This window comes from Cumulibacter soli (assembly GCF_004382795.1).
Lineage (GTDB): Bacteria > Actinomycetota > Actinomycetes > Mycobacteriales > Antricoccaceae > Cumulibacter > Cumulibacter soli.
Window position 1 is genome coordinate 338,696 of sequence record NZ_SMSG01000006.1, and the last position, 50,458, is coordinate 389,153.

Below are 50,458 nucleotides of genomic sequence, written 5' to 3' on the forward strand. Positions count from 1 at the left end.
GGCCGCGATGTACGTGTCGCTGTCTGACGTGACAGTGCGAGCCGATGACATGGACCGCGACTCGGAGAAGCGGCTGCGGACGTGGGCCGGCGGGTGTGAGGTTGTGCGGCCACCCGCGGCCAGTATCGCGGTGCCGGTGTTCACCTACGGGTCGGTGAACGCCGACTACGCCGGCATGACCTACGGCGACGTGATGGCGCTGCGACCGGGCGCCACGTACCTGGATTGGGTGCGTGACCCCCGGCCGTGATCGATATTGATGACGTCCTCGCCGAATCCGTTGGGGGCTCGGTTACGCATGCCGTACAGGCGACTGCTTGGCGTGACGGCGATCTGACTTTCCCGCTGCCGGAGCACATCGAGAGCCGTCTCGAGGTCGTGTCGTGGCGGACATCGGAGGACGCTACCGAGTCCGCTCGCACCTGCGAAGTGACGGTAGCCAGCCAGGATGAGCGTTTGTTGCCACGCAGTTTGGACGCGATCCTCGGCCCCTACGGGGCGGAGATCAACCTATCGTCGGGCGTCGACCTCGGCCCCGAGTTGGGCGAGCGGCTGCAGTCCGAGGGCTGGTTCCGCATCGACACCGCGTCCGGTAAGCGGTACGACGAGTACTACCGGGACACCGACCAGTGGGTGAACCTGGGCGTGACGGTCCGCTGCACCGGCATCGACCGGATGAGCGTTCTAGAGGCCGCCCGATTCGAGCAGACCATCACCACCGTCCAGGGAACCGTCCACTCGGCTATCGCGGCGCTATGCGATGAGCTCGTGCCGGTCGGCGTGCACCAGGTGGCGGACGCGAGTATCCCGAAGATCGTCCTGGACTCTGACGATCGGGTCGAGGCGATCGATACGCTCGCGAAGCGGATCGAAGCCAGAGCGGTGTTCGACCGCGAGGGCCAACTGATCCTAAAACCCCGCTCTGCAGGAACGGGAACGTGGGACCTGCCGGACTGGTCACTGCTCGCGCTCGATGAAGAACTCACGGCGGACGAGTTCTACAACGCCGTGATCGTGATCGGGAGAGATCCCAGCACGCAGGAGGAAGTGCGCGGCGCGTACTACGAGCCCCACGGACCCACGGCGTACCGCAGCGGACTGAAGAAGCCCTACTTTCACTCATCCCCACTGATGACGACCGTCGCTCAATGCAATGCAGCAGCGCGGACAACATTCGAGACGGTCGTGCGCCGTCGCCAGTCCGTGGCCCGCATCGAGGTGCCACCGCATCAGGGTGTCGAGTCGCTCGATGACGTGCTGATCCGCGTCGGCGGCGACGTCCTCGTCGGGTCGGTGAAGCGGGTTGAGCGATCCGGTGGCTCGGGTGATTCGACGATGAAGCTCGACGTGTGGCTTCCTCTCGAGGATTCCCGGAGGCTGCAATGAGTATCGGCAAGGATATTGCGGGCATTCGGCCTGGCGCTCGGATGTGGTCCGGTGTCGTCACATCTCTGGTGCCGTTCGAGGTTGACGGGCAGCCTGTAGCGCCACCGGCGTACGCCGCACTGGTGGGCGACCGAGTGCAGGTCATGTCGATGGATGGCTGGTCAGTGTGCCAGCGGTGGCTACCCGAGCACGCGCTGCCGGTACAGGTTACTGTGACCGCAACGTCCGTATCCGGGAAGCCTGGATATCTTGCGGCATCAGGGAATGGGCGGACGTGGCAACTGCCGTACACGGGCAGTGTGGCCGTGGGCGACAAACTGTCGCCCGACTGGAACTCGTCATTGGGGCGAGTGGACGCACCACCGTCCCCACCGCCGGAGCCACCACCTCCGCCCACCCCGCCCGCGCCGGAGCCCACGCCGATCACTTACTACCGGCGAAAGTTCCGCGCGGTACAGGCGGGCTCGTGGCACTACGGCACATGGGACCGGTCTCGCGTGCGACAGCACCGCTGGTCGAGCGAGGACATCAACTATGGCGCGTGGTGCTACGGCGGTGAGATCAGGCAAGCCGTCAAGGGCGGCACGATCATCGGCGCCAAGATATTCCTGCCCCGCGTGCAGGGCGGCGTGTTCGCTGCGCAGACCGCGCACCTGTATTCGCACGGGTCCGATCGCCTACCTGGCGGGGATGTGTCCCGCGTCGGCCCCGTCCGCGACGTGACGGTGTCAATGGGCGGCGCGTGGTACCCGATCGCAACGGCTCTAGCAACCGCAGCGATGGGCGGCGGTATCGCGATCGCCGGTGCGCCCTATGTCGTTTTCGCTGGCCTACAGAGCGACCCCCGCAGCGGGCAGCTAGATATCCAATGGAGAACCGGAGGCTAACGGTGGCTATTGATTACAGCACCAATTTCAATCTTCCAGCGCCCGACATCAACGAAGCGTTCAATCCCAGCCTGCACATGACAGGCCTTCGGGATGCGACAGAGACCGCGCTCACGGGCCTGCCGCAGTTCCGCTACGGCGGCGCGGATACGACGCTGACGACGGGCGGTACGGGCGTGCGGACGATCGAGTTCGACACGCCGTTCCCGGCGGTCTGCGATGGCGTGCAGATCCAGAACCGCTACGCGGACGGAAACACGGTTTTCAGCGTGACGGCGATTACGGCGTCCGGTTTCACGGTCCGCTCGTACACGGCGGGCACGAGTTCGGCGCGCTTCAGCGTGCCGTTCATGTACACGGCGATGGGGCGCTGACATGGATACCCGGCAGGGTTGGGATGTGGAGCGTGACGGCCGCATGGCCGACTACGCCGATACGCCGATCGGCGCCGCGATTGAGCCCTACGACCCCGACAAGGACCCGGTAGCGAAGGGCCTCACCGATCCAGACGGGCGGGTGTCCTGATGCCGTATCAGTTAGGTCTACCCAACGCCTTGATGCGGTTCGGGCTCACGGTCGAGGTCGTGGACGGGTGGGGCACGCGCGGCTGGTCAGGGCTGAATCCTCGCGGGAGTGTGTCGCACTGGACTGCGAGCCCCGGCGGGCCGCGTCCGTCGCTCGGCATCTGCATCTACGGCAGACCCGACCTCGACGGGCCGCTCTGCAATGTGTTCCTGGACCGCGCCGGGGTCGCGATTGTGGTCGCTGCGGGCATGGCGAATCACGCCGGGCCGGGCGGATACAACGGCATGTCGGGGAACGACTCGGTGTTCGGTACCGAGTGCGAGGGCACGATCGGCAACCGCGACGGTACCGATTTCACGGACGCGCAGCGCGCCGCGTACCCGAAGGTCGTCGCCGCGTACCACTACCTGACCAAGACGAGTCCGCTCACGCACGCGTGCGGGCACAGCGAGTGGACCAATCAAAAGATCGACGTCGGCACGTATGCGCCGACGCTACGCAGACAGGCCGCCGCGATCCTCGCTGGCGGAGCAATCCAGGAGGACGACATGACACCAGGGCAGGCTAAGCAACTCGCCGACATCCACGAACGGCTCGCGAAACTCGACAAACTCGCGTTCAACGTGAACGGCGGCTCGGGCGCCGAGGGTCTGCGCGAGGTCATCGGCAAGATGCGCACCTCGACGCTGAGCATCAGCAAGGGCGTGGCGACCCTCGTCGGGCGCGATCCGCATGTCATCGACGCGAAGGCCATCGCTGAATCCATCCCTGACGACATCGCGGCGCAGGTCGCGGACGAACTCGCGAAACGGCTCAAGTCATGACCGTCCCGCTCGCGGTCCTCGCTGGGGTCTGCGTCCTGTCCGCGTCCGCGCTGCTCCTGATTATCGGGGCGGCATTAGAGGCCATGGAGGCCAACGAATGAGCACTCTCACCAACGTGATTCCCGCCAGCCAACGCAAGGTCGTCTACGCGGTCTTCGCCGTGATCGGCGTCCTGCTGGGCGCGGTCCAGGTCGCTTACGGCGCCGCCGACACTGACCAGCCGACGTGGCTGATCGTCACGTGGGCTGTGTATGGCTTCCTGAGTGGCGCGGTAGGCGCGACAGCGGGCAGTAACACCCCGGCCGACTCTGCGGAGTAGCCCTCCTGGCCCCCATAGGAGGGATACCCGTGTGGAAGGAATCGTCGTCGCCGTCATCGGTGGGCTCGTCGCGCTCACTGTCGGGTACTGGCAATTCGTCTACAAACCGAAGCGGCGAGCGGACGAGAAAACCGCGGGTGAGCGCGCGCTCGATGAGATCTTCGCGGAGACGCAGCGGCTACGGGAATTGCTCGAAGCCGAGCGGACCGCGCACCGCATCACGACGCAGCAGTACCTCGAGGCGTCGACTCGGCTCGCGTCTGTCGAGGCGCAGTTGGTCGCTGCTCGGCAGGACGTGCGAGAGAAGGACGAGATCATCGAGTCGCTGCGCTCCGAGAACCGAGATTTACGCATCATGCTGGGGGCCACATGAGCAATGAGGAAATTGTCGTCGCGGAGCTGCGGGCGGGCGAGGATGAGCACCGCAAGCGGTTGTCTGAGCGGTTCGCCTGGGTCGCGCTGATCGTGGCCATACTGGCGATCGGCTCGGCAGTGGTCGTGTTGTACGTGAGCGACTCAGCGCAGGACGACGCAGCCGAGAAGCAAGCCGCAGCGATCAGCGAAGCATTTGACGACCGTGACGCAGCATCGGCCGAGCGCGGCAAGCAACTAGAGGCGATCCTCGAACAGCAAGCCGCTTACGGTAAAAGCGTGACGGCGTCTGATCTCGCTGCCGCGATTGATGCGGTGGAGACGACCGACCCGGCGCTGCAATCCACGCTGAGCCTGCTGGCGGAGCAGGTCGCCGCGCTCGAAGCTGAGTCGCCGAAGACCGGCCCGAAGGGCGAGAAGGGAGATCCGGGGGAACCTGGAGATCCAGGCGAGCCGTACGCCGGCCCACCACCGGATGACGGGATCGACGGTGACGATGGGAGTCCTGGCCAAAGCGGATCTGACGGCGCAGATGGGCACTCACCGTCTGTGACGGCTGCCCTGGTGGACGGCAATCTCGTCATCACGATCGACGGCGTGCCCTACGACCTGGGCTCGGTTGTCGGCCCACCAGGACCTACCGGCGCGAGCGGGCCGACTGGCCCCACCGGCCCGGCTGGACCTACCGGTGAGACCGGCGCGAAGGGCGACCCCGGCATCACACCAGGCACATACTCGTGCGGCGACGGCCAGTACATGCAGGGCCTGACCGTCGCGGCCGACGGGAGCGCCACCGCACTATGCGCGGACCTACCCGCACCGCCCACTGAGCCAGAGATACCTACCGACCCCGGCGAGGGGCAGACGGGAGCCGAGTGATCACTATCGATGCAGGCGTAGACCAATCAATTCTGCACCCGATCGGGCCGCTACAGGATCCGCAAGTGCTCGTGACGAGCGACCTAGCAACCATCGACATTCCGTGCCGATCCGTGGCCGGCGGCGCCATCGTCGAGTTCCCGGCGACCCTCACTGAGGCGTGGCCGGAAACAACCGGTACCGCTGTTATGACCGCGATTCGCGACGGTGAGCGCGTCGAGGTCGGCTCCGAGGAAGTAACCGTCGTGCGGACGTCCGCGGATCGTGCGGCGCAGCGGCAAGCCGTGATCGATGCCGCCGAGGCCTGCGAGCAGTTCGCGGCATCAACCCCGACCCCGGAGCAGGCGATAGCAGCGTTGCCCGTGATCGCCGGATACGTCGGGTGGATAGCCCGCTACATGCTGGACCGCGACCTGATCTAGCCCCACCCACGCGCCAATCGGCCCCGCATCCTCACATCGAGGGTGCGGGGCCGATTTTGCGTTTCACCGAGGCCGGTACGCCGCCTCTTTCCGCTGGTCCGTATGCGGCGGCCGAGTCCACAGCGTTCCGCACCGCTCGCAGAGGTACGTCCGATGCCCCTCACCGCCCGCGCACGAGCACGGCAGCCACCCCACTAAAAGCCGAGTAGGGCTGGGCCCAGTCATTGCCGCAGTGGCACGTCGGCGGGGGCTGCTCGGTCACCATCATGAGGACAGAATGACACCGAGGGGCGACAGGAATAGTGGGCTACAAGCGCCCTACGGCGATGTTTAGCAGGATGAGTGCTGCGCCCGAATGCCAGGAGGACCAGCACGATCATCGTGATGATCCACGCCTGGAGCCAGGGGTCCCCGTCGCGGCCGGCCCGCTGGGCCTGGTAGCAACCGAAGATCGCCAAGATTAGACCCGGCAGCGCGAGGAATAGGGTCGCTATCACTACCAGCGCGACAGGTATCGGCGTGGGCGCTTCCGAGCGCGCGCGTCTGAGTGGCGGCCATTAGAACGCGTACTCCCAGCCGTGTTGGAGACCGAGCGGTTCGAAGACGAGATACCCCGACGCGGCCTTGGTGTCGAGTACGAATTTGACGTTCGCCGTCAGGCTCGGACCCACGCCGCTCGTCGGGAACGACTCGGAGTCTGACAGGCAGGAGTACGCCGCGAGGGTGTCGATGTTGTTCTCCACGACGCCGTCTGTCCCGATGATCTGGAAGTCGCTCCCACTGAAGTCCAGTGAGTCGCCAAAGGAGATGTCCTGCAGGTCTGGGCCGGTCACGAGCGTCATGCTGACCGCGAGGAACTGGCCGTTCTCGCTCGGCTCTGACCATTCGCCCGTGCATTGGTAGTTCGGCTCGATCGCCGTCACGGTGAAGGTGAGCGGGTACGGAGGTTCAGTGGGTGCGTCGGTCGCGAACACGATCCCCTCGTCGCCGACGTTCGTCTCAATGTGTCCGCGGGCGTTGTATTCCGGTTCGGCGGGAGCAGCGGGTTCTGTCTCGCCGACGTCGTCGCTGGGCGTGGTCGCCCATTCTGACGGCCAGTCTCCCTTGTCATCTCCGACGTTGTCATCTCCGACGTTGTCGGCCTCATCCGAGTAGGTCGCTTCGGGCAGCGCCCTATCGGACTCGCTGCTGCAGCCCGCGAGTACGAGGCCAGCGAGAAGCAGTGTTGCGATTCTCTTCATGGAGTTTTCCTTCTGAGGTATGGCCTGACGCGCAACCTATATGTTCGAGATAAACCTTGAACAGTGAAGTTCTGCGAGACCCGCACAATTACGGGTCTCGCTGAGCGCGGCCTCACCGGCCACGCAATGAGCGTGCGATGGAAACGCCGCGCACCCCAGCCACTTCTCGGCGTGAACCATCGACTGTTGACCACGTCAACATCGAGCGCATCAAGTGCCCCGCCGAGGACCGCGCGAGTTGGCCCCAAACCGCGCTACGTAAGGCCCAAACCGCGCCAGAGCGACGTCTAGAGCGGGTTCGAGTCCCGTTACTCACCCCAATAGCACGAGACACGGATTTCAACTGGCTGATCGGTTGCAATCCGTGTCTCGTTTCTGTTCACGACCCGCGAAACCTGCGAAGTACTGGTCCGTATAGCGGAGCATCCGCTCACGCTGATCACAGGCTTGGATGTGATGGTGGCGTGCTCGCCTTATCCCCGGTGTCCGGCGGCTTTCGCCTCCAGCAGCGATCGTTCCCGCTCGTTACTCGCCAGGGACGCTGCGACCGCGAACTCCCGCCGCGCTTCGTCGCGTCGTCCGAGACGTAACAGCAACTCGCCCCGTGTCGCGGGAAGCAGGTGGTAGCCGGCCAACGCCCCCGACGCCGCGAGCAGATCGATCTTGTGCAGAGCGGCCGCAGGACCACTCGCCATCGCGAGCGCAGCGGCGTAGTTCAGTTCAACGACGGGTGACGGCGCTACGCTGCCGAGAGCTTCGTACAGCAGCACGATCCGGTGCCAATCCGTGTCGTCCACGGACGCCGCGACAGCGTGACATTCGGCGATCGCGGCCTGCAGACCGTACGGACTCCGTCCTGCACGCAACGCATCCGCGCGGGCCAGCGCTCTGCGGCCTGCGGTGATGCGCCCACGATCCCATCGCCGACGGTCCTGATCGGCGAGCAGTACCGGATCGCCGTTGGCATCGACTCGCGCTGGAAACCGCGCCGCCGTGAGTTCCATCAGCGCGAGAAGGCTCAGAGCATCGCGTTCGGACGGCATCAGCGCCGCAAGGACGCGGGCTAACCGGATCGCCTCCAAGCTAAGCTCCGGACGCATCCAATCCGGGCCAGTGCTAGCGGCGTGGCCCTCGTTGAAGATCAGGTAAAGCACACCGAGCACGGCACCCAGCCGTTGCGGCTGCTCTTCGCGCGGCGGAGGCTCGAACGGGACTTTCGCCGCCGCCAGCGTTCTCTTCGCACGGACGATCCGTTGCTGCACTGTGGCGACGGGAACCATGAAAGCGCGCGCGATCTGCTCGGTGGACAGTCCAGCGATCACCCGCAACGTCAGCGCCACCTGCGCCTCCCGGGCGAGCACCGGATGACAGGCGATGAAGATCAATCGCAAAACGTCATCGTCGATGTCATCGGGATCCCAGGGGTCCCCGTCATCGACCTGCTGGTCGAGGTCGTCGGCGATCGCCGCCATCCGGACGCCGAGTCGCTCTTGACGTCGCCAGCCGTCGATGGCCCGGCGCTTGGCGACAGAAGTCAACCAGGCGGCCGGATTGCGTGGCACGCCGACCTTCGGCCAGCTGCGCAGCGCTGCCACGAGCGCCTCTTGCGCGAGATCCTCGGCGGTCGGGAAGTCACCGAGCATGCGCGTGAGCGTGGCGACGATCCTGGCCGACTCCATCCGCCACACAGCAGCGAGGGTGCGCTCGACCTGATCTGCCGAGCGCTCCCCCGCATTCGCTGATGAATCCGCCATCTCACTGCTGAGCGCGCTGCTCCTGCTCCTTGCGCCAGCCCTTCTCCTTCTCCACCCATTCATTGGCGGCCGGGAAATCCTCGTCCCCATGTACGCGACGAACCTCGAGTTTCGAACCCGGACCGAGCGGGCACCGCTTGGCCCATTCGATCGCTTCTTCCCGAGATGCCGTCTCGATGATCCAGAAGCCGTTGAACAGTTCTTTCGTCTCGCCGTACGGCCCATCAGTGACGAGCGGCGGCTCCGCCGAAAAGTCCACGACGACGCCCTCGGTCGGCTCGGACAATCCCTCGCCGCCGAGCATCACTCCGGCCTTCATCAGTGATTCGTTGTACTTTCCCATCGCTTCGAGGATCTCCTCGAACGGCTGCTCTTTCGAAGCGGCGATGGCCTCGTCAGTATCACGCATGATCAACATGTATTTCATGGTTCCGTCTCCCTGTTCCCGGGTCGTGTATCGACCCTCTCACCGAATACGTCGAACAAGAAGTCTCCGGATCGACACGCACACTGAGAATTTTCCGGCAGCGCAAGTGGGACGGTTCGATAAGTCGACGTAGTCGAAGTCCCGCCGGTCAGGGCCGTAATGGGGTGAGGTGTTCATGTGAGGTCGCCGCGCTGGCCAGATGTGGCAGCGAGTTCGCGCACACTGCCCCCGACGAAAGCTCCGATCATTGATCTACCCTGCGCCATGTCTTGCCTCCACGGTTCCTATCTCGGTATCGATACACCGCTGGCCCCAGATGTCACAAACATCATCACCGCCTGGACATCGCCGTCCACGGCCGAATATTCAGTGTGATCAGGTATTCAGCGTGATCAGGCGCTTGGTGGCGCGCGTCTGAGCGACGTAGAGATCCCGCAGGCCAGCCTCATTCGCACTCTGAATCCCGGCCGGGTCGATGATGATTGCTGTGTCGAACTCAAGGCCCCGAGCTTCGGAGGCCGCAACCAGGACCGCACTCGGCTCACGCACGGCATCAGCCAGTTCGGGTGCAGCGTCGTCCGCCGCGATGACGCCGATCAGCTCATCGGGGTATTGCCCCATCAACTCGCCGATCAGATCGCGAATCGCCGCGGTTGGCGTCGTCGTCGTGACTGCACGCGGAGGTTCACCGTGGCGAAGTGAGCGCGAGACCTGTTGCTCAGGGGCGATCTGAGCGAGCAGTGGACGGGTTGATTCCAGAATCTCCGCCGTGGTGCGGTAATTGATCGTGAGCGTGTGGTGCTCGAATCGCTCAGCCACAAAGGGGCCCAGCGCATCGAACCAGCTGCCGATGGTCGTCGCGGGTCCCGCTTGCGCGAGATCGCCCACCACCGTCATTGACCGCGATGGGCATCGGCGCATCAGCGCGCGCCATTGCATCTGTGTGAGTTGCTGCGCCTCATCGACAACGACGTGGCCGTACGTCGCCGTCGGCGGCCCATCGATCAATGCGCGAGCTTCGTCGATCAGTGCCAGATCCGCATCGCTCCATCCGCCGCCCGCACTGTCGTCAGGCTGCGTCGGTGCGGCTGGTGAACTCTCCGGGGGTACGTCGGCCAGGAACTCACGAACGACGTCCTCGGCGGACAAACGTGGCCAGACGCGTTCGATGGCGCGATCAATTCCTCGGTCCTCGAGCAGATCCTCTCGTACCTGGTCCCAGTCAATGTCCACGCCAGTTGCCGTACCGTCCGTGGGGCCGATTCGATCGATGTCCTTGGCAACCGCGCGATCGAGATCGATTCCGAGCATTGCCTCGATCTCTTCGTCGTACTCAGCGAGTTCGTTCTCGGTACGACGTTCGAGCTCGTTCACGAGTTCACTGACGACATACTCGGCGAATAGCTCTCGGGCGCGGTTATGCCCGACGCTTCCCTGTTTCGCCGTCTGCCTGGCCGCGTCGACGACGTTCGCATCGAGCGTGACCGTGTCCTGAGTGGTTCGCAGGGTCAACGGCACGCCGTGCGGCTGACGTGACTGCACCCAGTTCGCCAGATCGTCCGCGCGCTCAAGCTGCCCCTTCCAGCGCGCGATGGCCGGCGATTCAGTCTGCGTCACCCGCACGCCGGCGAGTCCGGACATCGTGGTCATCTGCACGTCGTTCTCACCAAGAGATGGCAGGACATCCGAGATATAGGTGAGGAATCGCTCATTGGGTCCAAAGACCAGGACCCCTCGTTGGGCTGTTGCCTCGAATGCGTACAGCACGTATGCGGCGCGGTGCAGCGCCACGATGGTCTTACCGGTTCCCGGGCCGCCATCGACCACCATCACGCCGCGATGCGCTGAGCGGATGATCTCGTCCTGCTCAGCCTGCAGAGTCGCGGCGGCCTGGCGCATCCGGCCAGTCCGCGCGCCACTCAGCACGGCTACCAGCGGACCGTCGCCCACGATGTCGTCGGCTCCAGGCTCGCTCCCATCCAGGATCTCGTCGCTGACATCGGTGACGACACGCCCGTCGGTGCGAAGGTGGCGTCGGCGACGTACGCCGACCGGCGTGGCCAACGTGGCCGCGTAGAACGGTCGCGCTGCCTCGGCGCGCCAATCAACCAGCAGGATTTCGCCCTCCTCGGTACGTATACCGATTCGGCCGATATGCAATCGCTGGTTGTCCTTGATGCCATCTATACGTCCAAAGCACAACGAACTCTCGGCTGCCCGGAGCTGGCTGATGGCGTGCCCGAGCCGGGAGACGTCGAGATCGCGCATGTGAAGTTCTTCAGCACCCGTCACGCGCCTGGTCAAAGCCTGCTGCCTGGCGATGGACTTTTGATCCAGGTCCGCGTCTAACCGCAGATACATTTCGTCGACCGCATGCTGTTCCTGCGCGATCTGCTTGGCCTTGCCTGACTGATGACCCGCTGTACCCACACGATCCGCCTTCCGTCAGGCACCCACTATCCGGATCCCATACCTAGATAGCAAATTTGACAATTCGTTCAGCAGCTGTCTCCTCCGACAGACATCGCTCAACCGCAGATGCGTACCTAACGTACTGGTGGTCCCGAAACAGTCCTGCCCATGATGGCGTTCACGCAGTCCTACTTCACGGTGAGGTCGATACGGCGAACAACTGGTCTAGGTGATGATCGATGGCGGCGAAGACAGCGCGCGGCTGCACGACATTGAGTTCGATCAGCGAGGCAAAGCCGCTGAGCCCCATGATGAGGTCTGTCTCGACGACCGGATCTCGAGTCGAATCGATATATCCGTGACTCATTGCCTCGCGGATCACGCGCTCGACCATCGAGCGACCCTCCCGCAAGCCGGCTCCGACCTGTTCTCGCAATTGCGGGTCATGCAGCGCTTCGAGGACATAAGCCGCGTTCATCCGACTGGTAACCCGCGAGTCGGGTTGCAGTGGCAGCAGTTCGATTACGGCGATCCGCAGCACCTCTCGGGGGTGCGGCGGCTGATCGAGCGAGGCTAGAGATTGCGACACGCGCCGAGACGTCTGGTCCGCGGCATACTCCATCGCAAACGTCAGCATTTGCGCCCGCGAGGAAAAGTAATGCTGCAACTGCCCCAGCGAGACCCCGGATTCCCGCGCCACTTCGCGCATGGTCACCTTGGACGCACCCCGCGCCTCCACGACCCGCCACAGCGCGTGCGCGATCGCCTCGCGTCGCTCGCGATGGTCAACCTGCTTCGGCATACCCAACTCCCCTTTTCCAATACACGTGACATAATACAGACGACTTGATTCTCTGATCGGATGGAGTTGCAATGAACGGCCGCGAGCCCCCGTCCGTCTTCTACAACTCTTGCGCATTCGAATTCGACAGCGAATTTCTGATCTCGGTGATGGCCGATATGCAGATCCGCCGGGGAATCGAGCGCGGAGAGTTTGACAATCTTCCCGGCAGCGGCGAGCCGCTAAACCTGCCCGAGCAGCACGATCCCGACTGGTGGTTCAAGAGCCTGCTGAAGCGTGAAGGGCTCGCCCTGATGCCGCTGTCGATCCTGGTACGGAAGGAAGACGCGAAACTCGACGATGTACTGGACAAACTCTCCAGCAAGACCGACGTACGCCGTGAGATCGAGGCGTTCAATGATTTGGTGATCCGCGCGCGGTACTACCCGGCAGAGGGGCCACCGATGATCACACAACCACGCGACGTGGAGGAAACGGTCTCATCCTGGGCGGGCCGCAGGGCGGCACGACTGGCGGAGAATCGCCGGAAAGCCACCGAAGCGCTAGCGCAAGCCGCTGCGGAGCGCCGTCCCAGCGGCAGACGCCTGTTCCGCAGGCGGCGCCGCGTTGTATAGCCGCCTCGCGTAGGAACGATGTCGCGGTCGACGGGAGAGCCGGCGTATGACAGCAGTGAGTCGCCAGCACGCTGATGTCACTGCGGCGCGCTAGGCTGGGCGAGCATCGACGCACCGGCCCGATCGCTATGGAGGACGCCATGCCGACCAACGCCCGCGGGGCCGCACGACGCCGCCCAACGGGATCGGTCGCATCCAGCACTACAACCGGGCTGGTCGCCGCATGATCGAATTCCGGGCAGTGAGCAAGCAATTCGGTAACGGCGCACCCGCCGTCTCGGACTTCGATCTCACCCTTCCGGCGCACAAAACCACCGTATTCGTCGGGTCCTCGGGCTGCGGGAAGACCACACTGCTGCGGATGGTCAACCGCATGGTCGATCCGACGTCCGGCTCCGTACTTATCGACTCGGAGGATGTCGCGCAGCAGCCGGCGGTCGCATTACGTCGCCGGATCGGCTACGTCATGCAGAACACCGGCCTGATGCCGCACTTCTGCGTTGCCGACAACATCTCGACTGTCTTGCGCCTCATAGGAGAGACCCGCCGCGCTGCTCGCACCCGCGCGCTGGAACTCATGGATCGCGTCGGACTCGACCCGAGCCTCGCCGACCGCTACCCCAGCCAACTATCTGGTGGCCAGCAACAGCGCGTCGGCGTGGCTCGCGGCCTCGCTGCCGACCCCAACATCCTGCTGATGGATGAGCCGTTCGGCGCCGTGGACCCGATCGTCCGAGGCGAACTGCAGCAGGAACTCATCCGGATTCAGCAGGATCTGGGGAAGACCATTTTGTTCGTCACCCACGACATCGACGAGGCGTTCCTGCTTGGTGACCAGGTCGCGATTCTCGACGTTGGTGGCCGTAAACGCCAGGTCGGCTCGCCAAGCGAGATCATCGAGAATCCCGCCGACGACTTCGTCGCAGCATTCATCGGAACCGATCGCGGTAAGCGCGCGCTGCGCGTCAAGCACACACCCCGCGGCCCGGTCCTCGTCGACCCGGAAGGACGCACCCAGGGCGTCCTTGTCGAGGGCGAGGACTGATCATGGATTGGACGCTGGACAATCTCGACCTGATCGGCTCGCTGACGATCGATCACCTCCGGCAAAGCATCATCGCCATTCTGGCGGGTCTATTGCTATCGCTTCCGTTGGGCTGGGCGGCGTGGCGCTACCGGCGGCTACGCACGATACTGCTCACCGCGACCGGCCTGCTGTACACGATCCCGTCGCTGGCGCTGTTGTTGATCCTGCCAATCGTCGCCGGATTCCCCGCCACGAGCGAGGTCAACTTAATTATCGCGCTCACTTTGTACGCGCTCGCGATTATGGTTCGAGCTGTTGCCGACGGCTTGGATTCGGTGAAGTCATCGACCCGACAGTCCGCTGTCGCCTTGGGTTACAGCGAATCACGACGATTCTGGGCCGTCGACCTTCCACTTGCCGGTCCGGTCATTCTCGCGGGCCTACGAGTCACTGCGGTGAGCACCATCTCATTAGCCACAGTCGGCATCCTCGTCGGCGTGACCAACCTCGGTTACCTGTTCACGAACGGCTTACAGCGTCGGATCATCCCTGAGGTACTGACTGGGATCGTCGCGGTGGCGGTGATCGCGCTGCTCATCGACCTACTGCTTATCCTCGCGGGACGCCTGGTGATGCCGTGGACGCGGCAACCGCGCAATTCGCCCAAGCCGGTGACCGCATGAGTCTGATATCCGACGCCTTCGGTTGGATCTTCGCCGGTGAACAATGGCGCGGGGACGACGCACTGCACCTGTTGCTGCTGGAACACCTCTACCTCACGGCTCTGGCCGTCCTGATCGCCGCGGTGATTGCGATCCCCGCCGGGTGGGCCATCGGGCACACCGGGCGTGGGCGCGAGTTCGCCGTGTTGTTGTCCGGCGCGGCCCGCGCACTGCCGTCGTTCGGTTTGCTCATTCTGCTCGTGTTGGTCTTCGGCGTACTGCACAAGCCTGAAGCCGCGATCGTCACGTTCGTCATCCTGGCGATTCCGTCGCTGCTCGCCGGCGCCTACACCGGCATCGAATCGATCGACCGCTCCATCATCGACGCCGCTCGCGCCGTGGGTATGTCGCCACGACAAGTTCTGTGGCGCGTGGAAGTACGGCTCGGGCTGCCGTTATTGATCGGCGGAGTACGCTCAGCTGTCCTGCAGGTCGTCGCGACCGTCACTATCGCCGCATACGTCAACCTCGGCGGTCTCGGCTTACCCATCATCACGGGGCTTTCGCTGCGCCGATACGACATGGTGCTGGGCGGTTCGCTGCTCGTCGCAGCGCTCGCGCTCATCCTCGACTTGCTGTTCGGCGTGGCACAACGCGCCGCCGTTCCCCGTGGCATGCGGGAACTGACACACACTGACCGTCGCCGCACCGCGGCCTCCACCTGATATCCGCAATCGAGAGGACCTCATGTTCATCGCACGCACTCGCCGCCTGGGCGTCACCCTGGGCGCAGTCACACTTCTCGCCCTCGCTGCCTGCTCCTCCAGCGATCCGCTCGACGATTCGGACTCCGGCGACACCAACTCCGGCGACGCTATCGTGATCGGCTCGCAGGCGTACTACTCGAACGAGATCATCGCGGAGATCTACGCGCAGGCGCTGGAGAATGACGGGCAGGACGTCGAACGCCAGTTCAACATCGGACAGCGTGACGCTTACATGCCTGACGTGGAAAGCGGCGCGATCACGCTGTTTCCGGAGTACACCGGGAACTTGCTGCAATTCTTTGACGAAGGCACGACCGCGCGATCGACCGACGACGTGTACGCGGCGCTGCAGGACGCGCTGCCCGACGGACTCACCCTGCTCGATCAAGCCTCCGCGACCGACCAGGACTCGTACACCGTTACGCAAGAGTTCGCGGACGAGTATGACCTGTCCTCGATCGCCGACCTCGCGGACGTCTCCGAGCCACTCACGCTCGGCGGACCGCCAGAACTCGCTGAGCGACCATATGGACCTAACGGTCTGAGCGACACGTATGGAATCGACGTGTCGTTCTCGGGAACCGGCGACACCACGGTCGAGGATTTGCTGGCAGGAACCGTGAACGTGGCGAACGTATATACCTCGGACCCCCGCATCCAAACCGACAACCTCGTCGTCCTCGAGGACCCTGAGTCGCTGTTCCTGGCCTCGCATGTCGTTCCGGTAGTCGATGCCGACGTGGCCGACGACATCGCCGACACGATCAACGCGGTCAGCGCGAAACTCACGCCCGAGGGGCTCGTCGACATCAACGTGCAGAGCACGCAGGACGAGAAATCGCCTGAAGACATCGCCTCGGACTGGTTGGAGGAGAACGGGCTGAGCTGACACACAACCCGTTATCCAGCGCCATCACGGCACTAGTGAGCGCACCTCATCGACTTTGCGCCGATCTCGACGTCGCGTGCCGGTAGCGCCCCGACACCGTCAAGATGTCCGCGTCGCGTACGCGGCGCCCCGAAAGGACCGGTCTTGTCTGATCCACTGGTTTATCTCGATTACAACGCCACCACGCCGGTCGCCCGCGAGGTCGCCGATGCCATGTGGCCCTATCTCACCGAGTGGTTCGGTAATCCCTCCTCCGCCACGCCTCAGGGCGTACGCGCCAGGCGGGGCGTGGATATCGCTCGCCAACAAGTCGCTGCGCTCATCGGTGCTGACCCCGACGAGATCATCTTCACCTCCGGCGGCACTGAATCAAACAACCTCGCGATCCGCGGTACAGCGGCACTAACGGCGACGAAGTCCATACTCACCTCGGCAATCGAGCATCCGGCCACGCAAGCACCCGTCGCCCACCTCCGCGCCGAGCACGGGTGGGCGGCACACGCAGTACCTGTGGACGGCGACGCGCGGATCAGTGCGGACGATCTCCCGTCGCGACCGCTCGGCCTCGGCACAGTGATCCTCGCCCACAACGAAGTGGGCACCATCCAGCCGATTGCCGAACTGGCTGCCGCGGTCCATACCGCCGGCGGCGTCATGCACACCGATGCGGCGCAGGCGGTGGGCAAGGTCCCGGTGGACGTCGGCACGCTCGGGGTCGATCTGCTCAGCATCGCCGGCCATAAGCTCTATGCACCGAAGGGCGTCGGAGCGCTGTACATACGACGGGGCACCGCACTCGCTCCGGTGCTGCGCGGCGCCGGGCAGGAGAACGGTATCCGTCCGGGCACCGAGAACGTCGCCAGCATTGTCGGGCTCGGTGCGGCCGCCGAACTCGCCGCCGACATGCTCGGTTCCGAGCTCACTCGGCAATCCGAGTTGCGCGAGCGACTATGGACTCAACTCGCAAACCAGATCGCGAGCCTCGTGCGCGTCAGCCCGCGCGATGATTCATTGCCCAACACGCTCATGGTTGCGGTACCGAATCGGATCGGCGCCGAGATCCTTGAAGCGGTGCAGGACGTCGCGGCGTCCACCGGCAGCGCGTGTCACGCCGGCGTACACACGCCGTCCGAGGCACTCATCGCGATGGGCCTGAGCGCGGACGTGGCGCTGGGTGCACTGCGGCTATCTCTCGGTCGAGCGACGACGGACGCCGACATTATGACTGCTGCTGCAGCGATCGCGGCGGCCGCGCACTGATCACGGACCGCGGCGGCGCGCGCACCGCGTGGCTGCCGCGGCCGGATCAGCTGAGCGAGCCGCCCATGTCGACCAAATGCGCCTCTACCCGCGCCAGGTCGGTTTCGCTGGGTACATCGTTGAGCACCTTGCTCATCAATACCCGCGCGTCGGTGCTGGACACTTCGCCGCCCTCGCCGGCTTCAGCCAATAGCGCGTGTGCCACCTCAGCTACTTCATCGTCGGTAATGCGTCGTCGTAACAACGCCAACACCGGTACATAGTCGGTAGTCGGGACCCCCTGTGGATACCCGACGCGCAACCAGGCCAGGATGCGTTCCACGATGTGGGGCTGATCCTCGATCACCTGGTCGGTCTGCGCCGCCCCGTCGGCGCCGGCATACTCCTCTGCCCCCGAGTCAAGCGCAGCATCCTCAGTAACCACGCTGTCGACCGCCACCGAGCCGTCGCGGGTAGCGTCTTCAGTAACCGCACTGTCGACCGCCGCAGAGCCGTCGTGGGCAGCGTCTTCAGTAACCCCCTCGTTGATCGCAGTTCCCTGTGCAGCCTCAGCGGCTAACCGCCGCACGCCCCCATCCAGCGGCCACCCGGAGGCGGCAAGCCGCGCGGCAACCTGACGCACGTCCTCCTCAGCCGGCGGTTCGGACGTCACCTGCTCGATCACGTGCCGAATGTCCTCGAGAACGATCGGCGGCGGCTCCGATGCCAACTGCTCAGTGATCGTGACGTAGTCCTCCTCGGACAAGGTGCGTCGCAGCAGAGCGAGTAGCGCGAAACGGTCCTTCTGTGGGACCCCCTCGGGGTACCCGGCCCGCAGCCACCGTAGGACGGATCCAATAATGCCCTCAGCCATGTCAGCCTCCGAACAGCGAGATGCCGAAGTAGTGCCCGAGCGTATGGCGCGTCACGAACAGCACGCCTACCACGACCGCGGCGACAACCAGCACATACAGCAGGTAGGCGACCGCAGTAGCGGTGGGGTTCGGCCTCGGTGTCGCAGGCGCACCGTCATCCGTCTGGGTGTCACCCCGCCCTATCGCATGCATCCGCATCCCGAGCGCGAAGAGCATCGGGAGGCCGGCACCGAAGATAAGGCCGATCCCCAACACGCGAAGCGCCGACATACCCATTTCGGCGACGTTGATGTCCATCGTGATTCCCCCTGAGTATTACTTCGACGCTACGCGGACCCCGCGAGCCTGGTCTGTTGTCGCATCGGCGGCTTGAGGGACGACCTTGCCGTCCCATGCGGCGTTGACGTTGGACGAGTCCACCTTCTGGCGACGGCTTCGTAGGTACATGTAGACCGATGCGCTGACCAGGATGACGAAAACGACGACTGCCCCTGGTAGCCCACCGATGATGTCCTCGAGGAAGAAGCACAGCGCGCCGACGATACCGGCGGCGGGCATCGTGACCAGCCATGCCGAGGCCATCCGTCCAGCCACACCCCAACGCACCTTTGCCCCAGGTTTGCCGACCCCGGAGCCGAGAATGGACCCGGTTGCGACGTGGGTGGTCGACAGCGCCATTCCCATCGTCGAGGAGGTCAAGATGATCGCTGCGGACGACGCTTCGGCCGCCATCCCTTGTGGCGAGTCGATCTCGACGAGGCCCTTGCCGAGGGTGCGGATAATCCGCCACCCGCCGAGGTAGGTTCCCAGGGCGATCGCGACACCGCAGACGAAGATGATCCACACCGGCAGACCATCCTGTTCGATACTGGCGGTGGTGAGCGAACCGTGCGCGATCATCGCGAGTGCGATGACGCCCATCGTCTTCTGCGCATCGCCCGTGCCGTGCGCAAGGGACACCAACGACGCGGTGCCTATCTGTCCCCAGCGAAATCCCGCTTCCCGACGCTCCTGCGCAACCCGCCTGGTGAGCGCATAGACGAAGTAGGTGCCGACCGCCGCAATCACACAGGCGATAACCGGCGACAGAAATGCGGGCACGACGACCTTCGCGAGGATCCCGCCCCAGTTGACGCCGACCGCGCCAATACCGGCCAGCCCCGCACCGATCAAGCCACCGAACAGCGCATGGGAGGAACTGCTCGGCAGTCCTAGCAGCCACGTCACCAGATTCCACAGGATGCCACCGACGAGGCCCGCGAAAATGATCATCATCGCGGCTTGCGCATCCAAACCAGTGACCAGGTCCCCGGTATCCGTTTGGATGTTCAGCACGTCCCTGGTGATCGTCGCGGCGACCTCCACAGACAGGAACGCACCGACCAGATTGAGAATTGCGGAGATCGTGACAGCGACCTTGGGCGCTAGCGCTCCGGTCGCGATCGAGGTCGCCATCGCGTTTCCAGTGTCGTGGAAACCATTCGTGAAATCGAAACCTATTGCGGTGACGATCACCAGAATAAGTATCAGCAACTCGCCTGACATACCTTGATAGAACACCCCACGGCCCGCTATGAGAACCGGTTCGAGGGTGATTTAGGTCCGCTCTACACATGCTCAGTTTCTCGAGTTTGGCTTGACAGCTCTGCGTACCTAATACACGGCGGCGTCAGCGCGCGGGTCCGGCGTCACCAGTGCCGTTCTGCAGGCGCTCGGCGATAGCGACGCCATCGAGCATGTTCTGTAGCACCCGCAAGGTGGTTGCTAGGTCCGCGTCACTCAGATCACCGGGCACTTGTCCAAGCAGGCCACGCTCGTGTTCGACGACCTCGCCGATAGCACGTCGGCCCTCGCTAGTGATCCGCACCAGCGATGAGCGCCGATGACGAGGGTTCTCCACTAGTTCGACAAACCCCAACGCGCGCGCATCGTGCACCATGCGTTGCACGAATTGCCGGCTGATCTCCTGCGTGGCAGCAATCGTCGGCACGCTGACTTCGCCGTCACGCATCAGGTGCTCCAGCACTGCCCGCACTCCCATCGACATACCCATGATTGGCTGTGCGTTAGTCACCAGCCGCGACACTCTGCGGTACAGCGGCCCCAACACGCGGTAGACCTCCGCGAGACGGACAGCAAGAGTATCGGGATCCAATGGCTCGTTCATTCCAGAATTATGGCACCTTGGTTGCCATTAGGCCCAGAAGTATGACACCTTAGTTGTCATGTTGAGTCATCGCGACGTATCCCTGACCGACCATTCAGCCCATCTCGTCGACGTCGATGGCGGCCCACGGACGCCGCTGCTCCTTCTACACGGAGGCGCGGTCGATCACCGAATGTGGCAACCACAGCTAAGCGCGTTCTCGGACCGACGCGTGATCGCGCCCGATGCCCGCGGTCACGGTTCGACCGCGGACGCATCGGGTCCATATCGACTCGTCGACGATGTGGCACGTCTGCTCGACGCTCTCGAAATCGCCCAGGTGGTCATCGCCGGTGTCTCTATGGGCGGCGGCACCGCCGTCGATGTGGCACTCGAGTACCCCGAACGCTGCACTGGACTCATCGTCACCGGAACCGGAACCAGCGAGCCCGATTTCGTCGATCCATGGGCGCTAGACGCCTTCGAAACATGGAATCTGGCCGCCACCGAAGGCAATGCGCAACTATGGATCGATACGTTCATGCGGTTCACGTACGGGCCACATCGCACCCGCGCCGACCTAGACCGAGATGTAGTCGCGCACATCGAAATGATGGCGCAGCAGACGATTAGCGAACACGTAACACTGGACGACAACGGAGTTCCAACACCACCGATACCGCCCACCCCGGTCACCAACACGTGGGCGCGAGTTCGCCACATCATCGTCCCAACGCTCGCGCTCAACGGCGCGGACGACGGACCCGACCACTTAAGCAATGCCCGCCGGCTCGCACAAAACGCACCACAGGGTCAATACGTCGAGATCGCCGGAGCCGCGCATTACCCCAACCTCGAGCGCCCCGCCGAATACAACGAACTAGTGCGCCACTTCCTAGACACGAACGGGATCTGAGACCGCGCGTAGCGCGGCAATCGCGGCCTTCCGTCCAGCACGGGTGGCACCAATCGTCGAGGCCGAAGCGCCGTACCCGACGAGGAACAGCCCGGGTGCACGTTGCACGCTCACACCATCCAGGGCCATTCGGACACCGCCACCGGGTTCGCGGATCCGCAGTGGAGCGAGGTGGTTAAGTGACGCCCGAAATCCGGTCGCCCATAGGATCGTGTCAATAGGTGTTCGCCACGGATGCTCACCGTTGGACATCGACGCATCGAGGGGACTTCCCGGAAGCTGACGGATTCGCGACAGTCCACCCTCGGCGAGGGTCCGGTCGGCGAGCAGCCCCTGCCCCGGCGCACCACGACCGTCCGGTCCGGGACCGTCGAGGATCACCGCGTCATCGAGTATCCGACTCAGTCCGCCGCGGCTGATCAGCACTCCAGAGGCGAGGCCTTCGCGGTACTGCTCGGTCAGTGGTACACCAGTCACGGACGCGACCGACGTCGGCGGTAAGCCATTGCGTGTCCGCTCGGCCACCATGGCTTCGACGTCAATCCCCCAGTCCGGTCCGGAGATCGGACTGGTCCAGCCGGGCGTACGGCGGGTACTCCAGACCGTGCGCACTCCGGCCGCGTCGAGTTGCAGCAGGAACTGCAGCGCCGACGTACCGCCGCCCACAACAAGCACATTCTGGTCGGCAAAGTCTTCAGGCGCGGTGAACCCGCGCGTGTGCAGGTAGCGCCCCCGGAAGTCAGCGATACCCGGATAATAGGGAACGTACGGCGAGTCCCACGTTCCGGCAGCACTGATTACCGTACGTGCCCGCCATTGCCGTCCGTCCTCGGCTTTGATCCCGAAGACATCTCCTTCTCGCCGCACACAGGACACCGCGACCGGTCGAACCACCGGTAGTGCAAGTTCAGCTTCGTACCGTCCGTAATAGCGCGCGACGACCCGGCTGGCGGGCTCGTCAGGGTCTGGCGTACCCAGCGACATGCCAGGGAGATCGTGGATTCCGTGCGCTCGATCGAAAGTGAGCGAGTCCCAGCGATGTCGCCAGGCACCGCCCGGCCCGTCATTGGCATCGAGGATGACGAAGTCACGCCAGGGCCGCACCCCCTTGCGGACCAAATGCCCGGCCGCGCTCAAGCCTGCTTGACCGGCCCCGATGACGATGACGTCGTGTACGCCATCACCTGTGTCTTTGGCCTGCCCCATAACGACCCAACCCCTGCGGGGCGTCGGCTATTCCCGTTACTGCAGTAGTCGCTGTACGGCGTCCGCAAGCGTCGCGGTGTCGATCTTGCGTGAGCGCACCGCAACCGCGTGCACCAACGCTCCTTCCAGCAGGTCGGCTACCGCGCGAGCAGCCCGTTCGGGTGCCGGGTGCTCCAACTCACGGAGCATCCCCTCGAGCATGCCGAGCAACCGGAAGTGCCCACTTTCCATCGCACCCCGAGCAGTCTCATCGAGCAGCAACGCGAACCGGGCTCGGGTAGCGCGAACCCGGCGTGGTGTCGTCATCGAGTGCACTCGGTCCGCCAAGTACGTTGCGATGGTCACTACGGAGGACACATCGATCGAGGGGCCAGCCTTCAGCGCAGCCGTATCAAGTTCCTCGATGCGCTCGACGATCGCACCCAACAGCGCCTCGCGATTGCGATAGCAGTTGGACGTGCTCCCGGCGGGCAAGGCGGCCTCGGCATCCACCGCTCGATGCGTCAGTCCGCGTACCCCATCGCGGCTCACTACGGTGACGGCAGCGTCAGCGATGATTTCTGGTCTGGTCGGCATATCCATAACACTACAGATGTTGTAATACTACATTTGTAGTGTTAGGTTGAGCGCATGGCTACGATCACGATCGTCGGCGGCGGGGTCGCTGGGCTCGCTCTCGCCGCGACGCTCTCTCCCGAAGCGCACACCGTCACGCTTGTCGAGCGAAACCCCGGATATAGCAGGGTTCCGACCGCCTTCGGTATCTGGCCCTTCGCCCTCGATGCGCTGGATCGGATCGGGCTCGCCGACGAACTGCGAGCGGACGGGTTGATGCTGACCAACGGTGTGATCACCGCCGATGCGGCCGGTCACCCAGTAACCATGACCCGCCGCGAAGCGGACACGTGGCTCATCACCCGCCCCGCGCTCTTGGAATTGCTCGATCACGCAGTACCTGATTCCGTGGCTCGCGAGAACCGACAGGTCGACGACCCAGCCGAACTGCGCGCTGACCTTGTCATCGCAGCAGACGGTGCGCGCAGCGTCGTCCGCTCACGAGTATGGGGCGATGCGCCACGCGACACCGGCGTAGTGGCGATCCGCGGCATTCTTACGACGGCGCCAGCTATGCCGCCAGATCAGATGCGTGAGTTCTGGGGCGGCGGAAAACTCTTCGGAGTTGGCCCTAATCGCCTACCCGACGGCGTGGGCACCAACTGGTACGCCTCGACCCGACGCGGCGAGGAATCTCCCACTGATGCCCTGCGCTGGGCCCGCGCGGCCTACGCCGACTTCCCCGATCTCGTTAGCACGACACTTGATGCCGCCGACCCCGATACGACTGTCGTCAACGCCATCCTGGAGTCGCGCCGTCCACGCTCGGTGGTTCGCGGACGCTATGTCCTGATCGGCGATGCCGCACATGCGATGTCGCCGAACCTCGGCCGCGGGGCCTGCGAAGCCCTCGTCGACGCGATCGTGCTCGGCGAGGCACTGAACGAACACGGGATGGCCGGCGTCCGCGAGTACGAGCAAAAACGGCGGCGCGCTGGGCAACGAACCCGTGCTGCGGCGAGCATGGCGCGACGGGTGGCGCTGTCGCGACGTGCGTCACGCGTACTGGTGCGGCTGGGGCCGAATTGAGCCTAGGCTGGGTCCATGCCCGCCATCACCGCCGTTCGAGCAGACCTGACCGAATCGACGCTGGATGCCATCGTGAACGCGGCAAACTCACAGTTACTGGGTGGCGGCGGAGTGGACGGCGCGATCCACCGCGCTGCGGGGCCCGAGTTTCTCGAGCACTGTCGGGAACTGAAAACGCACTATCCGGACGGATTCCCCGTGGGTGCGGCGGCCGCGCTACCCGGTTGCCAACTGAGTGCGCGCTGGGTGATCCAGACCGTTGGGCCCAATTGGCATGCGGGACAGCGCGATCCTGCGGATCTGGCCGCTTGTTTCACCAATGCGCTCACCGAGGCCGTACGAGTCGGCGCGCGAAGCATCGCGTTCCCGGCTATTAGCGCTGGCGTCTATGGCTGGGATCCCCGGCGGGTCGCCCGCATCGCCGTTTCCGCCGTCAATAGCGCCTCGGCGCTCGCGTCGCTGGATCGAGTGCAGTTCGTTCTGTTCTCGGACGAGCTACTGGCGCTTTTTCGCGCTGCGCTCGACACCTAGTCGCCTCAGCGTGCAACGTATCTGGCGTACAACTCGTTGAGCGCATCGTCGGGATCCTCGGCGATGCCGCCATGGGTTCCGGAGGTCCGCACCATCGTGCTGCGCGGCGCGGTCAGGTGCCCGAATCGGAACGACGCTGACTCCACAGCCGCTGGGCCGCCGACTCGCGAACCGGCGCAGATCAGCTCTACCGCGGTGAGGCTTGTTCGAAGCGCAGCAAGGTCTGTCTGCGGGGCAAGCGCCCGCACCAGGTCGAGATTAGTCGCGATCCGCGCGGCTAGATAGCCCGAGGACGGTACGAAAACGATGATCCCGACGTTGATGCACTCATCGCGTTCTGCGCGTGGCACGACCCGGACGATGGCGTAGCGGTAGTCGAGCATCATTGCCCCGTTAGCCACGGTGCGGCGTCCCGGCGACGTGCCAGGTATTCGACGTACGCCGCTCGAACGCCCCGCGGCTCGTCAGTGTCAGCGTTCGGCAGCAGCCACTGATCAGGGACGTCGGCCACGGCCGCATGCAGCACGTCATCAGTCACGAGCGGGGCGCACGTCGCGTGCACTCCCTCGGTGACCTCACCGACCTCGGCCAGAACATGGTCGTCGAACCGGAACCCGCTCGAGGCGAAACGAGCTGGATCGACGCTGCGTTCCCAACCATGATGGAAATACAGCGAGGCGCCGTGGTCTATACACCACACGCGCGAATGCCACACCAGCAGATTCGGGTTGTGCCAGGTCCGATCGATATTCATGATCAGCGCGTCCAGCCACATGATCCGCGAGGCGAGGTCCGATTCGATGTCGGTGGCTGCCTCGTATGCCGCGGCGCCCGGCAGATAGTCACTGCCCAAGTTCAGCCCTGGTGAGGCATTGAGCAGATCCTGCGCCTCCTCATCGGCCTCGTACTTGGCTACCGCGGCGGGAAAATCAATCAGCCGGCGATCGGGAACGGCAATGCCGAGCGCATCGGCAATACCCGCGGCGATGATCTCGGCCGCTAACACCCGTGGTCCTTGACCCGCACCGGTGAACTTCACGACATACATGCCGTCGTCGCTGGCCTCCACAATCGCTGGTAGAGAACCGCCCTCGCGTAGGGGAACGACGTACCTGGTCGCCTCGACCGTCTGGAGCATTCCCCTACCCTACCGAGAGTCTCAAGTGAGTTCTGCGGCGCCGAATACCTCCATCGCCTCGTCACAGTGCACGACAACGTGGGTGTACATCGCGATATCGGCATCACCGATCGCAAAAGTTTGCTCGGCCAGGTCGTAGGCGACCGCGCCCAGATCAACACCCTCGCTCACCGAGGCCTCATCGGACCCATTTGTCAGGTACAGGTGTAAATCAGGCCCGTCGTCGGACGAGAAGCCTGAAAGCGTGAGCTCGCCATCGACGATCGACACGGTGCCGGCCACCGAGTTGTCGTTCTCACCATCAAACGAGCCGGACGTCGACATCGGCGCGCCCTCAGACATCTCGTCGTTCATGCCCGAGCCCTCGTCCATGTCGCCAGTTGAATCGGGGTCCTCGCTCATATCCTCGCCCATTTCGCCGGTCATGTCCGACTCATCATTCATGCCGGCGTCAGTCGATTGGCCCGCATCATTCATCGGTCCGTCACTGCTGCAGGCTGCGAGCGGAAACGTCAAGGCGAGACTGGTGATGCCGAGCGCTGCGGCTTGTTTGATACGCATACTGATGTCCTCACGGGCTAGATTGCGGGCGACCGGTCGGTCACCGGCCCCATGCAAACAAGCGCGTGCGGCGCCATTGGCGGTTCTTTCAGACCCGTAAGAACCCGCGAAGGTACGCCGCGGCTCGGTAGCGTTGAGGCATGGATACGAAGCCGCACGTGATGATCGTCGAGGACGACGCGACCGTGAGAACTGTCGTCGGCGATTATCTACGTGCCAGCGGGTGGCAGGTCTCGCAGTACAGCGATGGGGACGATGCCCACCGCGCCCTCGGCGCGAACGTGCCGGACATCCTCGTGGTCGATCGCATGCTTCCTGGCATCGGTGGTGACGACCTGTGCCGCTTCGTGCGTACAACGTCCGATATCCCGATCATCATGCTCACCGCCCTTGGCGACGTCGAACAACGAATCAGCGGTCTGGAGAGCGGAGCCGACGACTACCTCACCAAGCCTTTCGCACTGAAGGAATTGCAACTACGGATGCAAGCTCAACTGCGGCGGCACGCGCCCTCCAGCCCTGCCGCGCCGTTCACGGCGGGTGCGTTTCGGATCGATCCCGCGCACCGCCGCGCGTGGCTCGGCACTAACGAGATCGCGCTGACCACGCGCGAATACCAACTGCTACTGCATTGCGTACAGCATCCCGGTGCGGTCCTCTCACGCGACGAGATTCTCGGCGAGGTATGGGGCTGGACCGTCGGCGACCCCTCGACGGTCACCGTGCACGTGCGTCGCCTGCGGGAGAAGATCGAACCCGAACCGCGGTTTCCGATATATCTGCGAACTGAGTGGGGCGCTGGGTATCGCTTCACTCCGCACGGGACGGAGTAGCCTCGTGATGCTCGACGTACCGTCGATCGGCGTGATCGTGCTGACCACGGCGGTGTGCACCGCGATCGTGATGACCCTGGCGGCCCTGGTACTACGCCTCAACCGCAAGGGTCCGGTCGCATCGCAATTCGCCATCGTCGTCGTAGCTGCCGTGTTGAGTATTGTGACCGCGACGCTGGCGGTCATGGTCGAGATGTTCATCTCTAGCCACGACCTCACCGTGCTCGTGTGGGTGATCGCAATCGCCACGATCCTGAGCCTTGCGGCGTCATGGGTGATGATTTCGCGCGCGGTTGACCGCTCGATCGGACGCTTAACGAGTTCTACGCAGAGCATTGCGGACGGTGCCGTGCTCGAGCCTGCGGACCCCGGCTGGCGGGAATTCAACGAGTTGCACGCGCGACTCGCCGAGACGTCGGTGCAATTGGCGCAGGCGCGGGCAGAGGTCGAGAAGCTGGATGCTGCCCGGCGGCAGTTCTTCGCGTGGATATCTCACGATCTACGCACCCCGCTGGCCGGCATCCGCGCGATGAGCGAATCGATCGAAGACGGATATGCGCCTGATCCAGCGGAGTACGTGCGCTCTATCCGCTCACGTGTCGATGCGCTGACCGCCATGGTCGATGACTTGTTTGCTTTGTCCACCCTGCAGAGCGGCACGGTGGCTCTACAGCGCGAACTCGTGCCGTTGCTGGATATCGTCTCCGATGCCGTCGTCGACGTGCAGGCTGCGGCGAGGGTACGCGGCATTCAGATCGTGCACCGGGATATCGATGGCCACATGCTCTGGGCCGATCCGCGCGAACTCACCCGCGCTATCGGCAATCTGCTCGCGAACAGCATTCGGCACGCACCACAGGACTCCGACGTTGTGGTGACCGCGCATCACCGCGACGACGACCATCTGATTGTCAGCGTCCTCGATCGGGGTCCCGGCGTCGCCAGCAGCGACCTAGGGCACATGTTCGATGTCGGCTGGCGGGCCGGCACCGCTCGTACCGCGGCCCCGGAATCGACCTCTGGCGCCGGTCTGGGGTTAGCGATCGTGCGCGGAATCGTCGAGGCGCACGGGGGCGAGGTAGCGGCTAACCGCCTCGCGAACGGATTCGAGATGTCGATCACCTTGCCGATACCGACCTCGGGCAAGTAATCCGAGACCACTGTCGGCGTCGCCAGAGCCAAGGGTCGCCAACAGACGAGGGTCGCCAGAATCAAGTAAAGCCTCAGTCGAGACTCCAACGTCGACTGAGGCCATACGGACTACTTTGCGCCATCAGGGACTCGAACCCCGAACCCGCTGATTAAGAGTCAGCTGCTCTGCCAACTCCTTGGCGGTGATCTAGGGCCGACTGGCCCTATAACCAGACACTAGCCATTGGGCGCTGGCGAGAACTCACGCGCCTAGCCGATAGTCACATAATGTCGACCGTCGCGAGTTCGCGAAAGGGCGCGCGTCGCCCCGTCAGGGTTTACTTGACAGGCTATCGATGTCAGGATACCCTTGACACATGGAGATCAGGACGTCAGCACGTAAACACAACGTAGCGGACGCCGACATCCTCCACGCGTGGACCAACGCAATCCGGTACGTCGAATACGAATACAACGGCGAGGATCGACTACTCATCATCGGCCCCGCCGCCGACGGCGCGCTCCTCGAACTCGTCGCCGTTCCGGTCGATGCACCCGCGCGGATCATCCACGCCGACAACCTCCGCCCGAAGTTCTACAACTACTTGAGGTGATACCTATGACAACCAAGACCAAAGACTCGACCGGACTCGATCGCCTCGACCCGGCCACGCACCCAGCGCGCGACGCAAAGCACTTCCGCGCGATCATCGCAGCCAACGACAACGTGGAAACCGCGCGGCGCGAACTCGCCGACGCGGTCAGCGCCGCGCGAGACGCAGGCAACTCGTGGACCGTCATTGGCGCGGCACTTGGCATCAGCCGACAAGCCGCACAAGAACGCTTCAGCAAATCAGCACGCCGATAGCGCCCGACCCCTAGAAACACGAATAACGCCCCGGACCTCGAAAGGTCCGGGGCGATCCCCATTTAGGCATACAGCGCGTTCAGCAGCGCGAACAGCGCCGACAGGACCGACACGCCGCCAACCACTATGGCAACCACCGCGCCCCCGCGAACTGCAACGCCGACATGCTCGGCCGCGCCGCTTCGAGCGTCGCCACCCGCTTGTCTGCACCTGGTGGTACACCCACCGCGATCTACGCACCACCCGAGGCATGTTCCGTCGCCTCATCCGCGAACAACACCTGTTCACCTGGATCGACCCAGAGATCACCGGCACCGGAGCGCCGCTGCCGCGTACCACCTCGCCGCTGGAAGGCGGACCGAACAAGGCCCTTAAAGACCTCTTCCGCGCCCACCGCGGACTACCCGCCGAACACGCCCGACGCGCCGCCGAATGGCTGCTCAACAGCTTCACCGCGCAACCGCGCGACCCCTGGAGCCTCGCCCTACCAAAGCACTACCAGCCGACCAAAACCCCAGCGCCCGTCGTCATAGATGACCCCATCGGACCAACCTTCGGGACCAGTTTCAGTTGGGAAGACGGCAACGGCATCCAACACGGCTGGGCCGGACGATCACACCAATAGAACCAGCCAACACGCCGACAGCCATACACACATTTTGGCCATTAACCCCCAACAGACAAGGGTCGCCAGAATCGAGTAAAGCCTCAGTCGAAACTCTAGTGTCGACTGAGGCTATACGGACTACTGTGCGCCATCAGGGACTCGAACCCCGAACCCGCTGATTAAGAGTCAGCTGCTCTGCCAATTGAGCTAATGGCGCGTACTCGTTCTCACAAGCAACAGCGTAGAACTTTACCAGCCGATCCCCTAGCAAGGAAGGTCGAAGGTTGACGCTGGGGTGTGATGACGGCCGCAGCGTAAGAGGGTGAAGATGGTCGGTATGACTGACGCCGCCAACTCCCGCCCGCCCCGACTCTCTGCGCGCGAGTTAATCGAACTCACGCTGGACGAAGGGTCGTTCATTTCCTGGGACTCCCCCTTGGTCTATCCGCAGGACGCCGCGCCGGGCGCTTCCGAAGAGTACGTCGAACAGCTCATCGCTGCGTCGGAGAAGGCTGGCACAGATGAGTCGGTAATCTCGGGCGAGGGCAAGCTATCCGGTCGCCGCATCGCGATCCTCGCCAGCGAGTTTCGATTCCTCGCAGGCTCGATCGGCAAGAATGCTGCCGACCGCATCGTCGCGACGGTACGACGCGCAACCGCCGAGGGGCTCCCCCTGGTGGCCGCGCCGAGCTCCGGGGGCACCCGGATGCAGGAGGGCACGCCGGCATTCCTGCAAATGATCGACATTTCAAAGGCCGTCACCGCACACAAGGCCGCGGGCTTGTCGTATCTGGTCTACCTGCGCCACCCCACCACCGGCGGCGTGATGGCGTCCTGGGGGTCACTGGGCCAGGTGACGGCCGCCGAACCTAAGGCGATGCTCGGTTTCCTCGGACCTCGCGTGTTCGAGGCCATCTACGACGAGGAATTTCCCGAGGGCGTTCAAGTCTCCGAGAACCTGTATCAGCGCGGGATTATCGACGCCGTCGTCACGCCGCAGCAGGTGGGCAAACTGCTCGATAAGGTCCTGCGGATCACGTCGCCGGCCGAGGGACCGATCGAGGTGCCGCGCCCGCAACTGACCACACAGGATGCGAGCCGGATGCCCGACGTCGATGTGTGGCAGTCGGTATTGGCCTCGCGCCGCACGGAACGTCCTGGGGTGCGAGACTTGCTGCGGATCGCCGCGAACGATGTGATTCCGTTGAATGGCACAGGTCAGGGCGAGCGCGACCCGGGTCTGCTGCTGGCGTTGGCCCGGTTCAACTCGTACGCGTGCGTCGTACTCGGGCAGGACCGGCGGATGCAGAACGCGAAGCACCAACTCGGCCCGGAAGGTTTACGAGTGGCCAGGCGCGGTATGCAGTTAGCCACAGAATTAGGTTTGCCACTGGTGACCGTCATCGACACGCCGGGCGCAGCACTGTCGGCCGAGGCGGAGAACGGTGGCTTGGCGGGTGAGATCGCGCGTTGTTTGGCCGACCTCTCCACGGTCCGCACGCCGACAGTGGCGATCATGATGGGTCAAGGGACCGGGGGTGCCGCGTTGGCTCTGCTGCCGAGCGACCGGGTAATAGCCGCACAGCATTCGTGGCTTTCTCCGCTTCCCCCCGAGGGCGCTAGCGCCATCATCCACCGCACGGTTGACCGCGCCGACGAAATGGCGCGATCTCAGCAGATCTCATGCAAGCAGATGCTCGCGGCGGGCACCATTCACACGGTGGTGCTGGAGGATCCGGACGCAGCCGACGAGCCCATCGAGTTCTGCAACCGGTTATCGCAAACACTGCAGGCTGAACTATCGACCCTTACCCGCCGTCCGTTGCAAGCATTGCTGACCGCGCGCGGGGTGCCCTGGGCGTAACCGACTGTCAGGATTTCACGAGTCGCGCGATGGCGGCGCTGGCCTCGGCGATCTTTTCGTCGGCGGACTCGCCGCCTTCGGCGACGGCGTGCCGAACGCAGTGCCCCAGATGTTCGTCGAGAAGTCCGAGGGCGACCGACTGCAGTGCCTTGGTCGCGGCGGATACCTGCGTCAGTACGTCGATGCAGTAGGTGTCTTCCTCGACCATCCGCGCGATACCGCGCACCTGGCCCTCGATCCGGCGGAGGCGCTTGAGGATCGCGTCTTTGTCGTCGCTATAACCTGGCGCTGCGTGTTCCATAACCATATGGTACCCCTAGGGGGTATTTGCAGCCAAGGTTGTTTCGTTAGTTGTCCAGCAGTCCATAGCGAGTGAGCAGTTCCAGGTCGCGCTCGCGCTTGTTGCGCTTACTGAGGGCGACTCGGCGACCGATCAACAGCACGAGCAATGCGCCGGCACCGGCGATGACCGCTTTGCCTTTCGGTGATTCAAAAAACCCCTGAACCTGTTCCTTGCCGCTGTCAACGAGACGCTTTGGATTCACACGCACCGCTATCTGGTCCAGCGTGCCCGCAAGTGCATCACGAGTCCGGTCGATGTCGCGCTGAATGTCGGCGGGTGTGCGCTCGGCCACGAGTGGCTCCTCCGGTCGGTGACATGGTCCTCGCCGATCGTATCGCCCATACGCCTCGCGCGCGCGAGGATCATCCAGCCGCGTCGATCAGGGCGGCGCCGAGATACTCACCTTTCGCCGGCCCGGGGAACGAAAAATAGAACCCGCCGCCGTGCGTGATGACGAATTGTTCGAGCGGTTCACCCTTGAGGCGCGCCTGCGCCTCCAGGAACGCTTGCATGGTTCGCTGGTAACTGACGAAGAACAGTCCCTGGTCCAGTTGGCCGTTGGCGTCGATGCCCCGCTCGTAACTCATTGATCGCCGCAGCATCAACAGGGCCTCGCCGTCCCGCGGGTTGGCCAGGCGAATATGCGCGGTCAGCGGAATCTTCTGTCCTGCTGTGTCTTTGGGGTAGACCGGGACGTCGGATTCGACCTTGCCATCCAGTGGCGCGCCCGTCACTTTCGTCCGACCGAACACCTTCTCTTGATGATCGAGGGTCTGTGCGTCCCAGTCCTCGACAATCATGCGCAGCGTTCGCGCCGCGAGATAGGTGCCGCCGGCACACCACTCGGGCTCGCCGTCCTCGGCGCCCGCGCTCCACACCACGTCGTTCATCAGATCGTCGAGGGTTGGGTCCGGGTTCGCTGTGCCGTCTTTGAAGCCCATCAGATTACGCGTGGAGGTCACGTCGGGGGCCTCGGTGGTATCGGGCCGGGCGAACACGTCGAGCATCCAGCGCGCTGTAGCCGCACCGGTGAGATCTCGCAGGATCCGGCGTACGGCGTTGGTGACGGTGTCGCGGTTCGGGGCCTGTAACACCAGCAAGAGGTCCCCATGGGTGCGCGCAGGGTCGAGTTCGTCGCGCGCCAGACCGTCCGGCATCGGAACCAGCGCAGCCGGTTTGAGTTTTGCCAGCCCGAATCTGTCGTCGAACAGCGATGCGCCAGCGCTCAGGGTTCCGCTGGTGAGTTTGCCCGGCACACCGACGACGATCCCGGCGTCCTCGGGAACCGCTAGGAGCTCCTCTGGCTCGGGCGGGTCGTGCTGGGTCAGGGCTTCGATATTCGCCGAGATCGAGGTCAAGACGCCGACGAGGCCGTCACGGTCGCTCGCGGTGACATCCAGCGCGATCGCTGTCGCATACTCGGCCGTCGGTGCAATGATGCCCATCTGGTGAGTTCCGTAGAACGGCTGCGCGGGCGTGGGCTTCGGCGCGCTATCTGCGGTGGATTGGTCATCGCACCCCGCCAACACAGCCCCTGCGGCGAGGGTTCCGACCGCGGCGCCCGCGCCGCCGAGGAATCGTCGCCTGCTTACCTTCACGGTCGTCTCCCTGGTCCTTCGCTGATTGCGTCCACGAGGATAGTCAGTCTGATGCGCGGTTCAGTTCCCCGAGCGTGACTGCTGGCAGCGTGATTTGTCGCTAGCATGGCTCCGACCGCGAAGGCGAGCTAAAGGAGCAGCACGATGACCGAGACCGCCCGTCTGCAGCCTGGGGACGCCGCACCAGCATTTACGCTCACCGATGATGCAGGCGCCCAGGTCTCACTCAGCGACTTCGCCGGAGCGCCCGTCATCGTCTACTTCTACCCCGCCGCGCTGACCCCTGGCTGCACGAAGCAGGCCTGCGACTTCACGTCCTCGTACGACGACCTGAAGGGTGCGGGATATCGCGTGATCGGCATCTCGCCGGACAAGCCAGCGAAGCTGGCTAAGTTCCGTGAGAAGGAATCGCTGTCAATCACGCTGCTCAGCGATCCAGACAAGCAAGTCGCGACGGCGTACGGCGCGTACGGCGAGAAGAAGCTGTACGGCAGAGTCTCCGTCGGCATCATCCGATCAACGTTCGTGATCGACTCCGACGGCAAGGTCGCCGAAGCGCAGTACAACGTGAAGGCCACCGGCCACGTCGATCGCCTGATCAAGAAACTCGACCTCGGTTAACGTGCTCCACAGCGGGCTCCACATCAGAACTGGTTGGCGAGCCCGGCTAATTAGGCGTCGCGGCTAATTGGAGGTTCGGCCTGTGAGGGCCTCCCGTGCGCTCGTGCCCCGCTCCGGTCGACCACCGGATACAACGGCTCGGCCTGTCGGCCGGACGCGAAAGTTCGACGTGACGGCCCGAGGTTGTTAGTTCGAGGTCATCGCAGCGAGGCCATCGGTCGCGGGGTCGGCTCCCCCATCAAGCGCGCCGTCCGCGCCGATCCGGATTGCGTGCACCCAGGCAAACTTGAACGCTTTGGAGTACCGCCGCGTGTTGTAGCCGAGTTGCTGCAGGCCACGTTCAGTGGATCGGCGAATCAAGTTGGTGAGTTCAATCGTCTCCGATGTGGCGGAGAACCGCGGCGCGGTGATCGCTTCTTGTGCTGACATCCCGAATTCCAACACATTCAGCATCACCTGGAGGTTCCCCATCGTGATGTAAGTGGCGCCAGGTGCGCCGAGAACGAGGTAGGGCCGATCGCCACGAAAGACCATCGTCGGCGAAAGCGCGGAGAAACGTGCTTTGCCCGGCGCGAGCGATCCGGGTCTGCCCGGACGCGGATCGAACACCATCATCGCGCCGTTGTACATGAACCCGAGGTCGGGCGTGACGACCCCGGATGGCTGCCCGAGCGTATGGGTCATCGTGACGCAGTTGTCGTGTTCGTCGACAACGGTCACCTGAGTCGTGTGCTTACTTTCGCCGTTACCTCCGCTATTGAATCGAGGAACCGCGGCCCTTTCGCCGCGGCGAATCTGCTCGGCCTTTGCCGCGGCGTACTCCTTAGAGGTCAACTCCTCCACCGGCACATCGACAAACCGCGGATCACCGACTTTCGCATCCTTGTCGGCGGTCGCGATTTTCATTGCTTCGGCGACCACGCGGACGTAGTCGACGCTGTTGTGCCCCATCGACTTCAGGTCAAAGTTCTCCAATATATTCAGCATCTCGATCAATTGGATGCCTCCGCCGGGCGGATTATTGGTCGCGATCCGAAAGCCGCGGTAGTCACCGCATAGGGGCGCGTTGTCCTCGGGAGCGCACTGCTGCAGATCTTCGGCGCTGATCAGTCCGCCGTTCGCCTGCATGTCCGCGACAATCCGCTGCGCGATGTCGCCACTGTAGAAGTCATCGACGCCGTGGTCGCGAATCCGGCGCAGTACGGCGCCCATATCTGGGTTACGTAAAACGTCGCCAATGTCGAGGGTCGAACCGTCGTCCTTGCAATAGATTGCCCGCGCGGCAGGGTTCTTGGTCACCAACCCAATGTTCGACTCACGACCGGCGACGGGAGGCTCATGCCAGAATTCCCACATGTGCGGACGGACGGCGTACCCATCCTCGCAGTAAGCAATCGCGGGGTCGAGCAAGTCGCCGAACGAGCGCGTGCCCCAACGTTCGAGGGCGGTGCTCAACGCTACGAGCGTGCGCGGTGTGCTGATCGCGCCGTACCCCTTCTCGTTTACCCGACCCTCGAGTATGAAGCCCCACCCGTCTTCGGCCTCACGGACGATCAGGTCCTGCCACATGTCCTCTCGGACGGCTGCCGGCGAACGCCCGTGAAAGTCAAGCGTGGTGTGCACCCCGTGCTGGGGCAGATATACATGCATCGTCCCGAAGCCCGCTATACCGCACATCTGGGGATCGACGGCAGTCTGCACTAGCGCTGTCGCCACTGCCGCATCGACGGCATTACCGCCTGCTTCGAGCACCTCAAGCCCGGCCTCTACTGCCTCTGGCTGGGGTGCGCTGATCATTCCCCGAGTCATGGATCGACGTCCTCTCGACGGCAAGCGTTAGCGATCACACGCCGTCATTCAACCGCTTGAGGCCCACCGGCGGCAAGGGGACGCCAGCCAATCAGGATCAGGTGAAACGACGCCGCCGGCAATCGCGTGCGGCGCGACTGATCAATGCCCCGTTCCTCGACGCGCTTCGACGTCCGCAGAACGGGCGGGATGAAAGAGTAGGGCCGGAGAGACTCGAACTCTCACTGGCACGGACCTAAACCGTGTGCCTCTGCCAATTGGGCTACGGCCCCACACCCACCTCAGGTGGGCCGATTCATGTTACTCCGTCCCGTTAGTACTTTCGGGAGAGGACCCCGATAGCGCCGGCGACGACCGGGAGCGTGCCGACCGCGAATATCCATACCGCAGGCTGAACGTCGTAATCGCTATCAATGGAGATGCTGACGATCAGGATGATCAGTGCCACTAGGAAGCCGAGGATCGCGGCGCCCAACGCCGTCGCACCCAGCCCGCGACCTGCATCTCGCGCGATCATCTGAATAACCGACAGAAGAACCGTGATGCCACTGGTCAGCAATACCACGACCAGCCCGATCATCAGCAATGTGCCGGTGGTCGTCCATGCTGGGTCGCCCTGCATCGCCTTGGCATACCTGAACGCCGCAAGCTCTCGGTTAGCGAACGTCCCTGACGGGCTCCAGCGCATCGTCACAGACACTATGACCACGATCAGGCCGATCACGGTCAGGAAACTGCCAATCGGACGCACTCGTGCGAGTTGTCCGGAAGGCGTGCTCATCGGCGGCGGTTGCGGACCAACCCAAGGTTGAGGTCCAGCGGATGATGGTCCCGCGAGCGGTGCACCCACAGGCGGTGGGCCCGAAGGCGGCGTGGTCTGCGGCGGCCGCGTGGGCGGTAGGGAGTCCCCGGTGGGTGGGGCCTCGCCAGCGCGTGGGGCCCCACCAGCGTGCGGGGCCCCACCAGCGTGTGGGGAGTCGCCGGTCTGTGGAGCACCAGTCGGTGCAGTTGGGTCTGTCATCGCTTCCTTTCAACCACGTCAGTTCCGTTCGACAGAATCTGTGTCACTACTTTTCTAAAGAGCTCACTACTTTCTAAAGAGCACGTGGATTGGGCCGATATCGACCGGCACGGATGAGAAGCAAAAGCAGCATCGCTGCCAGCGATACCCGCCGAACCGATCCGATCGGCTTGGACGCACGACCATACGTCGAGGACTCACGTCCTCCGCATTCGGCCAGCGTATCGAGCAGCCCACCCAGGCACAATGAAGTTAACGCTGGTCGAGTGACCGGTCGAGCAGCGTCGCGGCGATCACCAGAACCGCGGCCCCGGCGAGGATCCATCCGATCAGATGGAGCCCGGCATCGGTGGCCTGCGATCCAAAGGCCAGCGCAATGACGCCAGATCCGATGATCGCGCCGATGTACTGCGCTGAACGCGACAAGCCCGATGCCATCCCTATCTGCGCGGGTGGCGCCTGTATGTAGATCGCCAACTGATTAGCGATTCCAGCCAGCCCGGCGGACGGCGCGAACGCCAGGCACAGCAATCCGTACACCCATATTGGCGACGATCCTGTCACCACAACCATCATTGCGGCGCCGACGAGCATCCCGATCGCGCCAATCAACAGCGGCGGGCGGATCACCGTGTACCGCGCCCCTATGAGGGACAACATTGCGCCGACGCCAAAGATCAGCAGCAACAGCAGTCCGGATTCGCTGGCGCTCAACCCACGGGATTCCTCGAACCATTGCGAAAGGGAGAACATCGCGCCGTACAGCACCACGAACCCAAACACGACCCGCACGTAGGTCAGCAGCAACGGCGCGTTCGATGACAGCATCCGCACATCGATGAACGGGGCTAAATGGCGGCGCTCATATCCGATCAGTCCGCCCACTAGCCCGACGGCCAGCACGAGCAGCCACCACGGCGGCGAGCTCAGGTTCATCAGGAACACCAGCAGCGCGACGATCGCGCCCGAGAACAGCACGATCCCGCCGCTGTCGAGTCGACCGCGCTCGCCGGGGCTCCGCGCACCGTCGCGCGGCGCGAAGCGCATCACCATGAAAACGCTCAGTAAGGCAATCGGCAGATTAATGATGAAGATCCACGGCCAGCCGATCGACTCGACGAACAGCCCGGCCAGCAGCGGACCAATCGTCAGCGTGGTCAGTGACGCCGTCGATAACAACCCAAGGACACGGTTGGGCGGCGGCAGGCCGAGCGAGTCCGCGCGTTGGCGGACCATCGCCATCGCCGCCGGGTACACCGCACCGGTTCCGGCACCGAGCACGGCGCGCAACGCGACCAGTCCCCACAAGTCACGCACGAAGATCCCGCCGAAGCCACCGAGTGCGACCAACACGCTGCCGGCGACGAACACCTTCCGCGGGCCGATCCGATCCGCGAGCTGTCCGGACACCGGCTGGCTGATCGCGCTGGTGAGGTACAGCACCGATATCAGCCACACGGTGCGGTCGGCACCGACCTCCAGATCACGACCGATCGAAACAACGGCAGTCGCCACCATGGTGGAGTTGATCGGATTGAGCGCGGAGCCCAGACACAACGGCGCCACAAACCGCCACCCGAACGCCCGCCGCTGGGCATCGGCGTCCGGCACGGCTGGCTTCGGCATGCCCACAGTCCACCAGAGACTAGTTAGCGCCGCAAACCAATCTCAATTGCTGTGCCGCGCGGCTGAGCGCTACAGGTAGTGCGCGATCTGTGCAGCGAGGGCACGCATAGCCTTACCACGATGGCTGATCGCGTCCTTCTCCGCTGGGCTCAGCTCGGCCGCCGTCAACCTCTGCCCGTCCGGCAGGAACAGCGGATCGTAACCGAACCCACCCTCGCCAGCAGGCTGTCGCAGCAGCCGACCGCGCATTTCCCCGCGCACCACAATCTCCCGGCCAGAGGCGTCGACGTACGCGGCCGCACACGCAAAGTGCGCGGCAAGCCGCGAGTCCGGCACATCCTTCAATTGCGCGAGCAGCAGATCATTGTTCGCTTGGTCGTCGCCATGGCGACCAGACCACCGGGCTGAAAAGATCCCCGGCATACCGTTCAGGGCGTCCACGCATATCCCCGAGTCATCGGCGATAGTGGGCAGTCCTGTCTGTCGCACGGCCTCCCGCGCCTTCAACAGCGCGTTCGCCTCGAATGTCGCGCCGTCTTCGGGCAACTCCTCGTACGCCGGGACGTCGTCCAAGCCGATCACCTCGACGCCCGTGGCCGCGACGATGCGGCGTAACTCGGCAAGCTTCTTGGCGTTGCGCGAAGCCAACAACAAGCGGGTCACGAGGTCAACGCCGCCTGTTGCTTCACAGTCAGTTCCGCGCACCCGGCGAGCGCGAGGTCGATGAGCGCATCGAGTTCGGTCCGGCTGAACGGGGCACCTTCAGCTGTCCCTTGCACCTCGACCAGTTGGCCATCACCCGTCGCGACGACGTTCATATCCGTCTCGGCGCGGGAGTCCTCTTCATAGTGCAGATCCAGACGTGGCTCGCCGTCGATGATGCCGACCGAGACCGCTGACACGGAGCCGGTCAACGCGACATCCTTGGCCAGTGCCCCACGCTCACGCAGATACTGCACCGCGTCGGCGAGCGCGACATATGCGCCCGTGATCGCCGCAGTACGCGTCCCACCGTCCGCCTGCAAAACATCGCAATCGATCTCGATCATGTTCTCACCGAGCGCCGACAGGTCGATGCAGGCGCGCAACGCCCGACCGATCAGCCTCGAGATCTCATGGGTGCGCCCGCCGATCTTGCCCTTGACCGACTCGCGTCCTGAGCGGGTGTGCGTGGCACGCGGCAGCATGGCGTACTCGGCAGTCACCCAGCCGAGCCCGGACCCACGGCGCCACTTGGGCACGCCCTGAGTCACCGACGCCGCAACCAGGACGCGCGTGCGACCGAACTCCACCAGCACCGACCCTTCGGCGTGATCGAGCCAGTTACGGGTAATGCGGACCTCGCGCAGTTGGTCTGCACTCCGTCCATCACTGCGGGGCTGAGAGATCGTCATATCTGCCAATCTGGTTCGTCATCGTTCGGGTTCCGCCCGCTCGAGGCTACCGGCGGCGGTGAGCCGGCATCCGGGCCGGTGCGCCGAGCGCGGTATCGGTCCCAGTCACGGCGTAGCGCCGAACGCAGCGGCGGCACCACGGTGCCTTCGGCCGCGAGTAGTCGGCGTGTGCGGTTGCGGTTCCGCAGGATCATCACGACGCCGACGGTCCACATCACGTACTGGAACGCAAAAGCCCACTTGAACGCGCCGAGCGAGTACTGCCCGTGCCCGTCCTCAAAGACGTCGAGGATCAGCCCCATCACAAACATGGTGATCAGCGCCGCAACGAACCCGCCGACATTCACGATTCCGGTCGCCGTCCCGAGGCGACTGCTGGGGTTGTAGGTACGGGCGAAGTCGAAGCCGACCATCGACCCGGGCCCGCCGATCGAGATCAACACCATCAACAGCGCGATCGTCCACGGCGGTGAGGCTCCTGGCCATGCCAGCACGAGGGTCCACGCTCCGGCCGCCAACCCGGCGCAGGTCAGCACGAGGACAGAGCGCCGCAGCGGGTGCCGCGACACCAGCCGACCCATCACCGGCGCGGCGATCAGGGTGACGGCGACGTTGATGGTCAGCATGAAACTCGCCAACTGCTGACTGAACTGAAGGCCCTCGGTCATGAACGGATAGCCCCACAGCATCGAGAACGTCGTGACGCTGAAAGGGGTGACGAAGTGGGTCCAGAACCCAAGCCGAGTGCCAGGATGTCGCCACGCACTGGCGATCTGACGTCCGATGTCCCCCGGACGTAACTGCTGCACCTGCCCGGCGGGCTTGTCGCCGCCGCGGAAAAACGCGATCGTCAGTACGGCGGCGAGGACGCCGAAAGCCGCCACGACCGAGAAACTCTGCGTCCAGGTTGCCACGCCGAGCAACGCGGCGAACGGGATCGCGGACATCAGTTGTCCGACCTGTCCGAGCATGCCGGTCAGTTGGGTCATATGCGGCACCAGGCGGGCCGCGAACAGTTCGGCGACCTTGCGCAGCACGCACGCGAAGATCAGTGCGTCGCCGGCGCCGATAAGCACGCGGGCCAGTAATGCCGGCGTCAGTGCTGTGGCGAGGGCAAGCCATGCTTGCCCGAGCGCCATCAGCACCGTTCCGGTGATCACTAGGCGCCGCGGACCGTACCGGTCGATCATCACGCCCACCGGGATCTGCATCCCGGCGTACACCAGCAACTGCACGACGGTGAAACTGGCGATATCGGACGCCGACGCGCTGAAACGCTCGGCTGCGGGAACGGCGGCGACACCGAACGACGTGCGGTTGAACACCGCAACGATGTACGCGAAGATTCCTGCCGTGTAGCAAATCCAGGCGGCGCGGCTAGTCTTCTGCCGCACCGATTCCTCAGCCATAGGCAGATTCCACGCTGCCAATCAACGGTCCGAGGAAACGCCTGCCCAACTCCAGGAACTGATCAAGATCGCCGGTCGCTAGGTACTGACGCGTACCCACGCCTTCGCGTTCGGCGTACAAGTCGCGCGCAAGCAATTCGCGGTACAGGTCCTTCGCCGTCTCCTCCGCCGATGAGACCAGAGTGACCTGCTCCCCCATCACCACACCGAGCGCGCCAGTCAGCATCGGATAGTGCGTACATCCGAGCACCAGTGTGTCTACGCCGGCATCCTGTAACGGTTGCACGTACGCCTGCGCGAGCCCCATGATCTGACGGCCGTTGGTGATGCCGCGCTCGACGAAGTCGACGAAACGGGGGCACGCCGCGCCGGATAGATCCACCTGAGGCGCCGCGGCAAACGCATCGTCGTACGCGCGACTCGCGATTGTCGCAGACGTGCCGATCACGCCGATCCGGTTGTTGCGGGTCGCTGCGAGGGCGCGGCGCACCGCCGGTTGAATGACCTCCACGACCGGTACGTCGTACCGTTCCCTGGCGTCGCGCAGGCACGCGGCGCTCGCGGAGTTGCACGCGATGACGAGCGCCTTTACGCCTCGCTCTACGAGGATGTCCAGGCATTGCAGCGCGTACTGGCGAATCTCGGCGATGGAGCGTGAGCCGTACGGCACATGAGCGGTATCGCCCAGATAGATCAGGGACTCCGCCGGGAGTTGATCCATGATGGCTCGCGCCACCGTCAGCCCGCCGGCACCGGAGTCGAATACGCCGATTGGGGCTGCGGAGTCTGGGGCGTTGGGCACGCCAACCAGATTAAGACAGATTCAATGTCGCGGGAGCCTGAGTGCTCTTCTTGGACTGTGGCTTCTGTCGGCTTGAACGGGACAGCAGCCAGGCCATCGCGATTCCGCCGATCGCACCGCCGAGGTGGCCCTGCCAGGAGATGCCCGCCTCGCCCGGGATGACGCCCCACAAGATGCTTCCATAGAGCACCAGCACCACGACGCTGATCAGGATCTGCCCGAAATTACGGGTAAACACTCCGCGCGCCAACAGGTAGGTCAACAGACCAAACACCCAACCGCTGGCGCCGACGATCACCTGGGTTCCCGACCCGAAAGTCAGCGCCCAGGCGAACACTCCCGAGGCTACGATGATCCCGATACTGGCGAGCGCGAACTCTTTGAGTCCCGCAATCGCGGTGAGGAAGCCAAGCACAAAGAACGGGATCGCATTGGACCACAGGTGCGCGAACCCGTGGTGCAGGAACGGGGCACTGAAGATCCCCGGCAGGCCGTCGAGCTCTTGCGCGTGAATGCCCCACATGTCCAGGTTCGCCGGTACCGCGGCATCCACGAGCTCCAGCACGATCATCAGTAGCAACAGCGAGCCAACCGTGATGAGCGCGGGCAGTGGCCCGGACAGACGTTCGTTGAGGGAGCGTTTAGCGACGGGAGCTTGCGTGGGCTGGCTCATGCCCTCCATGATGCCCGAGGAAACGCAGACCTGCCGCCTCGCCGCGCGTAGACTCAGCGCGCTATGGCTTTCACCCTCGTTGTGCTCACCGTCGTGATCGGTCTGCCTGGGATTGTCCTGGGGGCACTTACGGTGCGCGTCTGGAACGAGATCTACGACCCTGACTACTTCCGTGACACCGTGCAGCAAGGCGCCGTCGCTTTTCTGAAGCTCGGGCTGCTACTGCTCCTGATCACCTTGGCGGTGATCGCCGTGGCCGCGGGCATTATCGCGCACCGCGACGGCTCCTCGCCACAGTTTGGTGTCTGGTTTTGCGCCGTCGCGTCATGGCTGATGAGCGTCGGATTCATTCGGGTCTGGCTGCGCCTACGACGGGCCAAATCCGCTAAAGCTGCGGATCGATCTCCATGATCGCCTCCAGCAGTTCCTCCTGCATACCGCCGGTCCAGAAATAGATCGCCAGGGTCTGGTCGTGTTCAGTGAGGATCTCCCTCGGGTATTCGGTGTCCTCGGTGACTTCCAATCGAGCGCCCAGGCTGAGCCGGACGTCGTTGATCGCCCGCAATAGCCGGTTCGCGTCCTCGAGCCCCATGCGGGCAGTCTCGTCGGCGACGAGTTCGCCGGCACGAACGGCGTCGACAAGTTTCGCCTCGCGCAAATCTGGTTCGGTCAGTCGCCGGAATTCGATGGCGCTGTCACCGGCCTGAGCCGAGAAATCGCGGCGTCCCGAGGGCAATAGCCGCGCTATCGCCGGATCTTCCGGTGGCGGCAGCGGGCTGGACTGATGCTCCAAAGCGGCGAGCAGCGACTCGGCGTCGTCCCCGTGAGGTGCACTTACGGTGCCCGACTGTCCAACCTCGGCGGCGCGTTCGAGCAGAATCGCGCGGACCTGGCGGAAGAAGCCAGTCAATAGTTCGCGTTCGACGTCCCGCAACCGCATCTCGATCGCTTCATCGGAGCGGATGAAGTGCCGACTGTCCGTAGCCATCAGGCGGGCTGGAACGTAGCCCACAGGCCCATTGCCTGTAGCCGCGCGGTGTCGGTCTCCATCGCTTCTTTGCCTCCGGTGCGCACGACTGCCTTGCCCTCGTGGTGCACATCAAGCATCAGTTTCGTAGCACGTGCGTCGTCGTACCCGAACAGTTTCTTGAAGACGTAAGTCACGTAGGTCATCAGGTTGACGGGGTCATTCCAGACGATCGTGACCCACTGGTCCGCGGACTCGTGAGACTGTTCGGTCTCCTGCGGGCGCTGCTGTGGACGGGCCGTCCGCATCTGGGGCACAGTCATGTCTCTATTCTCCCAGATCAGGCCATCGGGCGCGCGTTGAAACTCGCCGCACTGACGCAACCCACATGGAACGAGAAGTCTCGATTCAGTCTTGCGACGGGCGTAGTGACTGACGCTATTGTGACGCAGAACGCTGAATCGACCCGAACCGGCTGCTGCGTCACTGAGGGGCACGATGTCCGCGACCACAGGCGACGCATTAGCCGCTGACGAAAACAAGAAACCGGTCGTCAAACTTTCGATGCTGGCGATGACCGGCATGGTCGTTGGTTCCATGGTCGGCGCCGGGGTCTTCTCCTTGCCCGGCCGGTTCGCCCGCGAGACGGGCGTCGCGGGCGCACTCATTGCCTGGCTCATCGCTGGCGCCGGGATGCTGATGCTGGCTTTCGTGTTCCAGCTGTTGGCCGTACGCAAACCGAAGCTGGACGCTGGCGTGTACGCCTACGCGAAGGCTGGTTTCGGGGACTATCTCGGATTCTTTTCCGGCGTCGGCTACTGGGCCAGCGCATGCGCAGGCAACACCTTCTATTGGGTGTTCATCATGTCCACGTTGACTGGCCTCGGCGTGGGTGGGCTCGATGACGGCGACACCGTGCTCGCGGTCCTCATCTCATCTGCCGGGCTGTGGGCGTTCTACGCGCTGATTCGACGCGGCGTGCAGGGCGCGGCGTTCATCAACACCATCGTCACCATCGCAAAACTCATCCCGATCGTGTTCTTCGTAATCCTGTGCGCGACCGTGTTCGACCCTGCCGCGTTCGCGGAAAACTGGGGCGGCGCGGACTACGCGGGATCCCTCTTCGAACAGATCCGCGGCACGATGCTTGTCACCGTGTTCGTGTTCCTCGGCGTCGAAGGCGCCAGCGTGTACTCCCGGCATGCGAAGAATCGCGCGGACGTCGGCCGCGCAACGATCCTCGGATTTTTGTCCGTCTTCGCGGTGTTTGCCTCGGTCACCATCGTGTCGTACGGCGTCATGCCGATGGCCGAGATCGCTCAGCTTCAGCAGCCCTCGATGGCGGGCGTGCTCGAACACGCGGTCGGTACCCGGGGCCGCTGGTTCGTCAGCATCGGTCTGATCGTCTCGGTGTTGGGGGCATACCTGGCCTGGTCACTGATGTCCGCAGAGGTGCTGAGCGTCGCTGCCGAAGAGAACGACATGCCGAGGTTCCTAGGCAAACTCAACCGACACGGTGTGCCGAGCAACGCGGTGCTGCTGTCCTCGTCCTTCGTGCAGGTCCTACTGCTGGTGATGCTTCTGGCCGAGGATGCGCTCGACCTCGCCCTCGATCTGACCAGTTCCCTGACCCTCATTCCGTTCCTCCTCGCGGCCCTGTACGCAGTGAAACTGGTGGTGACCCGGGACGGTTATGACCTCGAGCCCGCGGGTATCAAGCGGGACCGGATAGTCGCGTTCCTCGCCGTCATTTATTCGGTCTTCCTCATCTTCGCCGCAGGGGTGGAGTTCCTGCTGCTGTCGTTCGTCATCTACGCCCCAGCAACCGTGTTGTTCGTGATGGCCAGGCGCGAGCAACAGCGACGAGTGTTCGCGCGGCACGAGGCCGCTATCTTCGCCGTCGCGATCGTGGTGGCAGTAATCGCAGTGATCGCGTTAGCGAGCGGCTGGATCGCAATCTAGCCAGGTATCGCAACTTCATCCGTGGATTCAGAAAGGTAGTGATCATGACCGCATCCGTGGCTCACGGCGTCCACTCCGAGGTCGGCCAACTGCGCAAAGTGCTGGTCTGCGAACCGCGACTCGCGCACCAACGACTCACGCCTTCGAACTGCGACGACCTGCTGTTCGATGACGTGATGTGGGTCGAGAACGGTCGTCGAGACCACGCCGACTTCGTGGCGAACCTGCGCTCGCACGGCGTGGAGGTGCTCGAATTGCACGATCTGCTCGCCGAGACCATGGCTATCCCCGGCGCCAAGCCGTGGCTGCTCGAACGCAAGGTCGTCGAAAACGAGGTCGGGCCGGGATTGGTGGATGCGACGCGCGAATTTCTCTCGTCGTTACCGCAAGACCGGCTCGCTGAACTGCTGATCGGCGGTATGGCTACCACCGACCTACCTGCTGAATTCCAGACGGACGCCGTACTCCTGGCCCGCGATTCGCAGGGAGTGAACGAGTACCTGATGCCGCCGCTGCCGAACACGCTGTACACCCGCGACACCACGTGCTGGATATACGGCGGCGTGACTCTCAATCCGCTGCATTGGTCTGCCCGCCGCGACGAGACCCTACTGATGAAGGCGATCTATCAGTTCCACCCACAGTTCGCGGATGCGACCGTGTGGTGGGGAGATCCCGAGCGCGCATGGGGTCAAGCGACGGTCGAGGGCGGCGACGTCATGCCGGTGGGCAACGGTGTCGTACTTATCGGCATGAGTGAGCGCACGTCGCGGCAGGGCATTACCCAACTGGCGGCCGCGCTCTTCGCTGCGGGTGCCGCGAGCGAGATCGTTCTCGCGGGAATGCCGCGGTTGCGGTCTGCGATGCACCTGGACACCGTATTCACGTTCGTTGATCGCGATGTCGTCACGCTGTACCCGCGGATCGTCGACGCCATCCGGTCGTTCTCCCTGGTTCCCTCTGATAAGGATCCTGGCTTCGACGTCATCGACCATGGCTCGAAACCGTTCGTATCTGTCGTTGCCCGGGCCCTCGGCCTGGATGGCCTGCGGGTCGTCGAAACTGCCGGCGACCATTACGAATCGGAACGGCAGCAATGGGACTCTGGCAATAACGCGGTCGCACTCCGCCCGGGCGTGGTCTACACCTATGACCGGAATACGGCGACGAACGAACAGTTACAGAAGGCCGGGATCGAGGTCATTCCGATCGTCGGTGCCGAATTGGGTCGTGGCCGCGGCGGCGGGCATTGCATGACCTGTCCGATCGCGCGGGACGCCGTCGAATTCTGATCTCCGGTCCGTATTGGCAGGCGGCGTACACGTTTTAGGATCGTGGCCATGACCTCGACGTGCACACCATCAAGCACTGCCTTCTTCACCGACCAGTACGAGGTCACGATGCTCGCGGCAGGGCTGCGCGACGGCACCGCGCACCGGCCGTGTGTGTTCGAGGCGTTTGCCCGACGCTTGCCAGAGGGACGCCGGTACGGCGTTGTGGGCGGCACCGGTCGCCTCATCGACGCGATCGAACGATTCCGTTTCGATGACGAGCAGCTGCGGTTCCTGCGCGAGAACGCGGTCGTTGACGAACAGACCGTGGATTGGTTGGCGAATTACCGATTCTCTGGGGACGTCATCGGCTATCGCGAGGGCGAAATCTACTTCCCTGAGTCGCCTGTGCTCACCGTGCGCGCGTCGTTCGCCGAGGGCGTGATCCTAGAAACGTTGATCCTGTCGATCCTCAATCATGATTCCGCGATCGCGAGTGCGGGCGCGCGGATGGTGAGCGTGGCGGCCGGCCGCCCATGCATCGAGATGGGCTCGCGGCGTACGCACGAAGACGCCGCTACCGCTGCCGCGCGTGCGGCGTACCTGGTTGGATTCGCCTCGACGTCCAACTTGGCCGCTGGTCTGCGGTACGGCGTACCGACTGCCGGAACGGCCGCACATTCGTGGACGTTGCTGCACGACAACGAACTCGACGCATTCACTGCGCAGGTACGCACCCTCGGCGCAGATACCTCACTGCTGGTCGACACATACGACGTAATGGAAGGCATCCGCAACGCGGTACGCGCTGCCGGGACCGAACTCGGCGCGATCCGGCTGGATTCTGGCGACCTTGGCGGCCTTGCCCGTGAGGCACGGGATCTGCTGGACTCGCTCGGTGCGACCGAGACCCGCATCATCGTCACCAGCGACCTCGACGAATATGCGATCGCAGGGCTACGGGCTGCACCCGTGGATGGGTACGGGGTTGGCACACAGTTGGTGACCGGCTCGGGCGCGCCCACCGCCGGCATGGTCTACAAGTTGGTCGAGCAGAACGGTACGGCGGTCGCGAAGAAGTCGAGTGGAAAGGGCTCGGTGGGTGGTGCAAAGCGCGCGGTCCGCCGGTACGACGGCGACGGGAAGATGACCGCCGAAGAGGTGGTCATCAGCGGGGTTCCCACGATCGGGTCGCGCGATCGAGATCTGCAGGTGCCGTTCATTCTCGACGGCACCCTCCAGCCTCGGCATAGCCTGATCGAGAGCCGCGATTACCACCGTGAAGCGATGAGCACCCTGCCCCGCGAGGCGCACAAACTGTTGCGCGGCCAACCGGTGCTCGATGTAGATGTCCACCGAGCGGAGTCTTGATATGAACACGCAGAATACGACCGGCCTGATCATCGTCGATGTGCAGAACGACTTCTGCGAAGGCGGTGCGTTGGCAGTAACCGGCGGCACCCAGGTAGCGCGGGATGTGAACGGCCTCGTCGCGAATGCTGGCTATGCCCACGTCGTCGCAACCCGCGATGCGCACATCGACCCGGGCTCCCACTTCAGCGACAGTCCGGATTTCGTCGACACCTGGCCGCGGCACTGCGTCGTCGGTACCCACGGCGCGTCGTTCCACCCCGATCTGGTGACCGACCCGATCGAAGCGACCTTTGACAAAGGCGCGTACGAGGCGGCGTACTCCGGGTTCGAGGGCGCCGACGAGAGCGGCGCCTCGTTGGCGCAGTGGCTGCGTACGGCCGGATGCGACGCCGTGGACATCGTGGGAATCGCCACCGATCACTGTGTGCGCGCCACCGCACTCGACGCGGCCGCGGCGGGTTTTCGCACTCAAGTGTTGGTCGACTACACGGCGGGCGTAGCACCAGATTCCACCCGCAGCGCGCTGGCCGAGATGGCAGCGGCGGGGATCGACGTCGTCGGCGGCTGACTACTCGCTGAGGAACTCGTCGCGCTGGATGCCCAGTAGCAGCAGCGCGTCCGATAGTCGCGGCGTGTTCAGGGTTGCCGGCGCCTCGAGTTGCACGATCGGTTTGGCGTTGAAGGCGATGCCTATTCCGGCGGCAGCGATCATGTCCAGATCGTTCGCGCCGTCGCCGATAGCGACGGTCTCGGGTACGACGATCCCATTGCGCTCGGCGAGTACGCGCAGGTTCCGCGCCTTCTCGGCACGGTCGACGATACGTCCGGTGACGCGACCCGTCAGGTGTCCGTCACGCACCTCAAGCGTGTTCGCAGCCGCGAAATCGAGCCCGATATCGTCGGCCAGCGGGTCGAGGATCTGGGTGAATCCGCCGGAGACGGCACCGATGAGGGCGCCTCGATCCTGCAACGTGGCGATGAGGGTGCGCGCGCCATCGGACAGCCTGAGTGATGCTCTGACTTCGTCGAGTACGGCGGTGGGCAAACCGGCGAGCGTCGCTACGCGCTCGTGCAAACTTTCTCGGAAGTCCAACTCGCCACGCATGGCGCGTTCGGTGACGGCGGCGACCTGCTCCCCCTTGCCCACGTGCGCGGCCAACGAGTCGATCACCTCACCGGCAACGAGGGTCGAATCGACGTCCATCAACAGCAGCCGACGCGCTGGCCGCTGACCATCAGTCGTTGCCTCGACACAGACATCGACGCCATCGAGGACAGTGCGTAATTCCCGTCGAGCGTCGGCGGCGTCCATGCCCTCGATGCGCATCTCGAGGGCGGCTGGTGAATCGCTCAAGGTTCGGAGCGCGGCAATCTCGCCACCCGCGAGGTCGATGGCGCGCTCGGCGGCGATGAGGGCAGGCTGCTCCAGCGACTCGGCGAGCAGGACGGCGTAACAGGTCATGTCGGCTCCTACACAGGGCAGTGAAACGCTTATGGCCGCCCCGAAGGACGGCCATAAGTCGAACTATCGATTACCCGTGTTTCGGGTTCTGCGGATCGTGGTCATCGCCCGGGTGCGACGCGGCGGCGGTTGAAACTTCGCCGTTCGCCTTGCGTGCGGCGATACGTGCCTCCGCGTGCGCGCGGTGTTTCTTGGAGCCGCCGTGTGCTTCGAGTTCCATTCGTTCGAGCATGTGCGGGTAGTGCAACTCAAACGCCGGACGCTCTGAACGGATCCGCGGTAGCGACAGGAAGTTGTGCCGCGGCGGCGGGGACGTCGTTGCCCATTCCAGCGAGTTGCCGAAACCCCACGGGTCATC

At 64.0% G+C, this 50,458-nt stretch carries 58 protein-coding genes, 2 tRNA genes and 2 pseudogenes (1 of these 62 only partly in view); 31 read left to right on the forward strand and 31 right to left on the reverse strand.

Annotated elements, in window-relative coordinates:
• The 10 genes from E1H16_RS15000 to E1H16_RS15040 all read left to right on the forward strand — a co-directional run.
• Positions 1–250 carry the 3' portion of a hypothetical protein gene (locus E1H16_RS15000; RefSeq protein WP_134324718.1) on the forward strand. The gene continues 569 nt to the left of window position 1, outside the view, so 250 of the gene's 819 nt are visible here — the last part of the coding sequence; its start codon lies off the left edge, out of view; it ends in the stop codon at positions 248–250.
• Positions 247–1,386 (forward strand): hypothetical protein, encoded by a 1,140-nt coding sequence (locus E1H16_RS15005; protein WP_134324719.1) that lies wholly within the window; start codon positions 247–249, stop codon positions 1,384–1,386. The genes E1H16_RS15000 and E1H16_RS15005 overlap by 4 nt, the downstream gene beginning before the upstream one ends.
• Complete coding sequence (locus E1H16_RS15010; protein ID WP_134324720.1) at positions 1,383–2,273, forward strand: hypothetical protein; 891 nt, start codon at positions 1,383–1,385, stop codon at positions 2,271–2,273. Before E1H16_RS15005 ends, E1H16_RS15010 begins: the two co-directional genes overlap by 4 nt.
• Positions 2,274–2,275: 2 nt before the next feature.
• Positions 2,276–2,647 carry a hypothetical protein gene (locus tag E1H16_RS15015; protein WP_134324721.1) on the forward strand — a complete coding sequence of 124 codons (372 nt, stop codon included), beginning with the start codon at positions 2,276–2,278 and terminating at the stop codon, positions 2,645–2,647.
• A 1-nt stretch (position 2,648) separates the two neighbouring features.
• Positions 2,649–2,798 carry a hypothetical protein gene (locus E1H16_RS18470; RefSeq protein WP_166741790.1) on the forward strand — a complete coding sequence of 50 codons (150 nt, stop codon included), beginning with the start codon at positions 2,649–2,651 and terminating at the stop codon, positions 2,796–2,798.
• Positions 2,798–3,622, forward strand: a complete 825-nt coding sequence (locus E1H16_RS15020; RefSeq protein WP_134324722.1) for a peptidoglycan recognition protein family protein — start codon at positions 2,798–2,800, stop codon at positions 3,620–3,622. Before E1H16_RS18470 ends, E1H16_RS15020 begins: the two co-directional genes overlap by 1 nt.
• Before the next feature lie 97 nt (positions 3,623–3,719).
• Entirely contained in the window at positions 3,720–3,941 is a 222-nt protein-coding gene (locus E1H16_RS15025) for a hypothetical protein (protein WP_134324723.1), read from the forward strand.
• Between the two features lie 31 nt (positions 3,942–3,972).
• Positions 3,973–4,314, forward strand: a complete 342-nt coding sequence (locus E1H16_RS15030; protein WP_134324724.1) for an SPFH domain-containing protein — start codon at positions 3,973–3,975, stop codon at positions 4,312–4,314.
• Positions 4,311–5,192, forward strand: coding sequence for a hypothetical protein (locus E1H16_RS15035; RefSeq protein ID WP_134324725.1), 882 nt, complete (start codon positions 4,311–4,313; stop codon positions 5,190–5,192). Before E1H16_RS15030 ends, E1H16_RS15035 begins: the two co-directional genes overlap by 4 nt.
• Positions 5,189–5,614 carry a hypothetical protein gene (locus E1H16_RS15040; RefSeq protein WP_134324726.1) on the forward strand — a complete coding sequence of 142 codons (426 nt, stop codon included), beginning with the start codon at positions 5,189–5,191 and terminating at the stop codon, positions 5,612–5,614. The genes E1H16_RS15035 and E1H16_RS15040 overlap by 4 nt, the downstream gene beginning before the upstream one ends.
• 557 nt (positions 5,615–6,171) lie before the next feature.
• Here E1H16_RS15040 and E1H16_RS15045 read toward each other — a convergent pair.
• The 5 genes from E1H16_RS15045 to E1H16_RS15065 form a co-directional block, all read right to left on the reverse strand.
• Positions 6,172–6,855, reverse strand: coding sequence for a hypothetical protein (locus tag E1H16_RS15045; RefSeq protein ID WP_134324727.1), 684 nt, complete (start codon positions 6,853–6,855; stop codon positions 6,172–6,174).
• Positions 6,856–7,328: 473 nt separating this feature from the next.
• Positions 7,329–8,609 carry an RNA polymerase sigma factor gene (locus E1H16_RS15050; protein ID WP_134324728.1) on the reverse strand — a complete coding sequence of 427 codons (1,281 nt, stop codon included), beginning with the start codon at positions 8,607–8,609 and terminating at the stop codon, positions 7,329–7,331.
• A 1-nt stretch (position 8,610) separates the two neighbouring features.
• Positions 8,611–9,036, reverse strand: coding sequence for a YciI family protein (locus tag E1H16_RS15055; RefSeq protein WP_134324729.1), 426 nt, complete (start codon positions 9,034–9,036; stop codon positions 8,611–8,613).
• Between the two features lie 375 nt (positions 9,037–9,411).
• Positions 9,412–11,466 carry a HelD family protein gene (locus tag E1H16_RS15060; protein ID WP_208379073.1) on the reverse strand — a complete coding sequence of 685 codons (2,055 nt, stop codon included), beginning with the start codon at positions 11,464–11,466 and terminating at the stop codon, positions 9,412–9,414.
• A gap of 175 nt (positions 11,467–11,641) precedes the next feature.
• Entirely contained in the window at positions 11,642–12,250 is a 609-nt protein-coding gene (locus tag E1H16_RS15065) for a TetR/AcrR family transcriptional regulator (protein WP_134324730.1), read from the reverse strand.
• A gap of 71 nt (positions 12,251–12,321) precedes the next feature.
• Here E1H16_RS15065 and E1H16_RS15070 point away from each other — a divergent pair, with 71 nt between their 5' ends.
• The 6 genes from E1H16_RS15070 to E1H16_RS15095 all read left to right on the forward strand — a co-directional run bounded on the left by E1H16_RS15070 (position 12,322) and on the right by E1H16_RS15095 (position 17,469).
• Positions 12,322–12,864: a DnaJ family domain-containing protein gene (locus E1H16_RS15070; protein ID WP_134324731.1), complete on the forward strand. Its 543-nt coding sequence runs from the start codon at positions 12,322–12,324 to the stop codon at positions 12,862–12,864.
• 241 nt (positions 12,865–13,105) lie between these two features.
• On the forward strand, positions 13,106–13,909 hold the full coding sequence (locus E1H16_RS15075) for an ABC transporter ATP-binding protein (protein WP_243837869.1): 804 nt from the start codon (positions 13,106–13,108) through the stop codon (positions 13,907–13,909).
• A 2-nt stretch (positions 13,910–13,911) separates the two neighbouring features.
• A complete protein-coding gene (locus tag E1H16_RS15080; RefSeq protein WP_134324733.1) occupies positions 13,912–14,574 on the forward strand; it encodes an ABC transporter permease in 663 nt (220 codons plus the stop codon).
• On the forward strand, positions 14,571–15,278 hold the full coding sequence (locus E1H16_RS15085; RefSeq protein WP_134324734.1) for an ABC transporter permease: 708 nt from the start codon (positions 14,571–14,573) through the stop codon (positions 15,276–15,278). The genes E1H16_RS15080 and E1H16_RS15085 overlap by 4 nt, the downstream gene beginning before the upstream one ends.
• Before the next feature lie 22 nt (positions 15,279–15,300).
• A complete protein-coding gene (locus tag E1H16_RS15090; protein WP_134324735.1) occupies positions 15,301–16,209 on the forward strand; it encodes an ABC transporter substrate-binding protein in 909 nt (302 codons plus the stop codon).
• Positions 16,210–16,353: 144 nt separating this feature from the next.
• Positions 16,354–17,469 (forward strand): cysteine desulfurase family protein, encoded by a 1,116-nt coding sequence (locus tag E1H16_RS15095; protein WP_134324736.1) that lies wholly within the window; start codon positions 16,354–16,356, stop codon positions 17,467–17,469.
• 46 nt (positions 17,470–17,515) lie between these two features.
• On the opposite strand, the gene E1H16_RS18655 is transcribed toward E1H16_RS15095, so the two are convergent.
• From E1H16_RS18655 to E1H16_RS15120, 4 genes are all read right to left on the reverse strand, one after another.
• Positions 17,516–18,322, reverse strand: a complete 807-nt coding sequence (locus E1H16_RS18655) for a DUF3349 domain-containing protein (RefSeq protein WP_208379074.1) — start codon at positions 18,320–18,322, stop codon at positions 17,516–17,518.
• A 1-nt stretch (position 18,323) separates the two neighbouring features.
• A complete protein-coding gene (locus tag E1H16_RS15110; RefSeq protein ID WP_208379075.1) occupies positions 18,324–18,620 on the reverse strand; it encodes a hypothetical protein in 297 nt (98 codons plus the stop codon).
• Positions 18,621–18,638: 18 nt separating this feature from the next.
• A complete protein-coding gene (locus E1H16_RS15115; RefSeq protein ID WP_134324737.1) occupies positions 18,639–19,868 on the reverse strand; it encodes an inorganic phosphate transporter in 1,230 nt (409 codons plus the stop codon).
• A 124-nt stretch (positions 19,869–19,992) separates the two neighbouring features.
• Positions 19,993–20,490, reverse strand: coding sequence for a MarR family winged helix-turn-helix transcriptional regulator (locus E1H16_RS15120; RefSeq protein ID WP_134324738.1), 498 nt, complete (start codon positions 20,488–20,490; stop codon positions 19,993–19,995).
• Between the two features lie 58 nt (positions 20,491–20,548).
• Here E1H16_RS15120 and E1H16_RS15125 point away from each other — a divergent pair, with 58 nt between their 5' ends.
• Complete coding sequence (locus E1H16_RS15125) at positions 20,549–21,385, forward strand: alpha/beta fold hydrolase (protein ID WP_134324739.1); 837 nt, start codon at positions 20,549–20,551, stop codon at positions 21,383–21,385.
• Here E1H16_RS15125 and E1H16_RS15130 read toward each other — a convergent pair.
• Together E1H16_RS15130 and E1H16_RS15135 are read right to left on the reverse strand one after the other, a co-directional pair.
• Positions 21,365–22,591, reverse strand: coding sequence for an NAD(P)-binding domain-containing protein (locus tag E1H16_RS15130; protein ID WP_134324740.1), 1,227 nt, complete (start codon positions 22,589–22,591; stop codon positions 21,365–21,367). The two genes, E1H16_RS15125 and E1H16_RS15130, sit on opposite strands and share 21 nt — an antisense overlap.
• A 36-nt stretch (positions 22,592–22,627) precedes the next feature.
• A complete protein-coding gene (locus E1H16_RS15135; protein WP_134324741.1) occupies positions 22,628–23,167 on the reverse strand; it encodes a TetR/AcrR family transcriptional regulator in 540 nt (179 codons plus the stop codon).
• Between the two features lie 54 nt (positions 23,168–23,221).
• On the opposite strand from E1H16_RS15135, the gene E1H16_RS15140 reads away from it, so the two are divergent.
• Together E1H16_RS15140 and E1H16_RS15145 are read left to right on the forward strand one after the other, a co-directional pair.
• On the forward strand, positions 23,222–24,235 hold the full coding sequence (locus tag E1H16_RS15140; protein WP_134324742.1) for an FAD-dependent monooxygenase: 1,014 nt from the start codon (positions 23,222–23,224) through the stop codon (positions 24,233–24,235).
• A gap of 15 nt (positions 24,236–24,250) precedes the next feature.
• Complete coding sequence (locus tag E1H16_RS15145) at positions 24,251–24,766, forward strand: O-acetyl-ADP-ribose deacetylase (protein ID WP_134324743.1); 516 nt, start codon at positions 24,251–24,253, stop codon at positions 24,764–24,766.
• Positions 24,767–24,771: 5 nt separating this feature from the next.
• On the opposite strand, the gene E1H16_RS15150 is transcribed toward E1H16_RS15145, so the two are convergent.
• From E1H16_RS15150 to E1H16_RS18660, 3 genes are read right to left on the reverse strand one after another with little or no spacing between them, the layout of a single operon-like run.
• On the reverse strand, positions 24,772–25,167 hold the full coding sequence (locus E1H16_RS15150) for a DUF3037 domain-containing protein (RefSeq protein ID WP_134324744.1): 396 nt from the start codon (positions 25,165–25,167) through the stop codon (positions 24,772–24,774).
• Entirely contained in the window at positions 25,149–25,904 is a 756-nt protein-coding gene (locus E1H16_RS15155) for a HipA family kinase (RefSeq protein WP_134324745.1), read from the reverse strand. The genes E1H16_RS15150 and E1H16_RS15155 overlap by 19 nt, the downstream gene beginning before the upstream one ends.
• A 21-nt stretch (positions 25,905–25,925) precedes the next feature.
• Complete coding sequence (locus E1H16_RS18660; RefSeq protein WP_208379076.1) at positions 25,926–26,465, reverse strand: DM13 domain-containing protein; 540 nt, start codon at positions 26,463–26,465, stop codon at positions 25,926–25,928.
• 140 nt (positions 26,466–26,605) lie between these two features.
• Between E1H16_RS18660 and E1H16_RS15165 the strand changes: the two genes are divergently transcribed.
• From E1H16_RS15165 to E1H16_RS15185, 5 genes and pseudogenes are all read left to right on the forward strand, one after another.
• A complete protein-coding gene (locus E1H16_RS15165; RefSeq protein ID WP_208379077.1) occupies positions 26,606–27,298 on the forward strand; it encodes a response regulator transcription factor in 693 nt (230 codons plus the stop codon).
• 7 nt (positions 27,299–27,305) lie between these two features.
• Positions 27,306–28,448 (forward strand): sensor histidine kinase, encoded by a 1,143-nt coding sequence (locus E1H16_RS15170; RefSeq protein ID WP_134324797.1) that lies wholly within the window; start codon positions 27,306–27,308, stop codon positions 28,446–28,448.
• Positions 28,449–28,806: 358 nt separating this feature from the next.
• Positions 28,807–29,043 (forward strand): hypothetical protein, encoded by a 237-nt coding sequence (locus tag E1H16_RS15175; RefSeq protein ID WP_134324746.1) that lies wholly within the window; start codon positions 28,807–28,809, stop codon positions 29,041–29,043.
• Between the two features lie 5 nt (positions 29,044–29,048).
• The gene (locus E1H16_RS15180; protein ID WP_134324747.1) at positions 29,049–29,297 is read left to right on the forward strand and encodes a hypothetical protein; all 249 of its coding nucleotides are present in this window, start codon (positions 29,049–29,051) and stop codon (positions 29,295–29,297) included.
• Positions 29,298–29,424: 127 nt separating this feature from the next.
• A pseudogene (locus tag E1H16_RS15185) lies at positions 29,425–29,922 on the forward strand (IS256 family transposase); the annotation flags it as partial.
• 126 nt (positions 29,923–30,048) lie between these two features.
• Here the strand turns inward: E1H16_RS15185 and E1H16_RS15190 are convergent.
• Positions 30,049–30,121, reverse strand: a tRNA-Lys gene (locus tag E1H16_RS15190).
• Positions 30,122–30,241: 120 nt separating this feature from the next.
• Here E1H16_RS15190 and E1H16_RS15195 point away from each other — a divergent pair.
• On the forward strand, positions 30,242–31,768 hold the full coding sequence (locus tag E1H16_RS15195; protein ID WP_134324748.1) for a carboxyl transferase domain-containing protein: 1,527 nt from the start codon (positions 30,242–30,244) through the stop codon (positions 31,766–31,768).
• A gap of 7 nt (positions 31,769–31,775) precedes the next feature.
• On the opposite strand, the gene E1H16_RS15200 is transcribed toward E1H16_RS15195, so the two are convergent.
• From E1H16_RS15200 to E1H16_RS15210, 3 genes are all read right to left on the reverse strand, one after another.
• Positions 31,776–32,069: a metal-sensitive transcriptional regulator gene (locus E1H16_RS15200; protein ID WP_134324749.1), complete on the reverse strand. Its 294-nt coding sequence runs from the start codon at positions 32,067–32,069 to the stop codon at positions 31,776–31,778.
• Between the two features lie 46 nt (positions 32,070–32,115).
• Positions 32,116–32,403, reverse strand: coding sequence for a DUF3618 domain-containing protein (locus E1H16_RS15205; RefSeq protein WP_134324750.1), 288 nt, complete (start codon positions 32,401–32,403; stop codon positions 32,116–32,118).
• Between the two features lie 70 nt (positions 32,404–32,473).
• Positions 32,474–33,709 carry a Dyp-type peroxidase gene (locus tag E1H16_RS15210; protein WP_134324751.1) on the reverse strand — a complete coding sequence of 412 codons (1,236 nt, stop codon included), beginning with the start codon at positions 33,707–33,709 and terminating at the stop codon, positions 32,474–32,476.
• A 144-nt stretch (positions 33,710–33,853) separates the two neighbouring features.
• Between E1H16_RS15210 and bcp the strand changes: the two genes are divergently transcribed.
• Complete coding sequence (bcp, locus tag E1H16_RS15215) at positions 33,854–34,330, forward strand: thioredoxin-dependent thiol peroxidase (RefSeq protein ID WP_134324752.1); 477 nt, start codon at positions 33,854–33,856, stop codon at positions 34,328–34,330.
• Positions 34,331–34,516: 186 nt separating this feature from the next.
• Here bcp and ggt read toward each other — a convergent pair whose 3' ends face one another.
• From ggt to E1H16_RS15260, 9 genes are all read right to left on the reverse strand, one after another.
• Entirely contained in the window at positions 34,517–36,139 is a 1,623-nt protein-coding gene (gene ggt / locus E1H16_RS15220) for a gamma-glutamyltransferase (RefSeq protein ID WP_134324753.1), read from the reverse strand.
• A 198-nt stretch (positions 36,140–36,337) separates the two neighbouring features.
• A tRNA-Leu gene (locus E1H16_RS15225) sits at positions 36,338–36,411 on the reverse strand.
• Between the two features lie 41 nt (positions 36,412–36,452).
• A complete protein-coding gene (locus E1H16_RS15230) occupies positions 36,453–36,920 on the reverse strand; it encodes a hypothetical protein (RefSeq protein WP_134324754.1) in 468 nt (155 codons plus the stop codon).
• A gap of 492 nt (positions 36,921–37,412) precedes the next feature.
• Positions 37,413–38,786, reverse strand: coding sequence for an MFS transporter (locus E1H16_RS15235; protein WP_134324755.1), 1,374 nt, complete (start codon positions 38,784–38,786; stop codon positions 37,413–37,415).
• Positions 38,787–38,855: 69 nt separating this feature from the next.
• Positions 38,856–39,449, reverse strand: coding sequence for an RdgB/HAM1 family non-canonical purine NTP pyrophosphatase (gene rdgB / locus E1H16_RS15240; protein ID WP_134324756.1), 594 nt, complete (start codon positions 39,447–39,449; stop codon positions 38,856–38,858).
• Positions 39,446–40,180, reverse strand: a complete 735-nt coding sequence (gene rph, locus E1H16_RS15245; protein ID WP_134324757.1) for a ribonuclease PH — start codon at positions 40,178–40,180, stop codon at positions 39,446–39,448. Before rph ends, rdgB begins: the two co-directional genes overlap by 4 nt.
• A complete protein-coding gene (locus E1H16_RS15250; RefSeq protein WP_134324758.1) occupies positions 40,177–41,589 on the reverse strand; it encodes an MFS transporter in 1,413 nt (470 codons plus the stop codon). The genes rph and E1H16_RS15250 overlap by 4 nt, the downstream gene beginning before the upstream one ends.
• Positions 41,582–42,391 carry a glutamate racemase gene (gene murI / locus E1H16_RS15255; protein ID WP_134324759.1) on the reverse strand — a complete coding sequence of 270 codons (810 nt, stop codon included), beginning with the start codon at positions 42,389–42,391 and terminating at the stop codon, positions 41,582–41,584. The genes E1H16_RS15250 and murI overlap by 8 nt, the downstream gene beginning before the upstream one ends.
• A gap of 10 nt (positions 42,392–42,401) precedes the next feature.
• Complete coding sequence (locus tag E1H16_RS15260) at positions 42,402–43,064, reverse strand: rhomboid family intramembrane serine protease (protein ID WP_134324760.1); 663 nt, start codon at positions 43,062–43,064, stop codon at positions 42,402–42,404.
• A 63-nt stretch (positions 43,065–43,127) separates the two neighbouring features.
• Here E1H16_RS15260 and E1H16_RS15265 point away from each other — a divergent pair, with 63 nt between their 5' ends.
• Positions 43,128–43,475: a hypothetical protein gene (locus tag E1H16_RS15265; RefSeq protein ID WP_134324761.1), complete on the forward strand. Its 348-nt coding sequence runs from the start codon at positions 43,128–43,130 to the stop codon at positions 43,473–43,475.
• Here E1H16_RS15265 and E1H16_RS15270 read toward each other — a convergent pair.
• Together E1H16_RS15270 and clpS are read right to left on the reverse strand one after the other, a co-directional pair.
• Complete coding sequence (locus E1H16_RS15270; protein ID WP_134324762.1) at positions 43,450–44,052, reverse strand: DUF2017 family protein; 603 nt, start codon at positions 44,050–44,052, stop codon at positions 43,450–43,452. The genes E1H16_RS15265 and E1H16_RS15270 overlap by 26 nt on opposite strands.
• Complete coding sequence (clpS, locus tag E1H16_RS15275) at positions 44,052–44,354, reverse strand: ATP-dependent Clp protease adapter ClpS (RefSeq protein WP_134324763.1); 303 nt, start codon at positions 44,352–44,354, stop codon at positions 44,052–44,054. The genes E1H16_RS15270 and clpS overlap by 1 nt, the downstream gene beginning before the upstream one ends.
• A 175-nt stretch (positions 44,355–44,529) precedes the next feature.
• On the opposite strand from clpS, the gene E1H16_RS15280 reads away from it, so the two are divergent.
• Genes E1H16_RS15280 through E1H16_RS15295 form a run of 4 tightly spaced genes read left to right on the forward strand, consistent with a single transcriptional unit; the run spans position 44,530 to position 49,206 of the window.
• Entirely contained in the window at positions 44,530–45,993 is a 1,464-nt protein-coding gene (locus E1H16_RS15280) for a basic amino acid/polyamine antiporter (RefSeq protein WP_134324764.1), read from the forward strand.
• Between the two features lie 44 nt (positions 45,994–46,037).
• The gene (gene arcA / locus E1H16_RS15285; RefSeq protein ID WP_134324765.1) at positions 46,038–47,285 is read left to right on the forward strand and encodes an arginine deiminase; all 1,248 of its coding nucleotides are present in this window, start codon (positions 46,038–46,040) and stop codon (positions 47,283–47,285) included.
• Positions 47,286–47,333: 48 nt separating this feature from the next.
• Positions 47,334–48,635 carry a nicotinate phosphoribosyltransferase gene (locus tag E1H16_RS15290; protein WP_134324766.1) on the forward strand — a complete coding sequence of 434 codons (1,302 nt, stop codon included), beginning with the start codon at positions 47,334–47,336 and terminating at the stop codon, positions 48,633–48,635.
• A 1-nt stretch (position 48,636) separates the two neighbouring features.
• Entirely contained in the window at positions 48,637–49,206 is a 570-nt protein-coding gene (locus E1H16_RS15295; RefSeq protein ID WP_134324767.1) for an isochorismatase family protein, read from the forward strand.
• On the opposite strand, the gene serB is transcribed toward E1H16_RS15295, so the two are convergent.
• Together serB and E1H16_RS15305 are read right to left on the reverse strand one after the other, a co-directional pair.
• Positions 49,207–50,100 carry a phosphoserine phosphatase SerB gene (gene serB, locus E1H16_RS15300; RefSeq protein WP_134324768.1) on the reverse strand — a complete coding sequence of 298 codons (894 nt, stop codon included), beginning with the start codon at positions 50,098–50,100 and terminating at the stop codon, positions 49,207–49,209.
• Positions 50,101–50,170: 70 nt separating this feature from the next.
• Positions 50,171–50,458, reverse strand: a pseudogene (locus tag E1H16_RS15305) (hypothetical protein); the annotation flags it as partial.

Excerpts from the sequence above, each read along its gene's own strand:
- E1H16_RS15155 (WP_134324745.1), bottom strand. The coding sequence starts at position 25,904 with ATGCTCCAGACGGTCGAGGCGACCAGGTACGTCGTTCCCCTACGCGAG.
- E1H16_RS15265 (WP_134324761.1), top strand. The coding sequence starts at position 43,128 with ATGGCTTTCACCCTCGTTGTGCTCACCGTCGTGATCGGTCTGCCTGGG.
- clpS (WP_134324763.1), bottom strand. The coding sequence starts at position 44,354 with ATGACTGTGCCCCAGATGCGGACGGCCCGTCCACAGCAGCGCCCGCAG.
- E1H16_RS18660 (WP_208379076.1), bottom strand. The coding sequence starts at position 26,465 with ATGCGTATCAAACAAGCCGCAGCGCTCGGCATCACCAGTCTCGCCTTG.
- E1H16_RS15035 (WP_134324725.1), top strand. The coding sequence starts at position 4,311 with ATGAGCAATGAGGAAATTGTCGTCGCGGAGCTGCGGGCGGGCGAGGAT.
- E1H16_RS18470 (WP_166741790.1), top strand. The coding sequence starts at position 2,649 with ATGGATACCCGGCAGGGTTGGGATGTGGAGCGTGACGGCCGCATGGCC.
- E1H16_RS15045 (WP_134324727.1), bottom strand. The coding sequence starts at position 6,855 with ATGAAGAGAATCGCAACACTGCTTCTCGCTGGCCTCGTACTCGCGGGC.
- E1H16_RS15140 (WP_134324742.1), top strand. The coding sequence starts at position 23,222 with ATGGCTACGATCACGATCGTCGGCGGCGGGGTCGCTGGGCTCGCTCTC.
- serB (WP_134324768.1), bottom strand. The coding sequence starts at position 50,100 with ATGACCTGTTACGCCGTCCTGCTCGCCGAGTCGCTGGAGCAGCCTGCC.
- E1H16_RS15260 (WP_134324760.1), bottom strand. The coding sequence starts at position 43,064 with ATGAGCCAGCCCACGCAAGCTCCCGTCGCTAAACGCTCCCTCAACGAA.
- E1H16_RS15070 (WP_134324731.1), top strand. The coding sequence starts at position 12,322 with ATGAACGGCCGCGAGCCCCCGTCCGTCTTCTACAACTCTTGCGCATTC.
- E1H16_RS15025 (WP_134324723.1), top strand. The coding sequence starts at position 3,720 with ATGAGCACTCTCACCAACGTGATTCCCGCCAGCCAACGCAAGGTCGTC.
- E1H16_RS15115 (WP_134324737.1), bottom strand. The coding sequence starts at position 19,868 with ATGTCAGGCGAGTTGCTGATACTTATTCTGGTGATCGTCACCGCAATA.
- E1H16_RS15165 (WP_208379077.1), top strand. The coding sequence starts at position 26,606 with ATGGATACGAAGCCGCACGTGATGATCGTCGAGGACGACGCGACCGTG.
- E1H16_RS15125 (WP_134324739.1), top strand. The coding sequence starts at position 20,549 with ATGTTGAGTCATCGCGACGTATCCCTGACCGACCATTCAGCCCATCTC.
- E1H16_RS15235 (WP_134324755.1), bottom strand. The coding sequence starts at position 38,786 with ATGCCGAAGCCAGCCGTGCCGGACGCCGATGCCCAGCGGCGGGCGTTC.
- rph (WP_134324757.1), bottom strand. The coding sequence starts at position 40,180 with ATGACGATCTCTCAGCCCCGCAGTGATGGACGGAGTGCAGACCAACTG.
- E1H16_RS15175 (WP_134324746.1), top strand. The coding sequence starts at position 28,807 with ATGGAGATCAGGACGTCAGCACGTAAACACAACGTAGCGGACGCCGAC.
- E1H16_RS15085 (WP_134324734.1), top strand. The coding sequence starts at position 14,571 with ATGAGTCTGATATCCGACGCCTTCGGTTGGATCTTCGCCGGTGAACAA.
- E1H16_RS15280 (WP_134324764.1), top strand. The coding sequence starts at position 44,530 with ATGTCCGCGACCACAGGCGACGCATTAGCCGCTGACGAAAACAAGAAA.
- E1H16_RS15295 (WP_134324767.1), top strand. The coding sequence starts at position 48,637 with ATGAACACGCAGAATACGACCGGCCTGATCATCGTCGATGTGCAGAAC.
- E1H16_RS15145 (WP_134324743.1), top strand. The coding sequence starts at position 24,251 with ATGCCCGCCATCACCGCCGTTCGAGCAGACCTGACCGAATCGACGCTG.
- E1H16_RS15110 (WP_208379075.1), bottom strand. The coding sequence starts at position 18,620 with ATGGACATCAACGTCGCCGAAATGGGTATGTCGGCGCTTCGCGTGTTG.
- E1H16_RS15020 (WP_134324722.1), top strand. The coding sequence starts at position 2,798 with ATGCCGTATCAGTTAGGTCTACCCAACGCCTTGATGCGGTTCGGGCTC.
- E1H16_RS18655 (WP_208379074.1), bottom strand. The coding sequence starts at position 18,322 with ATGGCTGAGGGCATTATTGGATCCGTCCTACGGTGGCTGCGGGCCGGG.
- bcp (WP_134324752.1), top strand. The coding sequence starts at position 33,854 with ATGACCGAGACCGCCCGTCTGCAGCCTGGGGACGCCGCACCAGCATTT.
- E1H16_RS15080 (WP_134324733.1), top strand. The coding sequence starts at position 13,912 with ATGGATTGGACGCTGGACAATCTCGACCTGATCGGCTCGCTGACGATC.
- E1H16_RS15200 (WP_134324749.1), bottom strand. The coding sequence starts at position 32,069 with ATGGAACACGCAGCGCCAGGTTATAGCGACGACAAAGACGCGATCCTC.
- E1H16_RS15050 (WP_134324728.1), bottom strand. The coding sequence starts at position 8,609 with ATGGCGGATTCATCAGCGAATGCGGGGGAGCGCTCGGCAGATCAGGTC.
- E1H16_RS15230 (WP_134324754.1), bottom strand. The coding sequence starts at position 36,920 with ATGAGCACGCCTTCCGGACAACTCGCACGAGTGCGTCCGATTGGCAGT.
- E1H16_RS15250 (WP_134324758.1), bottom strand. The coding sequence starts at position 41,589 with ATGGCTGAGGAATCGGTGCGGCAGAAGACTAGCCGCGCCGCCTGGATT.
- E1H16_RS15195 (WP_134324748.1), top strand. The coding sequence starts at position 30,242 with ATGACTGACGCCGCCAACTCCCGCCCGCCCCGACTCTCTGCGCGCGAG.
- E1H16_RS15120 (WP_134324738.1), bottom strand. The coding sequence starts at position 20,490 with ATGAACGAGCCATTGGATCCCGATACTCTTGCTGTCCGTCTCGCGGAG.
- E1H16_RS15065 (WP_134324730.1), bottom strand. The coding sequence starts at position 12,250 with ATGCCGAAGCAGGTTGACCATCGCGAGCGACGCGAGGCGATCGCGCAC.
- E1H16_RS15055 (WP_134324729.1), bottom strand. The coding sequence starts at position 9,036 with ATGAAATACATGTTGATCATGCGTGATACTGACGAGGCCATCGCCGCT.
- E1H16_RS15270 (WP_134324762.1), bottom strand. The coding sequence starts at position 44,052 with ATGGCTACGGACAGTCGGCACTTCATCCGCTCCGATGAAGCGATCGAG.
- E1H16_RS15180 (WP_134324747.1), top strand. The coding sequence starts at position 29,049 with ATGACAACCAAGACCAAAGACTCGACCGGACTCGATCGCCTCGACCCG.
- arcA (WP_134324765.1), top strand. The coding sequence starts at position 46,038 with ATGACCGCATCCGTGGCTCACGGCGTCCACTCCGAGGTCGGCCAACTG.
- ggt (WP_134324753.1), bottom strand. The coding sequence starts at position 36,139 with ATGACTCGGGGAATGATCAGCGCACCCCAGCCAGAGGCAGTAGAGGCC.
- E1H16_RS15170 (WP_134324797.1), top strand. The coding sequence starts at position 27,306 with ATGCTCGACGTACCGTCGATCGGCGTGATCGTGCTGACCACGGCGGTG.
- E1H16_RS15130 (WP_134324740.1), bottom strand. The coding sequence starts at position 22,591 with ATGGGGCAGGCCAAAGACACAGGTGATGGCGTACACGACGTCATCGTC.
- E1H16_RS15135 (WP_134324741.1), bottom strand. The coding sequence starts at position 23,167 with ATGCCGACCAGACCAGAAATCATCGCTGACGCTGCCGTCACCGTAGTG.
- E1H16_RS15290 (WP_134324766.1), top strand. The coding sequence starts at position 47,334 with ATGACCTCGACGTGCACACCATCAAGCACTGCCTTCTTCACCGACCAG.
- E1H16_RS15090 (WP_134324735.1), top strand. The coding sequence starts at position 15,301 with ATGTTCATCGCACGCACTCGCCGCCTGGGCGTCACCCTGGGCGCAGTC.
- E1H16_RS15010 (WP_134324720.1), top strand. The coding sequence starts at position 1,383 with ATGAGTATCGGCAAGGATATTGCGGGCATTCGGCCTGGCGCTCGGATG.